53 protein-coding genes (2 of these 53 only partly in view) are annotated in these 57,671 nt (G+C 47.7%); 15 read left to right on the forward strand and 38 right to left on the reverse strand.

What is annotated here, in order from left to right:
* The 5 genes from DXT99_RS12485 to mnhG form a co-directional block, all read left to right on the forward strand.
* Window positions 1-256, forward strand: partial view of an NADH-quinone oxidoreductase subunit K gene (locus tag DXT99_RS12485; RefSeq protein WP_115565893.1) — the 3' portion only. The gene continues 95 nt to the left of window position 1, outside the view; the window shows 256 of its 351 coding nt (coding positions 96-351); the start codon falls outside the window, past its left edge; the stop codon is at window positions 254-256.
* Between the two features lie 177 nt (window positions 257-433).
* Window positions 434-1,996 (forward strand): proton-conducting transporter transmembrane domain-containing protein, encoded by a 1,563-nt coding sequence (locus DXT99_RS12495; protein ID WP_246000689.1) that lies wholly within the window; start codon window positions 434-436, stop codon window positions 1,994-1,996.
* Window positions 1,997-2,069: 73 nt separating this feature from the next.
* Window positions 2,070-2,567 carry a Na+/H+ antiporter subunit E gene (locus DXT99_RS12500; protein ID WP_115565896.1) on the forward strand — a complete coding sequence of 166 codons (498 nt, stop codon included), beginning with the start codon at window positions 2,070-2,072 and terminating at the stop codon, window positions 2,565-2,567.
* Between the two features lie 29 nt (window positions 2,568-2,596).
* Entirely contained in the window at window positions 2,597-2,833 is a 237-nt protein-coding gene (locus DXT99_RS12505) for a monovalent cation/H+ antiporter complex subunit F (protein ID WP_246000701.1), read from the forward strand.
* The gene (gene mnhG, locus DXT99_RS12510) at window positions 2,830-3,303 is read left to right on the forward strand and encodes a monovalent cation/H(+) antiporter subunit G (protein ID WP_246000703.1); all 474 of its coding nucleotides are present in this window, start codon (window positions 2,830-2,832) and stop codon (window positions 3,301-3,303) included. Before DXT99_RS12505 ends, mnhG begins: the two co-directional genes overlap by 4 nt.
* Here the strand turns inward: mnhG and DXT99_RS12515 are convergent.
* Window positions 3,239-4,090 (reverse strand): metallophosphoesterase, encoded by an 852-nt coding sequence (locus tag DXT99_RS12515; protein ID WP_115565898.1) that lies wholly within the window; start codon window positions 4,088-4,090, stop codon window positions 3,239-3,241. The two genes, mnhG and DXT99_RS12515, sit on opposite strands and share 65 nt — an antisense overlap.
* 354 nt (window positions 4,091-4,444) lie before the next feature.
* Between DXT99_RS12515 and DXT99_RS12520 the strand changes: the two genes are divergently transcribed.
* Window positions 4,445-6,223, forward strand: a complete 1,779-nt coding sequence (locus DXT99_RS12520) for a chloride channel protein (RefSeq protein WP_115565899.1) — start codon at window positions 4,445-4,447, stop codon at window positions 6,221-6,223.
* A 147-nt stretch (window positions 6,224-6,370) separates the two neighbouring features.
* Here DXT99_RS12520 and DXT99_RS12525 read toward each other — a convergent pair whose 3' ends face one another.
* Window positions 6,371-8,032: a hypothetical protein gene (locus DXT99_RS12525; protein ID WP_147294212.1), complete on the reverse strand. Its 1,662-nt coding sequence runs from the start codon at window positions 8,030-8,032 to the stop codon at window positions 6,371-6,373.
* 141 nt (window positions 8,033-8,173) lie between these two features.
* Between DXT99_RS12525 and DXT99_RS12530 the strand changes: the two genes are divergently transcribed.
* Genes DXT99_RS12530 through DXT99_RS12540 form a run of 3 tightly spaced genes read left to right on the forward strand, consistent with a single transcriptional unit; the run spans window position 8,174 to window position 10,260 of the window.
* Entirely contained in the window at window positions 8,174-8,734 is a 561-nt protein-coding gene (locus tag DXT99_RS12530; protein ID WP_115565901.1) for a TetR/AcrR family transcriptional regulator, read from the forward strand.
* 12 nt (window positions 8,735-8,746) lie between these two features.
* Window positions 8,747-9,613: an alpha/beta fold hydrolase gene (locus tag DXT99_RS12535; RefSeq protein WP_115565902.1), complete on the forward strand. Its 867-nt coding sequence runs from the start codon at window positions 8,747-8,749 to the stop codon at window positions 9,611-9,613.
* Between the two features lie 56 nt (window positions 9,614-9,669).
* Window positions 9,670-10,260 carry a hypothetical protein gene (locus DXT99_RS12540; RefSeq protein WP_115565903.1) on the forward strand — a complete coding sequence of 197 codons (591 nt, stop codon included), beginning with the start codon at window positions 9,670-9,672 and terminating at the stop codon, window positions 10,258-10,260.
* A 67-nt stretch (window positions 10,261-10,327) separates the two neighbouring features.
* Here the strand turns inward: DXT99_RS12540 and hisIE are convergent, their stop codons facing one another.
* The 15 genes from hisIE to DXT99_RS12615 all read right to left on the reverse strand — a co-directional run bounded on the left by hisIE (window position 10,328) and on the right by DXT99_RS12615 (window position 25,570).
* Entirely contained in the window at window positions 10,328-10,936 is a 609-nt protein-coding gene (hisIE, locus tag DXT99_RS12545) for a bifunctional phosphoribosyl-AMP cyclohydrolase/phosphoribosyl-ATP diphosphatase HisIE (RefSeq protein WP_115565904.1), read from the reverse strand.
* 91 nt (window positions 10,937-11,027) lie between these two features.
* Window positions 11,028-11,786 (reverse strand): imidazole glycerol phosphate synthase subunit HisF, encoded by a 759-nt coding sequence (gene hisF / locus DXT99_RS12550; RefSeq protein ID WP_115565905.1) that lies wholly within the window; start codon window positions 11,784-11,786, stop codon window positions 11,028-11,030.
* Complete coding sequence (gene hisA / locus DXT99_RS12555) at window positions 11,780-12,502, reverse strand: 1-(5-phosphoribosyl)-5-[(5-phosphoribosylamino)methylideneamino]imidazole-4-carboxamide isomerase (RefSeq protein WP_115565906.1); 723 nt, start codon at window positions 12,500-12,502, stop codon at window positions 11,780-11,782. Before hisA ends, hisF begins: the two co-directional genes overlap by 7 nt.
* Window positions 12,499-13,080: an imidazole glycerol phosphate synthase subunit HisH gene (hisH, locus tag DXT99_RS12560; protein WP_115565907.1), complete on the reverse strand. Its 582-nt coding sequence runs from the start codon at window positions 13,078-13,080 to the stop codon at window positions 12,499-12,501. The genes hisA and hisH overlap by 4 nt, the downstream gene beginning before the upstream one ends.
* A 331-nt stretch (window positions 13,081-13,411) precedes the next feature.
* Window positions 13,412-14,767, reverse strand: a complete 1,356-nt coding sequence (gene mgtE, locus DXT99_RS12565) for a magnesium transporter (RefSeq protein ID WP_181885119.1) — start codon at window positions 14,765-14,767, stop codon at window positions 13,412-13,414.
* 183 nt (window positions 14,768-14,950) lie between these two features.
* A complete protein-coding gene (locus DXT99_RS12570; RefSeq protein ID WP_147294213.1) occupies window positions 14,951-15,538 on the reverse strand; it encodes a hypothetical protein in 588 nt (195 codons plus the stop codon).
* 321 nt (window positions 15,539-15,859) lie between these two features.
* Window positions 15,860-16,870: a 3-deoxy-7-phosphoheptulonate synthase gene (gene aroF, locus DXT99_RS12575; protein ID WP_115565909.1), complete on the reverse strand. Its 1,011-nt coding sequence runs from the start codon at window positions 16,868-16,870 to the stop codon at window positions 15,860-15,862.
* Window positions 16,871-16,872: 2 nt separating this feature from the next.
* Window positions 16,873-17,649 carry a tryptophan synthase subunit alpha gene (trpA, locus tag DXT99_RS12580; RefSeq protein WP_115565910.1) on the reverse strand — a complete coding sequence of 259 codons (777 nt, stop codon included), beginning with the start codon at window positions 17,647-17,649 and terminating at the stop codon, window positions 16,873-16,875.
* Window positions 17,642-18,829 carry a tryptophan synthase subunit beta gene (trpB, locus tag DXT99_RS12585; protein WP_115565911.1) on the reverse strand — a complete coding sequence of 396 codons (1,188 nt, stop codon included), beginning with the start codon at window positions 18,827-18,829 and terminating at the stop codon, window positions 17,642-17,644. Before trpB ends, trpA begins: the two co-directional genes overlap by 8 nt.
* Before the next feature lie 208 nt (window positions 18,830-19,037).
* Window positions 19,038-19,670, reverse strand: a complete 633-nt coding sequence (locus tag DXT99_RS12590) for a phosphoribosylanthranilate isomerase (RefSeq protein ID WP_115565912.1) — start codon at window positions 19,668-19,670, stop codon at window positions 19,038-19,040.
* The gene (gene trpC, locus DXT99_RS12595; RefSeq protein WP_115565913.1) at window positions 19,667-20,482 is read right to left on the reverse strand and encodes an indole-3-glycerol phosphate synthase TrpC; all 816 of its coding nucleotides are present in this window, start codon (window positions 20,480-20,482) and stop codon (window positions 19,667-19,669) included. Before trpC ends, DXT99_RS12590 begins: the two co-directional genes overlap by 4 nt.
* A gap of 218 nt (window positions 20,483-20,700) precedes the next feature.
* Window positions 20,701-21,711, reverse strand: coding sequence for an anthranilate phosphoribosyltransferase (trpD, locus tag DXT99_RS12600; RefSeq protein WP_115565914.1), 1,011 nt, complete (start codon window positions 21,709-21,711; stop codon window positions 20,701-20,703).
* Between the two features lie 120 nt (window positions 21,712-21,831).
* Window positions 21,832-22,395, reverse strand: a complete 564-nt coding sequence (locus DXT99_RS12605) for an anthranilate synthase component II (protein WP_115565915.1) — start codon at window positions 22,393-22,395, stop codon at window positions 21,832-21,834.
* Between the two features lies 1 nt (window position 22,396).
* The gene (locus DXT99_RS12610) at window positions 22,397-23,809 is read right to left on the reverse strand and encodes an anthranilate synthase component I family protein (protein ID WP_115565916.1); all 1,413 of its coding nucleotides are present in this window, start codon (window positions 23,807-23,809) and stop codon (window positions 22,397-22,399) included.
* 258 nt (window positions 23,810-24,067) lie between these two features.
* Window positions 24,068-25,570: a M20/M25/M40 family metallo-hydrolase gene (locus tag DXT99_RS12615; protein ID WP_115565917.1), complete on the reverse strand. Its 1,503-nt coding sequence runs from the start codon at window positions 25,568-25,570 to the stop codon at window positions 24,068-24,070.
* 584 nt (window positions 25,571-26,154) lie between these two features.
* On the opposite strand from DXT99_RS12615, the gene DXT99_RS12620 reads away from it, so the two are divergent.
* Window positions 26,155-26,562, forward strand: coding sequence for a hypothetical protein (locus DXT99_RS12620; RefSeq protein ID WP_115565918.1), 408 nt, complete (start codon window positions 26,155-26,157; stop codon window positions 26,560-26,562).
* A 56-nt stretch (window positions 26,563-26,618) separates the two neighbouring features.
* Here DXT99_RS12620 and hisB read toward each other — a convergent pair whose 3' ends face one another.
* From hisB to hisG, 4 genes are all read right to left on the reverse strand, one after another.
* Window positions 26,619-27,719 carry a bifunctional histidinol-phosphatase/imidazoleglycerol-phosphate dehydratase HisB gene (gene hisB / locus DXT99_RS12625; protein WP_115565919.1) on the reverse strand — a complete coding sequence of 367 codons (1,101 nt, stop codon included), beginning with the start codon at window positions 27,717-27,719 and terminating at the stop codon, window positions 26,619-26,621.
* 95 nt (window positions 27,720-27,814) lie between these two features.
* Window positions 27,815-28,861: a histidinol-phosphate transaminase gene (hisC, locus tag DXT99_RS12630; protein WP_115565920.1), complete on the reverse strand. Its 1,047-nt coding sequence runs from the start codon at window positions 28,859-28,861 to the stop codon at window positions 27,815-27,817.
* Window positions 28,854-30,143 (reverse strand): histidinol dehydrogenase, encoded by a 1,290-nt coding sequence (gene hisD, locus DXT99_RS12635; RefSeq protein WP_115565921.1) that lies wholly within the window; start codon window positions 30,141-30,143, stop codon window positions 28,854-28,856. The genes hisC and hisD overlap by 8 nt, the downstream gene beginning before the upstream one ends.
* A gap of 3 nt (window positions 30,144-30,146) precedes the next feature.
* Window positions 30,147-30,998 carry an ATP phosphoribosyltransferase gene (hisG, locus tag DXT99_RS12640; protein ID WP_394851328.1) on the reverse strand — a complete coding sequence of 284 codons (852 nt, stop codon included), beginning with the start codon at window positions 30,996-30,998 and terminating at the stop codon, window positions 30,147-30,149.
* 683 nt (window positions 30,999-31,681) lie between these two features.
* Here hisG and DXT99_RS12645 point away from each other — a divergent pair.
* Window positions 31,682-32,542 (forward strand): DUF2911 domain-containing protein, encoded by an 861-nt coding sequence (locus DXT99_RS12645; RefSeq protein WP_115565923.1) that lies wholly within the window; start codon window positions 31,682-31,684, stop codon window positions 32,540-32,542.
* A gap of 117 nt (window positions 32,543-32,659) precedes the next feature.
* Here the strand turns inward: DXT99_RS12645 and DXT99_RS12650 are convergent, their stop codons facing one another.
* The 5 genes from DXT99_RS12650 to mnmA all read right to left on the reverse strand — a co-directional run bounded on the left by DXT99_RS12650 (window position 32,660) and on the right by mnmA (window position 39,386).
* A complete protein-coding gene (locus tag DXT99_RS12650) occupies window positions 32,660-35,095 on the reverse strand; it encodes a TonB-dependent receptor (RefSeq protein WP_115565924.1) in 2,436 nt (811 codons plus the stop codon).
* A 10-nt stretch (window positions 35,096-35,105) separates the two neighbouring features.
* A complete protein-coding gene (rpe, locus tag DXT99_RS12655; protein ID WP_115565925.1) occupies window positions 35,106-35,762 on the reverse strand; it encodes a ribulose-phosphate 3-epimerase in 657 nt (218 codons plus the stop codon).
* Window positions 35,763-35,826: 64 nt separating this feature from the next.
* Complete coding sequence (locus DXT99_RS12660) at window positions 35,827-37,500, reverse strand: S8 family serine peptidase (protein WP_115565926.1); 1,674 nt, start codon at window positions 37,498-37,500, stop codon at window positions 35,827-35,829.
* Between the two features lie 3 nt (window positions 37,501-37,503).
* Window positions 37,504-38,256 (reverse strand): hypothetical protein, encoded by a 753-nt coding sequence (locus DXT99_RS12665; RefSeq protein WP_115565927.1) that lies wholly within the window; start codon window positions 38,254-38,256, stop codon window positions 37,504-37,506.
* On the reverse strand, window positions 38,256-39,386 hold the full coding sequence (mnmA, locus tag DXT99_RS12670; protein WP_115565928.1) for a tRNA 2-thiouridine(34) synthase MnmA: 1,131 nt from the start codon (window positions 39,384-39,386) through the stop codon (window positions 38,256-38,258). Before mnmA ends, DXT99_RS12665 begins: the two co-directional genes overlap by 1 nt.
* 240 nt (window positions 39,387-39,626) lie before the next feature.
* On the opposite strand from mnmA, the gene trpF reads away from it, so the two are divergent.
* Together trpF and DXT99_RS12680 are read left to right on the forward strand one after the other, a co-directional pair.
* Window positions 39,627-40,250, forward strand: coding sequence for a phosphoribosylanthranilate isomerase (trpF, locus tag DXT99_RS12675; RefSeq protein WP_115565929.1), 624 nt, complete (start codon window positions 39,627-39,629; stop codon window positions 40,248-40,250).
* 145 nt (window positions 40,251-40,395) lie between these two features.
* Entirely contained in the window at window positions 40,396-41,322 is a 927-nt protein-coding gene (locus DXT99_RS12680; protein WP_115565930.1) for an alpha/beta hydrolase, read from the forward strand.
* Window positions 41,323-41,574: 252 nt separating this feature from the next.
* Here DXT99_RS12680 and trmB read toward each other — a convergent pair whose 3' ends face one another.
* The 10 genes from trmB to DXT99_RS12730 all read right to left on the reverse strand — a co-directional run bounded on the left by trmB (window position 41,575) and on the right by DXT99_RS12730 (window position 53,547).
* Window positions 41,575-42,237 carry a tRNA (guanosine(46)-N7)-methyltransferase TrmB gene (gene trmB, locus DXT99_RS12685; protein ID WP_115565931.1) on the reverse strand — a complete coding sequence of 221 codons (663 nt, stop codon included), beginning with the start codon at window positions 42,235-42,237 and terminating at the stop codon, window positions 41,575-41,577.
* A 3-nt stretch (window positions 42,238-42,240) separates the two neighbouring features.
* Window positions 42,241-43,533 (reverse strand): bifunctional folylpolyglutamate synthase/dihydrofolate synthase, encoded by a 1,293-nt coding sequence (locus DXT99_RS12690; RefSeq protein ID WP_115565932.1) that lies wholly within the window; start codon window positions 43,531-43,533, stop codon window positions 42,241-42,243.
* Between the two features lie 22 nt (window positions 43,534-43,555).
* Entirely contained in the window at window positions 43,556-44,476 is a 921-nt protein-coding gene (locus DXT99_RS12695; protein ID WP_115565933.1) for an energy transducer TonB, read from the reverse strand.
* Between the two features lie 10 nt (window positions 44,477-44,486).
* Complete coding sequence (locus tag DXT99_RS12700; RefSeq protein WP_115565934.1) at window positions 44,487-44,882, reverse strand: ExbD/TolR family protein; 396 nt, start codon at window positions 44,880-44,882, stop codon at window positions 44,487-44,489.
* An 8-nt stretch (window positions 44,883-44,890) separates the two neighbouring features.
* Window positions 44,891-45,595, reverse strand: a complete 705-nt coding sequence (locus tag DXT99_RS12705; RefSeq protein WP_115565935.1) for a MotA/TolQ/ExbB proton channel family protein — start codon at window positions 45,593-45,595, stop codon at window positions 44,891-44,893.
* A 1-nt stretch (window position 45,596) separates the two neighbouring features.
* Window positions 45,597-46,751 carry an HU domain-containing protein gene (locus DXT99_RS12710; RefSeq protein WP_115565936.1) on the reverse strand — a complete coding sequence of 385 codons (1,155 nt, stop codon included), beginning with the start codon at window positions 46,749-46,751 and terminating at the stop codon, window positions 45,597-45,599.
* Window positions 46,752-46,757: 6 nt separating this feature from the next.
* A complete protein-coding gene (locus tag DXT99_RS12715; protein WP_115565937.1) occupies window positions 46,758-48,452 on the reverse strand; it encodes a porin family protein in 1,695 nt (564 codons plus the stop codon).
* 44 nt (window positions 48,453-48,496) lie between these two features.
* Entirely contained in the window at window positions 48,497-51,673 is a 3,177-nt protein-coding gene (locus DXT99_RS12720; protein ID WP_115565938.1) for a tetratricopeptide repeat protein, read from the reverse strand.
* Between the two features lie 244 nt (window positions 51,674-51,917).
* Window positions 51,918-52,967: a DNA polymerase III subunit delta gene (gene holA / locus DXT99_RS12725; RefSeq protein ID WP_115565939.1), complete on the reverse strand. Its 1,050-nt coding sequence runs from the start codon at window positions 52,965-52,967 to the stop codon at window positions 51,918-51,920.
* A 136-nt stretch (window positions 52,968-53,103) separates the two neighbouring features.
* Window positions 53,104-53,547: a GNAT family N-acetyltransferase gene (locus DXT99_RS12730; RefSeq protein WP_115565940.1), complete on the reverse strand. Its 444-nt coding sequence runs from the start codon at window positions 53,545-53,547 to the stop codon at window positions 53,104-53,106.
* Window positions 53,548-53,757: 210 nt separating this feature from the next.
* Here DXT99_RS12730 and tyrS point away from each other — a divergent pair, with 210 nt between their 5' ends.
* Window positions 53,758-55,062, forward strand: coding sequence for a tyrosine--tRNA ligase (gene tyrS / locus DXT99_RS12735; RefSeq protein ID WP_115566000.1), 1,305 nt, complete (start codon window positions 53,758-53,760; stop codon window positions 55,060-55,062).
* Window positions 55,063-55,140: 78 nt separating this feature from the next.
* On the opposite strand, the gene DXT99_RS12740 is transcribed toward tyrS, so the two are convergent.
* On the reverse strand, window positions 55,141-55,332 hold the full coding sequence (locus tag DXT99_RS12740) for a histone H1 (protein WP_115565941.1): 192 nt from the start codon (window positions 55,330-55,332) through the stop codon (window positions 55,141-55,143).
* A 105-nt stretch (window positions 55,333-55,437) separates the two neighbouring features.
* Window positions 55,438-56,676, reverse strand: coding sequence for an aminotransferase class I/II-fold pyridoxal phosphate-dependent enzyme (locus tag DXT99_RS12745; protein ID WP_115565942.1), 1,239 nt, complete (start codon window positions 56,674-56,676; stop codon window positions 55,438-55,440).
* A gap of 218 nt (window positions 56,677-56,894) precedes the next feature.
* On the opposite strand from DXT99_RS12745, the gene accC reads away from it, so the two are divergent.
* Window positions 56,895-57,671: the 5' portion of an acetyl-CoA carboxylase biotin carboxylase subunit gene (gene accC / locus DXT99_RS12750; RefSeq protein ID WP_115565943.1), read on the forward strand. Its footprint extends 726 nt past the window's final position; only the first 777 of its 1,503 coding nucleotides appear in the window; the start codon lies at window positions 56,895-56,897; its stop codon lies off the right edge, out of view.

Genomic DNA, 57,671 nt, shown 5'->3' on the forward strand with positions numbered 1-57,671 from the left:
TATTCTTTTCGGGCTGGCAACTAACCTGTTCCTGTTTGTTGTAGGCGGCATTTCAACCGGAGATGTAGCCATTATTCCGCTGGATAAGGAAGTAGCGGAAGATCCTTTCCCCGATCCGGTGCCACAGGCCCTCCTGCTCACAGCCATTGTGATCGGATTCGGCCTGCAGGCGTTTGCCATTGTTCTTATCCGAAGGGTGTACGAAACCCTTAAGTCGAACAACCTCGATGACCTGAAAACCACCGATAAAACCTGAATCCTTCATAAACCCATTTTCAGAGCATGTTTAAATTTCATTTTTGCAAGCGAAAATTGTTCAGAAAGGGTTCTGGCGAAGCGTTTTTTGAGCAGCATAGCAGCGCTATGGTGCGAGAAAAAGGTGAAGACAGGTTCCTTTATGAGCGGTTTGCAGCGCAAAACATGAATTTTAAACATGCTCTCAGAGTCTTTGATTCTGGCAACAGCAACAGATCAGCCACGCATGAACCCTAGCCTGCTCCTTTTACTACCCTTACTTCTGCCGCTCTATGGAGCAGTGTTCTGCCTGCTGTTCTGGCAGCGGGTCAGGGCACAGGTATTCATAGCGGCAACGGCACAATTGGGGTGGTTTGTATCGGCGGGCCTGCTGCTTTACGAGGTGTCACAAACTGGCTTCCTGACGACGCAGATCGGAAGATGGCCTGCTCCTTTTGGAATAACACTTGTAGCCGATCTTTTTAGTGCCCTCATCTTAGCGAGTGCCTCCATTGTTGGCATCGCGGTTTTCCTGTTCTCGCTACAGGGCCTGGACAGCATGCGCAAGAAATACGGCTACTTTCCACTGCTGTTGTTCCTGCAGTTGGGTGTGAGCGGTGTCTGCCTGACGGGTGATATCTTTAACCTGTATGTATGGTTTGAGGTGCTGCTGATTTGCTGCTTTGCCCTCCTGGCATTGGGCGGCACAAGGGCTCAATTGGAAGGCACACTGAAGTATGTCACCATAAACTTTTTCGCCTCAGGAATTCTGCTGACAGGTGTAGGAGTGGTGTATTCCCTCTACGGCTCGCTTAATATGGCAGAGCTGGCCCAGGTTGTTCGTCAGCCAGACCACCCCAACCTGCCATTGCTCACCCTTTGCAGTGTTTTCTTCCTGACCGGGTTTGGAATAAAGTCTGCTATTTTCCCGCTTTTTTTCTGGCTACCGGCCTCCTATCACACCCCCCCGATTGCTATTTCTGCCTTTATTGCAGGCCTCATCTCGAAAATAGGTATTTATTCTTTAATTCGGCTTTTCACGCTGATCTTTATACCAGACGCCGCTTTTATGCAGCCTCTGTTGCTGGTATTGTCTGCCCTCACCATGGTAATTGGTGTGATAGGTGCTGCCGCCCAGAAAGATTTCAGGAAAATCCTCTCCTTCCACATTATCAGCCAGATTGGGTATATGCTGATGGGTTTGGCTATTTTCACGCCCTTGGCCCTGGCAGGCAGCATTTATTTCATTATCCATAACATACTCGTTAAAACGAACCTGTTTCTGGTGAGCGGCGTGGTGGCACAGCAACATCATACCTTCTCTTTAAAAAAGCTGGGAGGCCTTTATCTGAAACAGCCGTTCCTGGCCCTCCTGTTTTTCTTGTCGGCACTGGCCTTGGCAGGCATCCCCCCGCTGTCTGGCTTCTGGGGAAAATTCATGTTGGCGATGGGCGGTTTTGAAGCTGGTAACTACGGCATTGTGGCTGTCTCGCTCTGCGTCAGCCTAGTCACGCTTTTTTCAATGACAAAGATCTGGAATGAAGTATTCTGGAAAGCCAAGCCACCCAAATCCAGTAAGCCTGCAGTTGCAAAAGCAGTAAGCATACGCCACCCGATGCTCCTGTACGCACCCCTAGTGTTGCTCCTCGTGTTTATACTGCTAATCAGCCTGTATGCACAGCCTGTCATAGCACTGGCACAGAGAGCAGCCAACCAATTACTATACACCAATAGTTACATAGAAGCCGTACTTAAGAAGTAAGCATGGAGGCGAAATTCAGGGGAGCTTCCCCTGGTGGGCAAGGCAGCTTTCAGTCCGGACATAACGTACACATATGCGGGTATTTTTCTTTCACAGTATTCTGACCTTTGTGGTTGTTTTTCTTTTTCTTCGGCAGGGTTTGGCCCCGCTGCCTTATAATGCGGCAACAGCTTCACTGGCTTTTCTGCTGTTGTTCATCCTGCTCTGGTTGACCACGTGGTTCTATCGGCGCACTTATTTCCGGAAGCTGCCGAAGGCCGTTAATTTCATCTTTTTTTTCCTGAAGGAAATGCTATTGGCTAACATGAAAATAGCCTTCGATATTTTAACACCGCGCTATTACATGAATCCAACCGTGATTGCATACCCCCTGCGTTTAAAAACAAATTTTGAGATTATGCTGCTGGCCAATATGATTACGCTTACCCCCGGAACGCTGAGTCTTGATATAAGCAAGAACAGAAAGATACTTTATATCCATGCCCTGTATGTGAAAGACAATAACACGGAGACCCTGAAGCAGGAAATAAAGAATGGCTTTGAACGAAGAATACTAGAGCTGACAACATGAGCATTTTTCAGACAACACTAACAATTTCGATGGTTGTCCTTAGCTTTTGCCTGCTGCTGACAGCTGTACGGTTTGCTATCGGCCCCACCTTGCCAGACCGAATCACGGCCTTCGACCTGATCGTAGCCGACGTGATCGGTATCATTGCTATCTACACCGAGTTTACAGGTAATGAGGATCTCATTGACGTCGCGATTATCCTCTCCCTGTTCGGGTTTCTGGGCTCCATTTCATTTGCCTATTATCTCATGAAAATCACTAAATGACCATGCTTGAAAACATAGACTGGATCCTGGTAAAGGATATCATCAGCTGCGTATTTATCCTGTCCGGGGTTTTTTTCATACTAGTGGCTACGATTGGGTTGCTCCGCCTGCCTGATTTTTACATCCGGATGTCTGCCATCACAAAAGGAAGCACCCTTGGCCTGGGACTCATTTTGTTCGGGCTCGGCATATACTTTAACCAGCCAAGTATGCTGCTCAAAGTACTGGCCGTTATCACGTTCACGCTCATCACGGCCCCTGTGGCGGCGCATGTTATAGGCCGTACGGCAGTGCAGAATAAAATTCCTTTTTGGGAATATACAAACCTGAAGGAATTTAAGAAGTATTTGCACAGGGAACACCTTGAAGAGGTAGTGAACTATGACAAATATGAGGAGCAGGTGCTCAAGAAGAAGAAAAAGGAGAAGAAGGAGAAGAAGGCTGCTGCTCGTGAGAAGTTTGGTGAATAAAGGGCCTTACAGAGTGCGCATACTGCCTGAATGACTCTACAGCGGTAAGCTCATGGTCAGGATAAGTTAAGGCGGTAAGGCTTCCTCCAAAGACACAGCCTGTGTCAATGTTGATGGTATTGTTACGCCAGATGGGTTCATGTACGGGAGTATGTCCGTATACCACAATTGCTTTACCACAATAGGTAGCGGCCCAATCTAAACGTACAGGCAGGCCGCGCTCATCCTGTGCACCGCTGGTAGGGCCATACAGGCACAAAGCCCGGACTCCCTTTGAATTCCGGCCATGCAGGCGTTCTTCCAGTCCGGCATGTGCAATAACCAGCCGCCCCTGGTCTAAAATGATGTGATGCGGGAGTTTACCCAAAAAGACTTTAACCCGCTCATGAAACGCAGCATCATAGCGCTCCATCTGCGCGACAGTTAACTCCAGGCCATGCCGCACCTGCACATTGTGGCCCAGTAGTTGGCGGTATAGCTTATTATCGTGGTTGCCACTCACACAGTAGGCTTGCCCTGCCTCCACCATATCCATAACCAGACGGAGCACCTCCGGGGAATTGGGTCCACGGTCTACCAGGTCGCCAACAAACAAAGCCTTAAAATTTTCAGGCGGCTTTACCCTGTATTGCTGCTGTTCGTCATTGAAGTGGATGTTATAATGCAGTCGCTGCAACAGCGCGAGCAATTCTTCAAAACAGCCGTGCACATCGCCGATTATATGAAAAGGGCCATGTTCATCCGTAAGAATGAGAAAATCATTATCGTGCTCTGCCTGTTTCGCCATTTTTTTAAGAGTGCTTATCTAAATCTTTCCATACCTAGATAGCAATACAACCTATTTATAACAGTAAAAAGTGCCAGTAGGTTATGGAGATCAGCTTTTTTTTGTGAGCGCATCGCAAAACAACTAAAGAGAGGCTCCCCAACTATGTATATGCAGCCCCAGGCGATGTATCCAGAATTGGATATCCGTTAGATTCTTTATGCAGTGCTTTCATCTCCTTAAGCCTCCTCTGAAGGTAAATTCCTTTTTTCCAGCCATCAAAATAAAAATTTATACTTGCATAAGGTTCTTGTTAGCCTTTGTTCTTCCTAATTTTACTTATCTAAAACAACTCCTTCAGGAAGTGCACCTGCAATGCCTCATTACAAGAAATTAAAAATCCCTCTCCTTTGGCTACGGCGCCATACCTCCGACCGTGAGTTTATGCTTATTTCCAGTGTACTTGTTGGTTTTACAGCCGGAATGGCTGCAGTTGCCCTAAAATCACTGGTGCATTATATCCATGTATTACTGGCTTATGGAAACCGCCTGTTAGACCAGCCTTACTGGCTAGTTATTTTCCCAATTATTGGTATCCTGCTCACAGTGTTGCTGGTGCGCACGCTTTTTAACGGCACAATCGGGCGTGGAACAGCGAATGTGTTATTTAACATCTCGCAGAAATCAAGTATGATGGAGCGGCATAAAATGTTTTCGCATGTGCTCACGAGCGGGATAACGGCCGGATTTGGTGGCTCAGCAGGTCTGGAGTCTCCCATTGTTGTAACGGGTTCTGCCATCGGCTCCAATTACGGCAGGGAATATCACCTGAACTACCGCGACCGTACTTTGTTGTTAGCGAGTGGCGCGGCGGCCGGCATTGCAGCGGTATTTAATGCGCCCATAGCTGGTGTTCTTTTTGCCATTGAAGTGCTGCTGACAGATATCAGTATCGCTGCTTTTATTCCGCTTATTATTTCGGCAGTGGTCGGCGCACTCTGTTCCAGAATAATACTGCAGGAAGAAATTCTCTTCAATATCGGACAAATCGAGTTTTTTGCCGCCAACCATGTGCCTTTCTATGTGCTGCTGGGTATACTGGCCGGTATAATATCGGTATACTATACCCGCATGGCGCTGCGTGTGGAGGAGCTGTTTGAATTGTACCAGGGCAAAGCCTATACCCGTGCCATCATCGGGGGCATGTTACTGGGGCTGCTGATTATGCTGTTCCCGCCCTTGTTCGGGGAAGGCTACGGCAGCATCACCCTACTCGAACAGAACAATGCGGAAAAATTGTTGCAGGACAGCTGGCTTGCCTTTTTCGGCACGAACGAGTGGCTGGTGCTTTGTTTTGTGGGGGCACTGGCACTGGTAAAAGTTTTTGCCACGACTATCACTATCGCTTCCGGCGGAAATGGAGGCAATTTTGCCCCCTCTATGTTTGTGGGGGCCTCCACAGGTTTTTTCTTCTCACGGCTTGTCAACCTCCTCAACATTAGCAGCCTGCCCGTCAGCAGTTTTTCGATGGTGGGCATGGCCGGAATTCTTAGTGGCGTGATGCATGCCCCCCTCACCGCTGTCTTTCTCATAGCCGAAATCACCGGGGGCTACACGCTCATGATACCCCTGATGATAGTGGCAGCCACGTCTTTTGCCCTAGTTAAATACTTCGAGCCTTACTCACTGGACACCAAAAAGCTGGCGCAGAAAGGACAGCTGCTGACGCACAACAAGGACCGCACGATTCTGCATATCATGAAAATCCGCCACCTGATAGAGACGGAATTTCAGCCTGTTTCGCCGGATGCCATGCTGGGCGAATTGGTACAGGTCATCGCTGATTCCCGCCGCAACTTATTCCCGGTAGTGAATGCGGAGCAGAAGCTGGAAGGCATCATTCTACTGGAAAATGTACGCGAAATCATGTTCAAATCAGAAAAGTATGACGTGGTTAAGGTAAAGGAACTTATGATTAAACCTCCTGCCGTGGTGCAATACGATGATAATATGGCGGATGTGATGAAGAAGTTTGACGAATCAGGGGCCTGGAACCTGCCTGTTCTGCTGGATGAAAAATACATCGGTTTTGTGTCTAAATCCAGCATCTTCACCAAATACAGAAAGCTCCTGATTAAGACCACGAATGTCTGAAAGTTTTCTTTTTCAGTGAAGCAGCATGCAAAGAATAGAAGCTAAACCACTTGAATAAACAAAACCTATCTTTCGCTAATGCTATAGCTGCATAAGTGAAAGATAGGTTCCTACTATGAAAAGTATTTTAATCTTTCTGCAGCTATTTTACATAATTGTGGCAATAGACTTAAAGCCATCCATAAGGCATTTCGCCCAAAAATTGAAAATAGAGTTTTCGTCTTCGTGCGCTACATCTACCTCTGCCACGCGCGGTTGCTCCCCTTCACTCCCCGGATTGCTTTCCTTCACAGCTACCCAGTTTGCCAGCTCCGAGAGTATTTCTTTTCCCAGGGATTGGTCTCCACCTGTTCCTTTAGACAGGAGTTCTATCTCAAAGTTGCTGTAGATAAGTCTGAATGTACCTGTTGCCTGCTCATTTGTTAGCTCTAAATCAACGCTCCCCCTGCTTATTTGCCCGCTTTCAATCCGTATAAAAGCAGTAGGCGCTACCATAGGGTTCAGTATTTTGGGATCTGTTGAAGCTACCTCACCAACTAAGGTATGATAGCCATTCTCCTCTAATAGCGGCATCCGCGAGGTTATATTAGCCCTGGTTTTACCCATAACTAAACCATTGGCCTGCACCACAGCAGGATTCTCCATTGATATATGTTCTGGCATATTACTGAAATTAGAAACAGTTATCTCCAGATTTTCCAAAGTGAAAAGACCGCGCTCTGCTGCCTCCGGCACAATGGTTTCGTATTTGATAAAACCACTTGTCAGTTCAACAGTGTCCACCAGGAACTTTACCTGCACGTTCTGCACTATTTCATGCGGAAAAGGCCTTTTGTACTTATTTTCAAAGTTCTTCTTGTCTTTGAAAATATCAAGAGACGGCTCCTGGATAAGCAGATGCCGCGCAATCAGGTTGCTGTTGCGGGAATGCTCTGGAAAATCTATCCCGGTTAATGCGATCAGGGGTATATCTGACTCCATATACGCCGTAGCCTCTCCTTTCGCCTCTGCCATGCTGGTGGGGTCTGTGGTTGGGTTTAGACTTACCTGCTTTGCCTGGAGCATGCTACTATCCGTATTCATCACTATAGAATCCGCTGTTAGCCTGTACAGTTTATCAGAAGTGAAAAAAGCTGCCTGTTCAGCATTAAATATGACGCGCGCTGCATAATAGGCTCTGTCCTGCGCCTGGAATGACTGACTATCCAGTCTTATATCATCCACGGTGAGGTTAAATTGCTGTATAGAAAATATCGTTGATGCTGTATCCGTATCATCCCGATAGCTGACTTTCCCACTACCAAGGTCTATTTGTCCTATCTGAAGCCCTTTTATTCTATCAGGCACCGATGCGTGCAGCGGTTCCTCCTGCGAGGTGGTGTCCTTTCGCATCATCGTCACCAGCATTTCAGGATTTTCTATTATAAATTCATCCAGTTGCGGATCACTACCAAACAGCACTGCCAGGTAGTTGAGTCCATTCAGCGCTATTTCCCTGGACTGAAGATCCATCAGCGTTGGCGATACATCCTTATACTGGCTGTTCAGTTGCTGCCAGCGCTCATAATCGGGTGTCAAAGAAAGACTGTCTACTGACAGATTACCTATAAAAGGTGAAAGCTGCAGTCCGTGAAGTTGAAGTTCATAAACACCGTCAGACTGCTCCGCCACCATTCGCTCCAGCTTGTTTTCCAGCCAAATCGTTAGAAAAAACAAACCCACAAAAAGGAATAAAGCTATCCCAAAAGTCCATGCCCCTATTTTCAGCCAGCGTTTGACCTTGTTGTTTTCGTCATCGTTATATCTCACAATCAAATATTTTAAATTTCAATTGTAACTACGGATGTATGCAAATACATTTTAATGTTTAAGCAATTTATTTATGAATATAAAAATTGTGAAACTGATTGAGAACGAGTATATTTATTGAACAAACGTTCATTCATAAAAATGAAGAAGACAGAGGAGAAGCGGGAAAAAAGCAAAAAAATATTGGTGGAGACAGCACTCAGCCTCTTTTCAGAAAATGGATACGAAGCTACTTCCATTCGTCAGATAGCTTCAGAAGCTGGTGTATCTTTAGGGCTGATGTACAATTACTTTAGTAGTAAAGAGGAACTACTGCTGGAAATATTCCGCCTTGGCTACAAAGACATCCAGCATTCTTTTGCCAAATCAGGTAAGCCAGAAGGCACATCAGCATTAAAGCAACATATCCTACAAACGGTCCAGCTTCTGAAAGAAAAGAAACATTTCTGGCGCCTGCTGCATAGCCTCCGGTTTCAGCGCAACATAATGGCACCTGTTGCACTGGAGGTACAAGAACAGATAAATTATGTGGAGGCACAGCTGAAAGATAATCTTATGGAGGCTGGTGTTCATGCACCGGACCTGGAAGCAAAACTTCTTTTTGCCTCCATTGATGGCATGGCCATGCATTACCTGCTGAACGAGAACTATCCTCTTGACGAAGTAGCGAACCAGTTGATTCAAAAATATACAACCCACTAAACAGATAAAACTATGAAATCCCCCAAATGGCTTGACCGTATTCTCTACCCGTTCCAGCACCATACCTTGCAACTAGAGGCGGGGCAAATGCATTATGTGGATGAAGGCAGTGGCGAGACCATTTTGTTCGTGCATGGAACACCCACCTGGTCATTTGTGTGGCGGCAGCAAATAAAAGCACTTAGCCGCAACTACCGCTGCGTTGCCCCGGACCACCTGGGTTTCGGCCTTTCTGATAAACCAGGTGATAGCTTTCCCTATACTCCTGAAGCACATGCAGATAACTTAGAAGCGCTGATAGAGCACCTGCAACTCCGGAATATCACCTTGGTAGTGCATGATTTTGGTGGTCCTATTGGGCTGCGTTATGCGCTGCGCCACCCTGAAAACGTGAAAAACCTGATTATACTGAATTCCTGGATGTGGAACCTGCAGGACGAAAAGCAGATAAACAAAATCAGCAAGTTCATGAGCGGAAGCATCGGCAGGTTCTTATACCTGCGCGGCGGATTTTCTGTGCGGATGTTACTTCCCAGAGGCTACCATCAGCGCAAGCATCTTACGAAAGATATTCAGAACCACTATCAGAAGCCGCTTACCTCCGCTTCTGACAGACTAGGCACCTGGAACTTTGCAAAGGCCTTACATGAGGCGAATTCTTATTTTGAAGCACTATGGGAACAGCGGGAGAAATTGAAAGGAATAAACAAGCTTATACTTTGGGGAGAGAAAGACGCGCTGCTACCCCTGCACTTCCTGGACAGATGGAAAGAAGCTTTTCCGGAAGCTAAAATTGTGAGATTAAAAGCGGGTCATTTTCTGCAGGAGGAAAACGGTGGTGAGGTAGCAGATGAAATAAAAAAGGTATTAGCTATATAAAATATTGGCACGAAAATAGAGATTGCGATTTAAATTAAAAGTTTAAATCTAATACCATGAAAAAGCTATTCTCATTCTCTCTGCTGTTGGTTTTCAGTTTCTTTTTCATGTCATGTGAGAAAGAAGAAACAGTCACTGTTCTACCTGAAACAGAAGCTAAAATGGACAGAAGCTTTGACTTTAATTCTGACGATATAGATGAGAAGGCAAGTTATACCCTTGACGCTGATGAGACCCAGCTGGTTCTGGAAAATAAAATACTGGAGGTAAGCTTTTCACCTGCTCGTCAGGATGGAAAAGATGCTATATTTTTCGAAATTTATGAAGCGGATTTAGCGAATGGATATGTTGGCAAATATAAAGTGCAGTCTTTGCCAGACCCAGCGTCAGGTCCGGCAAAAACTACCTATTATCACTACATGAACTCAGGTTCAGGCAGCGTCCTCCTGAGTGGTGGCAATACTATTGACGGGGAGTTCGAAATCACTTCCTTTGATTATGAAACACAGTTAGCCAGTGGCAAATTTACCGTTGTGATGAAAGATGTGACTGACCCTACCCGCTACAACGCTAACCTGGCTGATGCACGCAAATGTGACGTGACTGTAACAGGGGAGTTCACAAACCTGATACTAGTGAAGCCATAACAAAAAAACAACGTCAGGTTTACTTAGGCGTGTCGCTGTTTTTTTGTTTACTTTAGTTTTGCTTTTGTTACTTCTTATGCCGCTCCTGCAGCACCTCCACCACATCTTTTAGCTCCAAACCGGTTGCCGAAAGAAGCACCAGCAGGTGGTACAGTAAATCAGCTGCTTCGCCTTTCATGGTGTCTAACTTGCCTGCCACGGCATCAATTACCGTTTCAACAGCTTCCTCCCCTACTTTCTGGGCAATCTTATTCACGCCTTTTTCAAACAGGAAATTGGTATAAGAACCTTCTATCGGATTGGCTTTTCGTTGCTGTATAACCTCTTCAAGGTCAGCGATGAAACGGATAGCAGCAGCACGGTTAGAGGCAGCCTCCTCTCCGAAACAACTGGTGGAGCCGGTATGGCAGGTTGGGCCAGTTGGGTTAACCTTTATCAGCAGTGAGTCTGCATCACAGTCGCGGTTAATGCTCTTTACCTGCAGTGTATTGCCGGAGGTCTCTCCTTTTGTCCAGAGCCGGTTTTTTGAGCGCGAAAAAAAGGTAACCAGTCCCTCCTGCCGGGTCTTGTCCAGCGCCTCCTGGTTCATGTAGCCCAGCATCAGCACCTGGCCCGTCAGTTCATCCTGTATAACAGCTGGTACAAGACCGCCTGTTTTTTCAAAATCTAATTCCACCTATTTTGAGTTAAAAAGTTAGAAAGTTAGAGAGTTAGAGAGTGCAGCATAAGGATTGCGCTTTCTAACCCACTCACTTATTCAAAATTGATTATATACGAACATCCACGCCTTGCTCCTTCAGGTATTTCTTCAGGTCAGGCACTTCCAGTTCACGGAAATGGAACAGGCTGGCAGCCAGTGCCGCGTCAGCATGTGCCTGATGAAATACATCTGCAAAGTGTTCCATACTGCCTGCACCGCCCGAGGCAACTACAGGAACTGTAACGGATTTGGCTACAGCTCCTGTAATATCCAGGGCAAAGCCTGCTTTGGTGCCATCGTTGTTCATGCTGGTAAGCAGGATTTCGCCTGCCCCTAAATCTGTCACTCTTCGGGCCCAGTCTACGGTGGCATGTTCTGTTTCTACGGTACCGGCACGGGCGTAAACTTTCCACCCGGTGGCATCAGTATATTTGGTATCCACGGCCACGGTGACGCACTGGCTGCCGAAGCGTTTTGCTAAATCCTCCACCAGTTGCGGATTTCGTATGGCAGCTGAATTGATGGATACTTTATCCGCTCCTGCCTGCAACAACACCTCCACATCTGCCACTGCGCTGATACCGCCTCCTACTGTAAAAGGTATATCGATGTGGCGGGCAATGTCGCGTACGAGTTCAGCAAAAGTTTTGCGTTCCTCGTTTGTGGCCGTGATATCTAAAAATACAAGCTCGTCAGCGCCTTGTTCGGCATACCACTTCGCCAGTTCCACAGGGTCTCCTGCATCACGGATATTCTCAAAACGCACGCCCTTTACGGTACGTCCGTTCTTAATATCGAGGCAGGGTATAATGCGTTTTGTTAGCATATAAATCGCTCTAAGTCTTTTAACTGAATTGTACCCTCATAAATCGCTTTGCCTATGATGGCACCTTCCACGCCTATTTTCTGCAGCACTTCCAGGTCTTCTATCGTCGTGACGCCACCGCTTGCTATCAAACCTGCTTTCGGAAGCGTCGCCTTCAGTTCGCGGTAGGTATCGATAGAGGGGCCCTGCAATTTACCGTCCTTGCTTACATCGGTACAGATAAACAGTTTTGCTCCCGTCTCTATGTAACCAGAGATAAAATCCTGCAGCGCATAATCGCTTTCTTCTGTCCAGGCGCTGATGGCAATGTGCTGGCCTTTAAAATCAGCACCTATGATGATTTTGTCCGGGCCGTACTGTTGAAGCCAGCCTTTCACCGTTTCCGGCTCCCGCACCGCAATGCTTCCGGCCGTAATCTGTGAAGCTCCTGCATCAAATGCCTGTTGCACCGCCTCCGCTGACTGCAGGCCACCGCCGAAGTCGATGATTAACCCAGTATTTGCTGCGATTTTCTCCAGAACAGCTAGGTTCACTGGCTTTCGGGCTCTCGCACCGTCCAAATCAACTAGGTGCAAACGCTTGACGCCGTGCGCCTCGAAGCATTTGGCTACTTCCAACGGATTGCTGTCATAGGTTGTCTGCTGAGAAAAATCTCCTTCTGTCAGGCGAACGCACTGGCCGCCGATCAAATCTATGGCTGGTATAATTTCCATCATAAGGCTAAAAAATTCTTAATAATTTGTGAGCCGGCAGGCCCGCTTTTCTCGGGGTGGAATTGCGCGGCATAAAAGTTTTTATACTGCAAAGCAGCAGAAAAAGGCTCCGGGTAGTTGGCTTGGGCAATAGTAAAATCGCTGTTCGGCACATAGTAACTGTGCACAAAGTACATGTACTCCTGCTCTTTTAGCCCCTCAAACAACGGCGAAGCAAGGTTCTCCAACTGGTTCCAGCCCATGTGCGGCACCTTCAAATCTGTCTGGAAGCGCTTTACCTGCAACGGGATAATGCCCAGCAAATCAGTGTCGCCCTCCTCGGAATGCTCGCACAGCAATTGCATGCCCAGGCAAACCCCAAAAAAAGGCTGCTCTAGTGTTGGCAGAAGTTTGTCGAGGTTACGGGCTTTGAGCTGTGCCATGGCCGACGAAGCCTCTCCCACTCCCGGAAAGATTACTTTGTCAGCAGACTTGATGGTTTCGAAGTCAGCGCTCAGTGTTGCTTGAATGCCCAGCCGCTCCAGCGCAAACAGCACCGACTGAACGTTACCGGCTTTATAATCAACTATAACTAAGTTCATCTCTTTAGACGTAAGATATTAGATGTTAGACATAAGACTATTGTATACAGGCGACCGATTTCCAACTCAGTTATGGGACATATGCTAAGTTAAAGCACGAATCCTGTGTATTTCGTTAATCTTATAAATCCTGATTCAGACAAACAAAAAAGCCTGACCCATTTCGGAGTCAGGCTTTGGAAATATTGTTTATGTATTTAGCAAATCCAAAGGCAGAGGGCTCCGAAACGAGTGCTTCGTGCATGGTGATGATGAATATGTGCGCTGATGCCTGCCATTGTTACAAAGATAGAACTTGCCGTGTATAATGTATAGCCAATGCTCAAAAAATTTAAAGCAGAGTGCCTGTCAGTATTGCCGCGGCAATGGAGAAATAAATCACCAGACCGGTTACATCGACCAGTGTCGCCACAAAAGGGGCCGAAGAGGTGGCAGGGTCCAGGCGTAATAAGCGGAGCAGAAACGGTATCATAGAACCTGATATTGTTCCCCAAAGCACAATGCCTACCAGCGAGAGCCCTATTGTGATGCCTATCAAGTTTGCATATTCGCCATAGTCATAAAAGCCTGCCTGCTGCCACAGAATTATTCTAAGATATCCTACGGTGCCCAGTATCAAGCCTAGTAGCAAACCTGATAATACTTCTTTCCGCATGACGTACCACCAGTCCTTGATGCCAAGTTCCTTGATCGCCATAGCCCGCACAATCAACGTTGCTGCCTGTGAGCCGGAGTTACCGCCACTGGAAATAATCAATGGAATAAACAAGGCCAGCACCACCGCCTGTTCAATTTCGCCTTCGAAGAAGCCCATGGCCGAGGCTGTCAGCATCTCCCCCAGAAACAGGATGAGCAATACACTTGCCCGTTTTCTTACCAGCGTCATCAAGGGCGTTTCGGTATAAGACAGCTCCAGGGCCTCCAGGCCACCGAATTTCTGGATGTCCTCTGTATCCCGGCGCTCAATCTCATCGAAGATGTCATCAAATGTCACTATACCCACCAGCACACCATTTTCTGACACAACCGGCATAACTGCTCTGTCATACTTATCGAAGTGCTCAATGGCTTCTTCCCTGGTCATGGTGGTGGTGAGGCACACAAACTGGTAGTCCATTAATGACTCAATCGTTTGCTCTTCATCGGCCATCAGCAGTTTGCCTATTCGAATATCATCAATGAGTTTGTTTTCTTTGTCGATGACGTACAGGTGGTTCAGTGTCTCCGCTTTTTTGCCATAGCGTTTGATGTTGTTCATAGCCTGCCTGATGGTCCACCCTTTTTTGGCCTGTATATAGTATGGCGTCATGATGCGGGCAATGCTCTTTTCGGGGTAACCCAGCAGGTTCAGGGCAATGCTTTTCTCCTCATCCGACAGCAGGTTGATGGATTCCTTGATAAGCAGGTCCGGGAAATTCTCAAAGATTTCGGTCCGGTCGTCCGGAGCCATGTTCTCCAGCATATCGGCTGTGTCGCGGGAGCCTATCTCCTTCAGTATATCTTCCTGTATGTTGTGGTTGAAATAAGTAAAGACTTCTGCTTTGAGTGTACCGGGCAACAGCAAAAATGCTAAAACTCTTTCTTTGGCGCTTAATTCAGTAATGACTTCCGCAATGTCGTTGGGGTGCTTGTGTCGGAGGTCTTCAAAGTTTATATCAGTACGGAAACTGTCAAGTGCTTTAACCATTGTATTTTAATATAGTCATTCTTAAAGGCTTTACTATTCAGAAACGAAACAGTTGCTCTTTACGCCTCCAAAGCAAGAAACCACATACGAAGCAGAAGCCGGTTTTAGATATTTACCCCATATGCAAATGACGCTGCTGCATCATTTCAAATTAATTTGTACTTGAAGTGCAAAGATGCACAATCAGTTCAGGTTCAGGCCAAATGCCAGTCCTACCCAGGGCTTGCGTTGGTAAATCCACAGTTCCCGGTTTTGGTCCAGTAAATGATCGATGCCGATAGCCAGGCCTAGGGTAAAATTATTAATTCCCACAATACCGGCTACCCCATTCACAAGCACAACCCCATCATACTCATACTCCACCAGGCCCTGCGTCACGGATTCGTTCATAAAGGCAGATCCCAGGCCGGTGAAAAGTCCCATGCTGAAGCCAAAATGGTTAAAATGCCTCTTATAATTCCCTAGAGGCGTTTCGGTATAACCCATTCTGTAATAGTCATTGCGCAGGCCCAGGTAAATCGCTGCCTGAACACTCGTGTTAAGCTGTTTTGGAAACCCGGCGGTACCCGAACGGTACTTCAGCGGTATCGTCAACACATCTACATCAAAAGAGGGTTGTGAGAAAGTATAGTGGACAGCCAGCGGTTCCTCTCTTTCTGAAGTAATGTCTATTTTCACTCCCCGCAATGTATCCGGCACTGGGCCCTGTGCCGATGGCCGCAGCGGGTAAATTATCAGGGAGTCTTCTTCTTCCTGAAAATCTACATACATGCGTTTAGCGGAAGCATCATTTAGCCTTACCCTATAAAATCCTTCTGAAAACTGATATTTGGAGGATTCCTGCAGCGTTGAACAGCCTGTGGCTAAAAGGCTGAATAATAAAAGAATAAGAACAGCGGTTTTTTTATTTCTACGCTTTTCAGGAGTGTCGTTTCTGAAAAAAATATTCAAGTAAAGTTTATTCATAGTTTATGATACTGCGATTTATCATACGGAAAAACGGTGTATGATGCATTTATACCACATCAAAAAGCCTGAATCTGGACGAATCAGTTTTTTGATGTGGTATAAATGCATCATTAAAGCGGCAGCTTAAAAGCTTTCGCGCAGTTGGTATGTCTGCCGCATGCGCTTCACCAGGCGCTCCGACTCCTGAAAATTCAGTGTCTGTTGGCCATCAGAGAAAGCCTCTTCCGGCTTTTGGTGCGTTTCGTAGATAACGCCATCTGCACCGGCCATCACCGCTGCCAGCGACATTTCCTCTACATAGGCTCGCAATCCAATCCCGTGTGACGGGTCCACAATTACGGGAAGGTGGGTTTTGGCTTTCAGTACCGGCACTGCATTCAGGTCCAGCACGTTGCGGTAAGCATTCTCGTAAGAGCGGATGCCGCGCTCGCAGAGCATGATTTTCTCATTGCCGTTTGAGAAGATATATTCCGCTGCCTGCAACAGCTCTTCTAATGTGCCCGAAATACCGCGTTTTAGCAGCACAGGCTTTTGCGCTTCCCCCAGCGAGTCGAGCAGGTTAAAGTTCTGGCTGTTGCGGGCACCCACCTGGAATACATCCACATAGTCAATCATCTCCTTTATTTGAGACACCTGCATTACCTCTGTAATGATTTTAATGCCGTTCTCGCGGCAAATGCGGTAGAACATCTGCAGGCCTTCTAAGCCAAGCCCCCTGAAAGCATAAGGAGAGCTGCGGGGTTTAAACACACCGCCCCGCATTATTTTCACGTCATTCGCCTTCAGGTGATCTACCACCAACTGTATCTGCTGCTCACTTTCAATAGAACATGGACCAGCCATAATGCTGAAGCTGCCTTCGCCAATGACAACGCCATCGCCAATATCAATCCGGGTAGGCTCTACTCTCCATTTGCGGGAGATAAGTTTGTACTCGTCAGACACACGGTGTATATCAGCCACTCCATTCAGCTGGCCGATTGTCCGGATATCGAAATCTTTTTTACCGATACCCACAATGTAGTGTCCGCCCTGGGTTTTTACTTCATTCCCTTTAAAGCCGACTTTCTTTATCTCCTGCAGGATATTCTCTTTGACGTCAGAGGAAATACCTTGCTGTAATTGTATGATCATAGTTAATTTCTAATGCGTTGGATAAATGATTCGATGTTTTCCTGGAGGCTTCCCTCCTGTGCCAGCGCCTTAATAAACGCGCTGCCGATGATAGCACCTTTAGCATGCTGGCAGGCCTGTGAAAATGTATCGTTGTCGTGGATGCCGAAACCAATCAGGCTGGGGTTGCGCAGTTCCATCTGCCGTACACGCTGGAAATAATCGGTATTCGCCACGGCTTTGCCGTTTGTGCTCCCCGTAGTGGAAGCAGAGGAAACCATGTACACAAAGCCGTTGGTGTGGCTGTCAATCTCGCGGATGCGCTTTTCCGGTGTCTGTGGAGTTACCAGGAATATTTTGCTCAGGTTATGCTGCTCAAACATCTGCTTATACTCCCGTACATAATCTGAAAGTGGTAAATCAGGCAGAATGATGCCGTCGATACCAACCTCCTGTGCCTTCTGGCAGAAACGCTCCACCCCATACTGCATCACCGGGTTCAGATAGCCCATCAGTACCAAAGGAATCTGCGTTTGCTGCCGGATATCCTTTAACTGTTCAAATAGCTTCGGAATCGTCATGCCGTTGCGAAGCGCAATATCGCTGCTCTGCTGAATGGTAGGCCCATCAGCCAGCGGATCAGAGAAAGGCATGCCTACTTCTATCAAATCTACCCCGTTCTTCTCCAGCTCCAGAATAATCGGCACGGTGTCTTCCAGGTTAGGATAGCCTGCTGTGAAGTATACCGAAAGCAGGCCCTGTGGCTTCTGCTCAAAGAGGGATTTTATTCTGTTATCCATTTAATTGGAATCTATCTAAGTACGTTGACAAATCTTTATCACCACGGCCAGACAGGTTCACCACCACCACATCATCCGGCTTTGCTCCTATTCTGCTTAGCGCAGCAAGAGCATGAGCACTTTCCAACGCCGGAATAATGCCTTCCAGCCTCGTTAGCTCCAGTACTGCCTGCAGTGCCTCTTCATCGGTAATATTTTCAAAAATAGCCCGTTTCGACTCAAACAGGTGTGCGTGCATCGGCCCTACGCCCGGGTAGTCCAGTCCGGCAGAGATAGAATAGGGCTCTGTTACCTGCCCGTCTTCTGTCTGCATGAGCAACGTGCGGCTGCCGTGGATAACACCTTCTTTACCGAGTACAGAGGTAGCCGCTGATTCACCAGACTCTACGCCCATGCCAGCGGCTTCCACAGCCACCAGCTTTACTTCCGGCGTATCGAGGTAGTGGTAGAAAGCACCGGCAGCATTGCTACCGCCGCCCACGCAGGCTACTACGTAATTGGGGTTCTCATTTCCAGTCTTCTCCTTCAGCTGCCACTTCATCTCTTCTGATATAATTGCCTGGAAGCGAGCAACCATATCCGGGTATGGGTGCGGACCAACTACAGAGCCGATGATATAATAAGTATCTTCCGGGTTGTTGATCCAGTCGCGGATGGCTTCGTTGGTAGCATCTTTGAGGGTGCGGCTGCCGCTGGTGGCAGGTACCACGGTGGCACCCAGCATTTTCATGCGGGCCACGTTTGGCGCCTGTCGCAGAATGTCAACCTCGCCCATATACACAATACACTCCAGGTTCATCAGGGCACATACCGTCGCTGTGGCCACACCATGCTGACCAGCGCCAGTTTCGGCAATAATGCGCTTTTTACCCAGGCGTTGCGCCATCAGTACCTGCCCTACGGTGTTGTTGATTTTATGAGCTCCGGTGTGGTTCAGGTCTTCGCGCTTCAGATAAATCTGCGTGTTATATTTTGCTGAAAGACGTTTAGCAAAGTACAGCGGAGTCGGGCGACCAACATAATCCTTTAGCAATACCTGTAGTTCCTCCTGAAAATCAGGAGACTGCATTATCTTCAGGTAGTTCTCCCGGAGCTCTTCCACATTTGGGTGCAGCATTTCAGGGATATAGGCTCCACCGAACTTGCCGTAAAAGCCGTTTTCGTCAACTGAGTATTTCATGTTTTAGATGTTAGATTTTAGACGTTAGACAAAAGGCTATTCTGTCCCATTGTCTCATCATTCATATTGTTTTTCAGCCTAAAGGCTGTGTAGCACATTAGAGTGCTATTTCTTTGTAGTTGTAATTTCGCCGCTGTTGTGTCTTTTGATCAACAGCTTTGCTTGCTGCTGAAAACATACAGCAAGGGCAGGCTTAAAGTGTTTTCCTTCAACCCTTCTCTCTGACCGCTTCCAGCAACTGCTTCAGTTCTTCCACCTTTTTCAGGCCCGGCTCCTGTTCGAAGCCGCTGTTCACATCCACAGCAAAAGGTTTAGGCCTTAACTCTTCAAATTCTTTCTGCTGCAGGTTCTCCAGTGTAAGCCCTCCGCTCAGGAAGTACGGCTTATCAGCAATATGGCCTTTCAAGAGCTCCCAGTCAAAGACAACCCCATTGCCGCCATACTGCTTCCCTTTCGTATCAAACAGAAAATAATCGCAGTACCGTTCATAGAGAAGGGTACTTTGAAAAGAGAAATTATCACCAACAGAGAACGCTTTTATTACTTTAACGCCTGCCTCGTGAAGCTCCTGGCACTGCCGTGGTGATTCATGCCCATGCAGCTGTACCAGATTTAAGTGGTATGTCTTTACCTTCTCTAAGATTTCTTCCGTGCTTTCATTCACAAACACACCTATTTTCCGGACAGACGCAGGAAGGGAAGCTAAGAGTTCCGGCGAAAGTGTTTCTCCGACGAAGCGCTTAGAATCTTTGTAGAAAATAAAACCCATGAAGTCAGGTTGCAGCGCAGCTACCTGCCGGATGTTCTCTGGTTCGCGCATGCCGCATACTTTCACCTTCATGCCACCGTCTCCTTCTTTCCCTGTAAGGCCCGAAGTTCTTTTACAAAAGCAGCAGCAGCCCGTTCCGGGCGACTGTTTGTCATAAAGCTCTCCCCGATCAGGAACCCGTTATATCCCGCTTCCTGAAGGTCTACCAGTGTCTGCGGCTGACTCAAGCCGCTTTCGGAAATCTTGGTGACGCCTGCCGGAATATGCTTCGCCAGCTCAAAAGACAAACCAACATCTGTTTTGAAAGTTTTAAGGTTGCGGTTATTCACTCCTACCACTGTCACTTCGTCGTTCATGCTCTGCTGTAGCTCTTCCAGGCTATGCACCTCCAGCAGTACTTCAAGACCTAGTGTACGGGCAAAGGCCGCCAGTTCCTTCAGGCGGGCAGGCTCCAGGGCAGCGGCAATCAGAAGAATAGCATCAGCACCTATCGATTTTGCTTCCACGATCTGATACTCATCCACCATAAAATCTTTGCGCAGGATTGGGCAATAGTTAAACTTTCTGGCTGTTGTCAAATCTTCATTTTTGCCGCCAAAGTAGTTGGTGTCCGTCAGGATAGACAAAGCGGAAGCTCCGGCCTGCATATAGCCAATAGAGGTTCTCTCTACAGAAACGTAAGGGTTGATGTCGCCTTTAGATGGAGACTTGCGTTTGATTTCTGCTATGATACCGCTTTTATCCGGGCGCAGCAGGTAGCGTTCCAGCGATACACAAGGCGTCTCGTAGTAAAGGCTTTTCTCCAGCAGCTTTACCGGGTACAGGTCTTTGCGCTCCGCAACTTCTTTATATTTCTGGGCAATGATTTCGTCTAGGATGTTCATTGTATTGGTGTTCTATATGCTAAATGTTTTGAGTCTTTATTCGTTTTAAGTAGTCCAACCACCCCTAGCCCCTCCTGGGGTTAAGGGCCCCCTTTGAAGTCTAAGGCGGGGAATTTCCCTGCCTTTCTTGTTTAACAGTTCCATTGTTTTTTGCGCCAGCTATTAATGGAGCAATTCAAAAGTAATATCAAGGTGCTCTCCTCCTTTGAAGTTGATCTTTATGAGGCCACCACCTTCTGGTCATTTACAAGCCTGTTAAATAGGTCGTAAGCCTTGCCAGATGAAAGTGTTTCATGAGCAAGGGCTACAGCGTCTTTTATATCAAGTTCTGGTCTTGCAGTTAGCAGCGCCATGCCAGCGTTGGCTGCCACTACCGATTGTTGTGCTTCTGTACCAGCGCCTTGCAGCACCTTCAGGAAAAGCGCTGCAGACCCGGCCACATCACCGCCACCTTTGATTTGCTCGTGCTGCAGCGTCGGCAGTCCCAGTGTGTCTGCATCATACAAAGCCTCTTTGTTATCAGAAATCACTTTGAATGGGCTGGTCAGGGAAATCTCATCATAGCCATCCAACGTATGGATGATGCTGTAGTGTACGTCCGGTTGTTGCTGGTAAAGGTAGCCGTACATACGAGCTAGTTCCAGACTGAACACGCCCACCATCTGCCGCTTCGGGAAAGCTGGATTTACCATCGGTCCGAGCATGTTGAAGAAAGTTTTAACACCTAGTTCTCTGCGGATTGGCCCTACGCTCTTCATGGCTGGGTGGAACAGCGGGGCGTGCAGGAAACAGATGTTATACTTGTCAATGCTTCGCTCCAGCGCATCGGTGTCGGTTGTGAATTTAATGCCCAATGCCTCCAGCACGTTAGAAGAACCACAGGAAGAAGACACACCATAATTACCGTGCTTGGCCACATGCACACCCGCTGCCGCCACTACAAAGGATGAAAGCGTACTGATATTAAAGGTATCCTTGCCATCACCACCCGTACCACATAAATCAATAGGATTATACGCATCCAAATCCACGCGCTGACAAAGGTCCAGCAGGGCATTCCGGAAACCTTCCAATTCATCCACTGTAATGCTCCGCATCATAAACACGGTCAGGAAACTGGCTATCTGGTTCTGGTTATACTTACCGGCCGTAACATTCACCAGTACTTCGTGCGCCTGCTCTTTTGTGAGCGTCTTATGCTCGAATAAGTGGTTCAGTATTTCTTTCATTGCTTTATTTTATGTCAAAAGACTGTTAGACAAAAGATAAAGGACTTGATGACAAAGAACCAGGATAAACAAGATCATTCAATAGTCTTTTGTCCTTTGCCCAATAGTCCTTCTACTAACTCAGCTTTCCAGCCAGTTCTTTATAATTTGCTTGCCGTGCTCTGTCAGCACTGACTCCGGGTGGAACTGCACACCGCGTACGTCGTGCTCTCTGTGGCGAAGCGCCATGATACGGCCTGCCTCGTCTACAGCGGTTGGCACCAGGCAGTCCGGCATTTCCTCTTCTACTAACCAGGAATGGTAGCGGCCAGTGCCGAATTGTTGGGGCATGTTCCGGAAAAGCGGTTCATCCTCACTTACAATACGCACTGGTGTGGCGATTCCGTGCCATACTTCGTTGCTGTTAAACAACTTGCCTCCGTATACCTCGCCAATGGCTTGATGCCCAAGGCACACCCCGAACAGGCTCCTGTTAGAGCCATAGGTGCGGATAACATCTTTCAGGATGCCTGCCTCATCCGGGATACCCGGCCCTGGCGACAGCATGATTTTCTGAAAGGCACCAACCTCTTCCAGCGTTATTTTATCATTCCTCCGCACTGTTACCTCTGCGCCTAACTCCTGCAGCAGGTGCACGAGGTTATAGGTGAAAGAATCGTAATTATCTATAACAAGAACTTCCATATCAGTTTATCTCCTGGGCTATTTGAAGGGCACGGCGCAGTGCCATCAGTTTATTGTCTACCTCCTGCAGCTCGCTTTCAGGGTTAGAAGCGGCCACAATGCCTGCACCGGCCTGGTAATATAATTTATAGTCTTTGCTCAAAAAAGAGCGAATCATAATGGCGCTGTTAAAGTTCCCGTTGAAGTCGAGGAATCCGATACAACCGCCATAAAAGGCACGGTTGGTCGTTTCGTAGCGGTCGATAAGTTGCATGGCCATGTGCTTGGGAGCTCCAGAGAGCGTGCCCGCCGGAAACGTGCTGGCAATCATCGGCAAAGAGTCCTCCTGCTTGTTCAGTTCTCCTGACACTTTCGATACCAGGTGAATGACGTGGGAATAGAACTGGATTTCGCGGAAGGTTTCCACTTTCACACTATGGCCGTTGCGGCTGATGTCGTTACGGGCCAGGTCTACCAGCATCACGTGCTCTGCGTTCTCTTTCGGGTCTGCCAACAGTTTCTCGGCAAGGGCGGCATCAGCGGCGTCATCGCCTGTTCTTCTGAAAGTGCCGGCAATTGGAAAGATACTGGCTTTTTTGTCTTTTATCACCAGCTGTGCCTCTGGGGAGGAGCCAAAGATTTTAAAGCTGCCGTAGTCGAAGTAAAAAAGATAAGGTGAAGGATTAACAGAGCGTAGCGCCCGGTATACATTAAACTCATCCCCCTGAAAGGCCTGGGCAAAACGACGGGAAAGCACCAGTTGGAAAACATCCCCACGGAAGCAATGCTGCTTGGCCTTTTCAATGTTCTTCAGATAGTCGTGGCTGCTGATGTTGTGTTCTTCTTCACCTACAGGCTTGAATGTATAGCTTGGAATGTTGCGACTGTTTAGCAGGGCTTCTAATTGTGAGATGCCGTCGTCGCTGCCTTGATTATAGCTATGAGCAAAAATGAAGGCCTCGTTTGTGAAGTGGTTGATGGCAATTATGTGCTGGTACACCGCATAGTACAGGTCTGGAATCTGCTGGCGGTCCGGGCGGAGGTTCAGTTCTATATCCTCGAAGTACCGCACGGCATCATAATTCATATAACCGAACAGGCCGTTATGGATGAAGTTGAACTTGGTTTGCTCTTCAATATCAAAGCTTCCTGAGAAGGCAGCCAATCGCTCGGGCACGTTTATTTCTCTCGTGATGTCGGTGTGGCGGATGCTGCCGTCGGGGAAGGTTTCCGTCAGCACCTCATTCTCTGCTTTAATGCTGGCCATGGGGCTGCAACAGATATAGGAGAAACTGTTTTCAGCGCCGTGGTAGTCAGAGCTTTCGAGCAGAATACTGTTGGGGAAGCGGTCCCGCAGCTTCAGGTAGACGCTCACAGGGGTCAGCGTATCAGCCAACAGGCGCTTATAGGTGGTACTGATTTTGTAGTTCTTCATCGTTTTATAGAAGGTGCTAAACAAAAAGCCCGCTATTCCAGTGAACAGCGGGCTTTTTCTAATATCGTGTGCTATATTATTTCATCATAAAAACATAGCAAGGCTGTTCACGTTTGTTTTTCAACGTGCCACCACCAAGCTGTATGTAGATTCTGATTCACTTATAGTTCTGTCTTTAACAGTGAAGGTTGTTTTTCCTCTCCACTTTCACAAAAATAGAGGCTAATTTGATAACTCCCAACAATTGCCTGTATTTTTTTACTTATTCGTTACATCAGGCAGAAGTTCAGACTCCTCCTGCTGCATCACCACCTGAAGCGGTAAATTCCCACACGTCTGCCGAAGCAATGTCTTATAGAAGGCAATGCTTTTTTCGAAAACCTCTACCTCCAGGCGCTCGTCTACATTATGCACCAGTTGTGCTTTTTCGCGGGTTACTACCTGCGGCCCAAAGCGATAGATGTTGTTCGTGAGGTTTGTGTAATGTCTCGCGTCTGTTGAACCCGGGAATAGAGCGGGTACTACAAGGGCTACTTCCGGGAAAGTCTCTCTTATACTTTGTTCTAAAGCGGCGTATGTCCAGGTGTCGGTTGGGGTAATGGGAGACGGTGGCGTGTAGGTACCCTTCATCTCTATCTGAACGCGTTCGTCGTTTACCGTTTCCGTTACATGTTTTATCACCGTTTCCTGATCCTCTCCGTTCAAAATCCGGATGTTTAGGATAGCCTTCGCCATACGAGGCATCACATTATAGGTATCACCGGCCTCTAAAACAGTAGGCGTCATCTGTGTGCGGATAAGTGCGCCGGTGGCCTGGTCCTTTGCCAGCATCTTCAGTATCTTTCCTTTAAAAAGGCCATAATGTCGCATGGCAAATTTATATTTGCCACCTAGTTTACCAGCCATCAACTCCATTGTTTCCTTCGTAGTCGGAATCATGCGTGCTTCAAAAGGCTTGTTTTGCAGGCGGTTTAAGGCAGCGCTCAAGATTGAAACGGGTGTGTCAAGAGGCGGTGCAGAAGAATGCCCTCCCTCTCCTTTTACTTTTAGCTGCAAGTTCATACCGCCCTTCGCTGCTGTGCCTATAAAAGCAATGGGTTCGTCGATACCGGGCAGAACTCCTTTTGCCACGGCAAGTCCTTCGTCAAAAACAGCTTCGAGCTTCACGCCCTGCTCCTGCAGGTATTCACTTATCTTGCCTGCACCTTCAGTGCCTCCTATCTCTTCATCATGGCCGAAGGCAAGATAAATTGTTCTTTCGGGGCTGTAACCCTGCTGCAGCAGTTGTTCAACGGCCTCCATAATGGCTATAACCCGGTATTTATCATCCAGGGAACCACGGCCCCAGATGTAGCCGTCTTTCACTGTGCCTGCATAAGGCTGCTGCTGCCAATCTTCCTTTGTCTCCTCCTCCACAGGCACCACATCCATGTGCGCACTCAGCAGTACAGGGGGCAAATCGGGATCAGTTCCAAGCCAGGTATAAAGCAGGCTATACCCGTTAACTACTTCCTTCTGCAGTTGCTGGTGTAAGGCTGGGAAAGCCTCCCCAAGGTAGTCGTGCAGGTCCAAAAATTCAGAATACCTGAATTCCTGTTCATCTACATCTGAAGTAGTTTGGAAGGTGATAGCTTTTGATAGTTTTTGAACCGCTTCGGCAGTTATAGTAGCTGAGGCCGCAGCCGTAAAATCAGTATCCTGGGCAAAAGTGATGGGGTGAGAAAGAAAAACAAAGAATAAAATAAAAATGTATTGCCTCATGCTAACTTGTTTCTCCCGAAGGGGAGTGAAATTGTAGTATTGATAATATTAGGGGGAGGACAATTTTCATGCCTCTGTCAGTATCTACTTTAACAACTTAAACAACTGAAGTAAGGTTTCCCTTTTTATGAATAGCGCTGCATGTAGTTTAGATGCCTGCATGAATTTTATCACCCGCTTTCCTTAAAGTTAGATAAAATTAATGTAACCAGATAAAAAAGCATGCATTGGTTCTGGAAGTTTTATAAAAGAAGAGGAGCAACAATAAGGAGTATTATTTCTCTACAGCAGATGGAAGAGGAGCTTTTGATTCTAACAACATAAAATTTCAAAAAATTATCTAATTGTTAGAATTATCATACGGACAAGATACCGCAATTTTACTTGTACAGCTACTTCTTCTGCAATAAGCGGGTAATCAATTGATTAATAATTTTAAGCTAAGACAAATATTTTCCAGTCAATTGTACTTTGCTTTAAATCAAAGATATAATATTATAAATAAACTATAATCTATATTTAGTAGCTTCCTTCGTTTCTGCGTAGTAGATTTGTAGCCTTCGTTCTAAAAGGCGATAAATGAAATGAAATTAGCACGAAACGAGATATTATTCAGAGAGGCTTACATTGTAATTGAGCTAAATCACCAGGATGATTGGATCTATGTGAATTGGCGTGGTTTTGTGAATTACGATACTGTAACAGCAGGTTGTGAGAAAATACTTCACTTCATGGAGGAGCACCAATGTTTCAAAATCCTGAACGACAACACGAATGTGGAGGGCATTTGGTCAGGCGCTTCGAAGTGGGTTGGGCAAGACTGGATTCCGAGGATGAATACGGCTGGAATGCAGTGCTTTGCCTGGGTATATTCTCCCAGCACATTAAGTCGCCTCTCTACAGATAAATCGCTGCGCTACGCTAAGGAAAACGAATGTATCAATACTTTCGATTCCAAAGAAGAGGCAGAAGACTGGCTTCGAACTAAATAAAAACAGCAAAAAGAGCAGCATGAGCGGCTCTTTTTGCTGTTACATGTAAATCTTTTTTAAAGTGTACCTTTTGTACTTGGTATAGAGGTATCGAGCAGGTCCCGCTCTACGGCCATCCGGATGGAACGAGCGAAAGCCTTGAATATCGCTTCAATTTTATGGTGCTCATTGTCTCCCTTCACCTTCACGTTCAGGTTTGCTTTAGATGTGTCGCTGAAGGATTTGAAGAAGTGGAAGAACATCTCTGTTGGCATATCCCCTACTTTCTCACGTTTAAATTCCCCGTCCCACACGGTCCAGGGTCTGCCGCTGAAGTCGATGGCCACCTGTGCCAGCACGTCGTCCATGGGCAGCAGGAAAAAGCCATAGCGGCTGATGCCCCGCTTATCACCCAATGCCTGCAGAAAAGCCTCGCCTAGTGCCAAACCAGTGTCTTCAATGGTATGGTGCTCATCAATGTGCAGGTCGCCTTTAACCTGAATAGTCAGATCCAGTTTCCCGTGCTTTGCCACCTGCTCCAGCATGTGGTCAAAAAAGCCAAGACCGGTTTTAATGTCCATTTTACCGGTGCCATCTAGGTTTAGTTCTACAAGAATATCTGTTTCTGATGTACTGCGCCTTACACTTGCTTTGCGGGTGGTGGGCTGCTTCAGGAAAGTATAAATCTCGTCCCAGTTGTTCGTGCTCAAAGCTGCTCCATCTGCCGTTGTTTCACCTATAAAGATGGCTTTTGCACCTAGGTTCTGCGCGAGCTTTACATCTGTCTGGCGGTCACCGATGACGTAGCTGTTTGCCAGGTCATATTCCCCCGCCAGGTAATTCTTCATCATGCCGATGCCTGGCTTACGGGTTTCCAGCCCTTCGTGCTCGAAGCTACGGTCAATCAGGATTTCATCGAATTTGATTCCTTCGCTTTCCAGTATCTCCAGCATCTTGTTCTGGTAAGGCCAGAAAGTGTCTTCCGGATAGGAGTCTGTACCCAAACCATCCTGGTTCGTCACCATCACGAACTCATAATCAAGCTCTCGGAAAATCTTCGCCATGTTGCTGATGGAGCCCGGCACAAAGGCAAACTTCTCAAATGAGTCTACCTGGAAATCCGTTTTGGGCTCAACCAGGATGGTGCCGTCACGGTCTATGAATAATGCTTTTTTCATTTTATTTTTCGATGCTCGATGCACGAATCAGGTATCACGATTTCAAAATTATGTCGTGATACCTGATTCGCGCTACTTGATACACGCTATATAATTTATTCAAACTCAGCAATAGATTGAAGCAGCTTCTGGTTTTCCTCCAGCGTCCCAACCGAAATACGAAGACATCCTTCACAGCCCGGCAAACTGGAGCGGTTACGCACCACGATGCCTTCGCCTAACAGGTATTTGTATAAGCCGTTGGCATCTTTCACTTTTACCAGTATAAAGTTGGCATCGGAAGGAAACACTTTCTCTACTGTTTTCAGTGTAGGTAGTGTCTGCATGAGCAGCGTTCGCTCCTGCACAATCTCCTCCACCATATCTTTTAGCGCTTCGGTTCGCGTTAATGCTTCCAGTGCCAGTTCCTGGGTTGCCTCGTTTATATTGTAAGGCGGCTTTATTTTGTCCAGCACGGAGATAAGCTCAGCTGAGGCAAAAGCAAGACCTAAGCGCAAACCCGCCATCCCCCAGGCTTTGGAGAAAGTCTGCAGCACCACGAGGTTCGGAAACTCAGCCAATCGGGTGGTCCAGCTAGGGGTTTGCCCGAAGTCTACGTAAGCCTCGTCCAGCACGACCAGCCCGTTGAAGTTCCGAAGGATAGTCTCTATACTTGAAGTTTCGATTGCGTTACCAGTCGGATTGTTGGGCGTGCAGATAAAGATAATTTTCGTATTGGGCTTCACCTGCGCCAGCAGCTCCTCTATTGGTATCTGGAAATCAGAAGTCAGCTGCACGGCCTCCAGGGCCACATCATTCAGGTTGGCAGACACTTCATACATGCCATAGGTAGGCGGGAGGTGCAGCATGGCATCCTGGCCCGGCCGGCACACCATCCGGAAAAGCAGGTCTATGGCTTCGTCGCTGCCGTTGCCCAAAAAAATCTGGTCCGGCTGCACGCCCTTCAGTTCCGCAATGCGCTCCTTCAATTTCTTCTGGTGCGGGTCCGGATAGCGGTTGTAGTTTTCGCCGGCAAGGCTGCCGAGGTTATTTTCGTTGGCATCCAGAAACACGCTGGCAGCGCCTTTAAATTCGTCGCGGGCCGAAGAATAGGCTTTCATCTTCTGCACATTCGGCCGGATAATAGCATTCAGGTTAAACACGGTTTACCTCCTTCAATCTTATACTTACTGCATTTTTGTGTGCCTCCAGCCCTTCGGCGGCTGCCATGGTTTCGATGGTACTGCCAATTTGCTGCAAACCTTCTGGGGTGATGTACTGGAAGGTAATTTTCTTCACGAAGCTGTCCAAAGACACGCCGCTATAGGCACGGGCGTAGCCGTTGGTTGGTAGGGTGTGGTTGGTGCCTGAAGCATAATCGCCGGCAGATTCCGGGCTATAGTTCCCCAGGAATACAGAACCAGCGTTGGTGATACTGTCGATGGCTTCTTCGAAATTCAGAATAGAAAGGATCAGGTGCTCCGGCGCGTACAGGTTGGAGAAGTCCATCATTTCCGCTACGCTTTCCATGAGTATACCCAGGCTGTTATCTAATGCTTTCTGAGCAAATTCCCTCCGTGGCAGCACCGCTAACTGCGCCTCTAGTTCCTGTTCTACTTTTTGCAGCAGCTTCTCTGAATTTGTCAGCAGCACCACCTGCGAATCTGCCCCGTGCTCCGCCTGCGAGAGCAGGTCAGCGGCCACAAAAGCAGGATTGGCAGAGTCATCCGCCATCACCAGCACCTCAGAGGGCCCGGCAGGTAAATCAATCGCTACGCCTGCTTTGCTCACCAGTTGCTTAGCCACCGTCACATACTGGTTTCCGGGGCCGAATATCTTGTAAACAGCGGGCACTGTCTCCGTGCCGAAGGCCAGCGCGGCCACGGCCTGCGCACCACCTGCTTTCACCACCCGGTTCACTCCTAAAAGGGAAGCGGTATATAGTATGGCAGGATGCACCGTGCCGTCTTTGGAAGGCGGCGTGCAGAGCACCAATTCTTTGCAGCCTGCAATACGGGCTGGTACACCCAGCATTAGCAATGTAGAAAATAAGGGAGCTGTGCCGCCTGGAACATATAAGCCAACCTTTTCAATGGCCACGCTCTTACGCCAGCAGGTAACCCCCGGCATTGTTTCTACCTGTTTTACATGCTCCGCCTGCTGCGTATGAAACACCTGAATGTTGCTGTAAGCCTGCAGAATCGCCTCTTTCAGCTCCCATGACAACTTTGACTCAGCCTCAGCGAACTCTTCTTCTGTTGCTAACAGGCCCTGCAGCTTTACGCCGTCGTACTTTTCAGCCAGTTCCAGCAAGGCGGCATCTCTCCGCTCCTGCACCAGTTTAAAAGTTTGGAGTATGCCTGGCTCCAGTTCCTCCAGGTTTTTGGTAGGCCGCTTCACCAGCTCCTGCCATTGCTCCTGCTTTGGATTTATAATCTTGCGCATGCCTTAAATAATCATCTTTTCAATCGGAATTACTAAAATGCCCTGTGCTCCTGCCGCTTTTATTTTTTCAATAATCTCCCAGAAGTCATCTTCATTCACCACAGAGTGTAGCGAACTCCAGCCATCTTCGGCCAGTGGTAGAATGGTAGGGGATTTTATGCTTGGCAACAAAGATCGGATTTCGTCCAGGCTCTCGTTTGGGGCATTCAGCAGGATGTATTTCTTTTTGCGGGCACGTTGCACGGCATGTATCCGGAACAGGAGTTTCTCCAGAATTTCCCGTTTTTCCTCGCTCAGTTCTTCATTGGCAATAAGGGCTGCCTCCGATTTAAACACGCGCTCCACCTCTTTCAGTCCATTGCTTATCAGCGTGCTGCCGGAGCTGACGATGTCACAAATAGCTTCCGCCAGCCCGATGCTTGGGGCAATTTCCACAGAACCGCTGATGGTATGAATGTCGGCTTCCACCCCTTGCTCCTGCAGGTAAGCCTTTAAAAGGTTCGGGTAAGAAGTGGCAATATTCTTACCATTCAGGTCCTGGATAGAGTTATACTCCATCGTTTTGGGAACAGCAAGCGAAAGGCGGCATTTTGAGAAGCCAAGTTTCTCCACCGTCAGCGATTGCTTCCCCTCCTCTACCAGCACATTCTCCCCCACAATGCCTATATCGGCCACACCGTCGGCCACATAGCCAGGGATGTCGTCATCGCGGAGATACAGAATTTCAAGCGGGAAATTGGTTGATTCAGTTTTAAGCTTCAATGAACTCGAAACAAAGGAGATACCACATTCACGGATCAGGTTCAGCGAGTCTTCACTCAACCTACCGGACTTCTGGATAGCTAATCGTAGCATACAAGGTATTTTTTTATGTCTTTATGTATAAAGGAAATGATGCCTTTGCTTCTTGCAAAGGACAAAATCGGGAACAGACCCTGGGGGGCAATATGGTCGTATTATTCCTCTTACGAGGAATGATGGATGTGGTGAAAACGTACATGTGCAGCCGAAGCAACAGGAATTGCGGAAGAAGATGGGGTGCTATTTGTATTCGTTGCGCTCATGTAGAATGCTGCAAAGTAAAGCTGTTTTTTGAATATATAAAAACAAACTGTGCTAAAATATACAACTGATACAAAGAAGGCAGCACAATGTTTTGTAAAGTAGCAGCAAAATAAGCTAAGAAATGAACTCGAAAAGCTTTCGTAATATGAACCTGCAGATAATCATGATACACACATTATGTGGCATTTGCTATGCAAGAAGTGCCACAGACCAACATCCTCTTCCCTCTTATACCTTTTGAAAAAGAAAAGGTTGCTCCTGTGATATATGCTGTAAATTCTAATTGGTCCCACTATTTCTAAAAGCATCAAACTACTCCTTTGTTATAATGCAAGGAGCAGCACAGTTATATAAAATATTAATTTACTATCTTTGTATTGTAAGATAAAGTGCTGATGAAGATTCTGTTTATTCTGGCATAATTTTCTCTCATATCAATATTGATTATACAAGTGCCAATAGCCTATTCCACAATGAAAAATTATCTCTTCTGTCTGTTCTTATTTTTACTCATAGGCACCTATTCTGCCTCTGCCCAGGTGGTGCTGCCACAGGCCAGCCCGGCGGCTATGGTGAAGCAGACAATCGGCTTAACAGACATTACTGTCAATTACCACGCTCCTAGTGTGAAAGGCAGAAAGATTTTTGGGGACCTGGTGCCTTATGGCTCTTTATGGCGGGCTGGTGCCAACGAGGCGACACTTATCACCTTCACTGACGATCTATTTCTGAACCAGGAGCGGGTGCCTGCCGGTACTTATTCCTTTTTCATTTTTCCGCAGAGCGACTCTCTCTGGCAGGTGGTGCTGAATAAAGACACGGGCTTATGGGGTCTGGAAGGATATAATGAACTGGATGATGTAGCATATTTAGAAGTAAAGCCAAAGAAGAATACTTTTCAGGAAACGATGCAGTTTTCCTTCTCTGACCTCAGCGCCAATAAGGGAAAGCTGAACCTGGTGTGGGAAAACAAAAAAGTAACGCTGAATATTGAGACGGAGGTAGAAAAGAAGGCCCTTGCTAATATAAATGAAGCGCTTGCCAAAGCAGCTCCGGATGACTGGTATATCTGGGCCCAGTGTGCAGAGTATATGCTCCCACGCAAAGAACATCACCAGAAGGCGCTGGAGTGGATTAACAAATCCATTGCTATTAAAGACAACTTTTTTAACAACTGGATCAAAGCGAAGCTTTACGCCTACAACAAAGAGTATAAAATGGCTTCTTCGCTGTCGGCCAAGGCTATCAAATTAGGTACTACTGAGCCTGAAAGCTATAAAGAGTACGCCAGCCAGATAGAAGGGGCACATAATGATTGGAAGAAGCGGAAGTAGTAATAAGCTGTAAAGCAAAAGCGGGAGTTATAGCTTATATGGCTCCCGCTTTTGCTTTTATTATTTTATGGAGCACTTTCTCTTGCAGGAAAGGCTGTTCAGGACTAAATATAGCTGTCAGAATTTAGCTACAAACCGAAGGTTGAGGCGACGACCGGTGAGGAAGTTAGGGATGGCATAGGTCAGGCCGTTCACATCGCTCACATAGGTATAGGACACACGGTTCTTGGCATCTATCAGGTTCAGCACTTCCAGGCCAATCCACAGGCTCTCCAGTGACACTGCCTTTCGCTCCACCAGCTCACTTTCAAGCACAATGAGCTTTGAGAAGCCGATGTCTACGCGCTTGTAGGCTTTCCCATCAAACGCATTGCGGTACTCCGGCCGGCGGGGCGGCCCGAAGGGCAAACCACTGCCATACACTAAGTTCAGGTACATCCGGATAGTTGGGTTGTCAGGCAGGTGGTCCTGGAAGAAAACTCCGACATTCACCAACTGGTCTGTTGGCCTGCGAAGATAGCCCTGCTCCTGCCGCTCTGTTACTTCACCCTGGGCATTATAGATGGAAAGAGAGTCGCCTAATACGTTTTCTTTTGTCGTCATCAGCCCCAGGCTTAGCCAGGACTCCGCCCCGGGAATGAACTCACCGTTTACACGCACATCAAAACCAGCTGCATAGGCTTTGGCATTGTTGCGGGCATAGTAACGCAGGCGCACATTGTCAATGTCGTATGGGATGACGTTGGTCATCCACTTATAGTATGCCTCTGCCGTCAGTTTAAAATCCCGGCCCCAGGACTGGAAGAGATAATCGCTACCGACAATGGCATGAACTGCTCTCTGAGCTTTGATATCCGGGTTTAACTCCCCTGCAAAATTCCGCAGCTCGCGGTAAAAGGGCGGCTGGTAATATACGCCTAATGCAGCCTTGAAAGAGAGGTCCGGGTTATGGCGTGTGATAAAGGAATACTGCACACGCGGCGAAATGTTCAGCTCCTGGTTGTAGTCCCAGTAGGTGGCACGGAGGCCGTAGGTGATGGTTTTGAGCGAATCCAGTTCGAAGGTATGCTGCACATAGCCGCTGTAGCGGAGGGTGTTCAGGTCGAGCCCCGAACGGAGAAAGTAATTCTGACTGACAAAATCGGCGGAATCTGAGAAGCCATATTCGGCAAGTTCATCAGAAATATTCTCTGAGCTCACCTTAGCACCAAATTGCAGGTTACTTCGCTGGCTCATACGCCAGCTGTTCCGAATTTCGGCTGTACCGATACGGGCCAGTAAGGTATTGCGGGCATTATCGTATTGCGTGCCAAAGCCCAGCTCCTGCTGGCACTCCCCTATGTTATTGCCGGTGGTGCTCACATCACAAAGGCGGTAATAAGCCTCCACATCACGGAACTCACGCTCCCAGGAATGCACTGCCGAAATGATGACTTCAGAAACATAATCATCTGAAAAACGGTGGCTCAGGTTCAGGCCCGCCTGGTAAGTGGCATAATCCATCAGTTCCTGTCCCTCAAAGCCAACCGAAAGGCGCAGCGGTGCCTGCCGCGTTCCAAAGGTTGTTACCTGCGACTCCGGCTCTACGGTAAAATCATTTCGGGCGTAGCTGCCTAAAATGCCTATGGTTGTGCGGCCACGGCGAAGGGAGTCTTTAGATAAGTCTATACTTACATAGGCCTGTGCATCTGTGAAGACAGGATTATACTTGCCATCTACCTGCAAGCCCTGCAACAGGTACTGCCCGTTTTTATGGCGTGCGCCCACCAGGTACGATACTTTTTTGTTTTTAGAGGCCGACTCCAGATGCACCGTACCTCCCGTTAAACCGCCGCTAACAGAACCGGCGAACTTCTTTGGTTGCTTATACTGGATGTTAAGGACAGAGGAAAGCTTATCCCCGTACTTCGGCTGCCATCCACCAGATGAGAAGTTAATGTTCTCTACCAGATCAGGGTTTACGAAGCTGAGTCCCTCCTGCTGTGCAGCCGTAATCAGGAAGGGCCTGTAGATTTCGATGTTGTTGACATACACCAGGTTCTCGTCGTAATTCCCCCCCCGCACGGAATAAGTGCTGGAAAGTTCGTTGTTGCTGGTTACACCGGGTAAGGTCACAAGCACTTTATTAAAATCTCCGTAAGCAGAGGGCAGCGTTTTGATGTCGCGCGGGTCGAGCTTTGTCATGCTTACCTGTTCACGCGTATCGTCACCATTTTTTCCGCGAACGTCCAGCGTTCCCAAAGCATGGCTGTTGGGTTGCAGTACCAGGTTTAAATTCAGCGTCTCATTTGGCTGCAGTAGCACTGTCTGCTCCAGTTCCAGGTACCCCAAGTACTTTGCAAGCAGCACGAGCTTTTTTTGGGCCGGCACCCGCAGTTCAAATACGCCACTCCTATTTGTCTGGGTAGCCAGAGAAGTACCCTTCACTGCTATTGTTGCCAATTCCAGGGACTGGTGCTCCGGGTTCAGGACTTTGCCTGTGATGCGTGCCTGTTGCGCTGAAACTGCCAGGGGTAATAGCAGCAGGATCCACACCGGCAGGTACTTTAGCATCACTGGATAACTAGTTAGCAGAAGATTTAAGATCAGCGATTGTTTGCAGTGGATCAGCGGAGGAGAATACAAAACTTCCTGCCACCAGTACGTCAGCCCCTTTCTCTAACAAAAGTGGCGCGTTGTGTTGGTTCACACCGCCATCAATCTCGATAATTGCTTTAGAATTTCGGGATATGATAAGGTTCTTCAGAATCTCAATCTTGCGATATGTGTTTTCAATAAACTTCTGGCCGCCAAAACCCGGGTTTACCGACATCAGCAACACCATATCGGCATCAGCGATAACATCCTCTAACAACTGCACAGAAGTGTGCGGGTTGAGCGCAATACCTGCCTTCGCCCCCGTAGCCTTTATTTGCTGCAGGGTGCGGTGCAGATGCGTACAGGCCTCGTAATGAACAGTGATTGTATCGGCACCGGCAGCTCTGAATTGTTCTATGTATTGCGCTGGCTCCACAATCATCAGGTGTACATCCAGTGGTTTTTGTGCATATCGCCTGATGGCCTCCATCACCGGAAAGCCAAAAGATATGTTGGGCACAAAACGGCCATCCATAATATCGATGTGCAGCCAATCGGCCTGGCTCTTGTTGAGCATCTCCACCTCAGATTGCAGATTGGCAAAGTCTGAAGCGAGTACAGAAGGGGCAATGAGTGGTTTCATACCTGCAAAGGTAAATTTATCTTTCTAAAAGGGAGGATAAACAGGTTCTATAACCGGAATATACTTATAATTTCACAAATCTGAGCGTAATTACCCTACTGCCGGAGCGAAGGCGACACAAGTACAAACCAGCCTTTAGCTGTTGTGGCTGCAGGTTCAGCGGCTGTTCTTCCCGGGCAGAACGAATAGACTGCCTGTACACCTGCTTCCCGGTTGCATCCAGCACCTGTACCTCAACACCTTGTCTCCACCAGTCCTGGCTTAAAGCCAAAATGATAGGCTCATCCTTTACAGGGTTGGAGATATACGCTTTGCCTTGTAGGGGCAGTTGCGGAAGAGCTGTCAGCACACTGGCATAGTTGGGGATACCATAGCCGATGCTGTCATCCGGAGTAGCGGCCCTACTGCCAATCTGCCGCAACAGCTGTATCATCTGCATATTGGTTTTGCTATAGTTCGCCTGCCAGAGGCTTGCCACAAAGCCTGCCATGATGGGCGCTGCAAAAGAGGTTCCGTTCGCCTGCACCACGGCTCCTCCCCTTGTGAGCACATAGGCTCTTTGGCCCAGCGCCACTACATCGGGCTTCACTTGGCCGTCTGCTGTAGGCCCGAAAGAACTGAAAGCCGCCTTTATACCCAACGAATCAACGGCTCCGACAGCCAATACAGAATCAGCATCGGCAGGGGCTGAAATATAACGCCAGGCTCTGCTCCCGTCATTGCCAGCACTTGCTACCACCAGTATACCGGTTGCAGCGGCGAAGTCTGCGGCCTTAGATGCAAGCGCCGTATTTCCATCAAGGTCATCATAAGTATAACTTGTTGAAGGACTGTCGAAGGTGGTATACCCAAGGGATGAATTGATGATATCAGCTCCGGCGCTGTCGGCATATTCCGCAGCCAGCAGCCAGTTTATTTCTTCGATGTTATGTTCAGAGGCGGCATCCTCAGTACGCAGGAGCAGGTAATTGGCAGCATAAGCCGTGCCTATCATTTTGCCCGGTGCATAAGCGGCCATGGTAGAGAGGACGGCGGTGCCATGCGCATCAGCGCCAAATACATTTTGCTGCTTCTGCACAAAGTCAAAGGTGCCTTTCAGCTTGTTGTTCTGAAACAGGTGCGAAAAAGCCTCCATGGTGTTTACAGCAGGAAAGCCTGCATCAAAAACGGCAATTGTCATCTCCTCTCCGGCATAACCGGCAGCATGCAACTCATCAGCACCCAACATGTCTACCTGATGATAGGCCAGGCCATAATCACTGCTATCCAAAGAAACTTTGGCAGCAGATGTAAAAGGAGGCGCTTCCGTCTCCTGCTTCAAATGCTGTTTCTCTTCACCAGAAGTTACAGCTATCCGGTTGAGCACACGAGAGCCTCTGACGTAGGAAAGGGCTTCTACCTCCTGCAATTTCTCGTCTGTGCATTGCACCACCGCTGCATTAAACCAGCGAGAAGTATACCACACAGTCACATCCAGCGCCTTCAGCCCATCTACGTAAGCAGGATTTACCGGAAGGTCACGTGGCGTAAGCGGGATATTCTGCCGTTGCCTTCGCTCAATTGCGCTGGGAGACAGAAACTGAAGCGGATTGGAGAGGGAAAAAGGGGTGTCGCTTTTGTCTGTAAAGTAGATTAAATGCTTCTGCTCCACTGCCTCAGTATCGCCGCCAGTATCCTGCGCCGAAACAGCAGGGATAACAAGCAGAAACAAACTGAAAAAGAGGAGCAGTTGGCGCATAGGTTATTCGTTTCCGTAGGAGATTAGCTCTTCGTGGCGCTCGTGGCCCTGCAACTTATAGCCGATGGCATACTCACAATCATCTGAATCTGTATCGTTGCAGTAAACAATTCTGGTATAGAGCCTGTACACCATCCCGATATCTTCCGCGTAAATCTCTCTGCGGTTATCATAGCCTATCCAACTTTCTGTTGGAGTACCCTGAATAACTGTCACGGTATTAGGGTAAGACTGACCATTGAAGGTAAAAGGCTCTCCTTTAGACTGGTAGGTATAAGATTCTTTACTTTCATAATAATCCGCTCTCCTTTCCCCTGGAGTATAACTATCCGCTATCCGATCGTTAAAAGCGTCTCCCAACCAAGACACTCCACCTTTTACCGGAAACACCAGTTTTACATACTTCGTGTTGTCCTTTGTGAGTGTCAACATAGTAGGCTGCTTTGCAACAACAAACACAGAGTCTTCCACCCAGGCACTTCCCTCATCTGGACGTGTTGAACGCACTATCTTGTAGCTATGCGTGTTGGTCTGGTCATAGAAGGTGGTGTCTACTCTTTCTCGCAACTGAAAGCGGGAGGTATCGCCCACATCGTGCCGATACCTGATGTCCGTCACGTTATAGATGCGGTAATCCCCTACTTCCAGCGGATAGTAGCCGTAGCCCATGGCCTGTGGATCAGGATCTTTATACTTGTCCTCGCAGCCGGCTATAAAGCCAGCCAGCACGACCAAAAGCAACAGCGCTTTTCTCATTATTGCAGCACGTCTAGTTTAATATAATCCAGGTTATAATTCGACTCAATCCAGCCACCGCCCACTACATCGTCGCCTTCATAGAACACAGCTGCCTGGCCGGGTGCAATGGCGTGTACTCCGCTCAGAAAGTGCACTTTCATTTTGTCGCCTTCCTGCTCAATAATGGCTTCTGTACCAGCGTCGTTATAACGAACCTTCGTCACCGTCGGGATAGGCTGGTCGAACAGGTTCTCGTATTTCGACATGCTGAGCTTTCCTACGGTCATTGCATTTTTTGCCAATTCCTCATAGTTTCCCAGCACCACCTGATTCTTATCTTTATCGATTCTGGTGACATAAGCAGGAAAGCCTAAAGCTATGCCAAGACCTTTGCGCTGCCCGATGGTGTAAAACGGGTATCCTTCATGTGTGCCCACTACGGTGCCATCCTCTAACACAAACTGACCACCGGCCACTCGTTCCTCCAGTCCTTCAACACGGCGCTTCAAGAAACCACGGTAATCGTTATCCGGAATAAAGCAGATTTCATAGGACTCCGGCTTGTTTACCAATTCGGTGAAGCCGCGGTCAAGGGCCATCTGGCGGATTTCAGACTTATGCAGTTTGCCCAGCGGGAAAATAGTACGGCTCAGGCTCTTTTGCGAGATACCCCAGAGCGCGTATGACTGGTCTTTGTGCTCATCAAGCCCCTTGGAAATAATATAGCGGCCATTCTCCTCACGCACATTGGCATAGTGTCCGGTAGCAATAAAATCACAGCCCAGCTGGTCGGCACGGCGCAGCAGCGCGTCCCACTTTATGTGCGTATTGCACAGCACACACGGGTTTGGCGTCCGACCGGCAATGTACTCCTCCGTGAAATGGTTGATAACGTAGTCACCAAACTCCTCGCGGATATCAATAATATAATGCGGGAAACCTAATTGAACGGCAATGTTACGGGCATCGTTAATAGAGTCGAGGCTGCAGCAGCCGGTTTCTTTCTTGCTGGCACCGCTGGAAGCATAGTCCCAGGTCTTCATTGTCATCCCCACTACCTCGTAGCCCTGCTCATGCAGCATCACAGCAGCCACCGAACTATCGATGCCGCCGCTCATGGCTACTAATACCCTTCCTTTGTTACTCATCTATATAAAAAGTGTATTTCTGCTTAAAAATTTTAATTAATGCAAATATAGCAACAACAAGAGAGTTATAAAGATTCAGGATAGTAAATAATCCAGGTCCGAAAGGGTATCAACAGACATAAACCCATCCCAATATAGAAAAAAAGCGTAAAAAGTTGGCATGGTTAAGTAAATGGCTTTTACTTTGAATGACAATACAGCCAAAGAAGACTTTATATAAAACACAAAAAATAATCAAACATGGGCTTACGTACCTCTGTGATAGTGAATGGCATTAATAATTTAAGTGATGCACGCTACTGCGCCGGCATGGGCGTAGACATCATCGGCTTTAACCTGAAACTGGACGATCCGGAGCGCGTAAAGCCTGAAACGCTGAAGGAAATTACCGGTTGGGTGTCCGGTGTGCAGATAGCGGGCGAGTTTACCCGCGCGAAGCCGGAAATTATCAATGACATGTCGGAAGAGTTTGGGCTCAACTACATACAGCTGGACACGCCTTACCTGATAGATGAAATCGAAGAGATATCACGCCCGGTGATTCAAAAAATATTCATCAACAAGGACACGGTAGAGAGTGAGCTTTTAGAGATGATGGAGCTTTACAGCCCGGTGGTGCATGCTTTCATCGTGTATTCTGATGACTTCCAGAAAGTAGATGAAACCAATGTAAAGTTTCTAAAAAGCATTGCCAAAGAATACAATGTGTACATTGGTTTTGGTATAGACAAAGATAACATTTCGCATACCCTCGATAAAATTAAACCGGCCGGCATAGGCCTGCAGGGTGGCCATGAGATTAAGCCAGGCCTGAAAGACTTTGATGAGCTGCAGGAAATTTTTGAAGAAATAGAAGAAGCATAGGTGCAGTAACTGGGCTTCCTATTACTGTCTTATCTTTAATTTATGGCTCAATATTGTTAGCTTCTTTTGTTTAGCGCCAATTCTCTTGTTCAACTAAGAACTTCGGAACCAGGCATCTGTCATGTTTATATAAAGCATAAGTTCTATGAAGAAGCAAAACCTGCTCCTGCTTTTACTCCTATTATCATTCATGCCGTTCCCAAAAGCCTTTAGCCAGCAAATTCCGCTGGAAATACCCTTGTATAGCGGTAAGATACCAGGCGAAATCCCAGGTCCTGATGAAGAAACAGCGAGCAACGAAGGAGGCAGGCTGCGATACAGCAAAATCAGGAAACCAACCCTTTCGGTTTATCTTCCTCCGAAAGAAAAAGCAACGGGCACCGCAGTGGTGATTTGCCCGGGTGGCGGGTATTCCATCGTAGCGGCAGGTCATGAAGGGCACGACGTAGCAAAGAAGTTTAACGAGCAGGGAATTGCAGCCTTCGTATTGAAATACCGCTTACCTGATGCTAAAACCTCTTCACGTCCGGATATTGCACCGCTGCAGGACGCCCAGCAGGCAATGCTTCTCATTCGTGAAAGAGCGAAGGAGTGGCAGGTTAATCCGGAGAAGTTGGGTATTATGGGATTTTCTGCCGGGGGGCATCTTGCCTCCACTGCTGGAACACATTTTCAGGAGTCTTCTGTACCTAACGCAGCTCAAACAAACCTGCGCCCGGACTTTATGCTGCTCCTATACCCTGTCATCAGCAGTGACAAAACATTTGCGCACCAGGGATCATTTGATAAGCTCTTAGGTACAGGTGCAACTGCAGACAGGCTCAATGAATTCTCCAATGAGAAAGAAGTAACGGCACAGACGCCCCCAACATTTCTGGTGCATGCCTCGGACGATAAGGCAGTGCCGGTAAAAAACAGCATCGTCTTCTACGAAGCCCTGCTGCAGCATGAGGTTCCTGCTGAGCTTCACATCTATCAGAATGGTGGCCATGGGTTCGGCCTAAACAATTCAACCACTTCAGATGCCTGGTTTGAGCGCGCCTTGAACTGGATGAAGAGTAACAAGTTTTGAAGTACCTGTCTCCTGCATTAGAAGATTGTCCCCTGGAGGGGACTGTAGGGGTGTAAAGTTTAGCAGTAAAGCTCCTGATATTTTTTGAGCTTACAGTAGTGTAGTATATCCACAAGTGTAAACACCCCTCTAGCTCCCCTCAAGGGGAGAATTGTCCTATTTACCCTTTTCAGAAAAGATATGGGACAAGATAAGTTCTCCAGACGCGCACCCACTGTACATCACGGGATAAATTCCCGCGCCAGCATGCTTTTACTTAAACTGTAACTGAAGGTACTTAATAGGCAAACCTTCAGCGAGGTACCGTTTTTCATAGGTTGTATAAATCCCCATCGTGTGCTCCTGAAGGTCTGATTTATAAAGGTCAGGTGTATGAAGCAGGCGTTCGATGTCACGCTTCTTTTCCTGCAGCACCTCAAGGGTATATTCGTACAAAGGGAGGTTATCTGTTTTTAGATGGATAAGCCCGTCAGGCTTGAGTATGCTTTTGTAAAGGTTCAGGAAACGAGGAGATGTAAGTCTGCGTTTGATGTCCCGGTCGCGGGGGCGTGGGTCCGGGAAGGTGATCCATATCTCGTCTACTTCGTTCTCCGCAAAGTTCTCGTCTATTTGCTCAATGAAAGTTCGAAGAAAAGCTACATTCACCAGTTCCTTCTCCTCTGCCATGGTGCTTCCTTTCCAGAGACGTTCTCCTTTGATGTCGGAGCCAATAAAGTTTTTTTCAGGGAACAGTTGTGCCATGCCTACGGTATACTCTCCACGTCCACAACCTACTTCCAACACTATCGGGTTGTCGTTCTGAAAATGAACTTCTCTCCACTTCCCTTTTAGCTGCCCGTACAGTTCGTCCCCCGGTTCTATTACATTCTCCCGCTCACCGATAGCGGCAAATTTTGCTAATTTTGATCTAGCCATTACTTATAGTTCTTCAATCTCTGCGACCACAAAGGTACTACCTCCGATAAAAATAACCTCATCAGGTGCAGCATTTGCCTTCGCAGCTTTCACCGCCTCTGACACGGAAGTAAAAGCCTGACCAGACAAGCCTTCCATTATCGCCTTCTCCTTTAACTCCTGAGCAGGTAAGGCACGGGGAATATTTGCCTGGCAAAAATAGTAGGTGTACTGTGGTGGTAACAGCTTTAGAATACTGGTCACATCCTTGTCGTTGACAGCGCCGAACACCATGTGCACGTGCTTTGGTTTAAGTGCTTCCAGTTGCTTTACTATTTGTTTAAGTCCATCCTCATTATGGCCCGTATCACAGATAGTTAAGGGGGTTCTGCTTAAAACCTGCCACCGCCCCTTCAGGCCTGTGATGGCTTTGGCATTGGCCAGTCCTTTTCTTAGAGAGGTATGAGTGATAGCATATCCTTTCTCATGTAAAAGTACCAGCGTCTGCAGCACACCCGGCAGGTTATATTTTTGGTAAAGCCCCCCCAGATCCAACTCTAAGCCAGGCAGAAAAGGCTTTTCCTCGCGGTATACCTGAAAAACCTGGCGCTCATTAGAGGCTTCTGTCAGCTCCACGCGAAAAAGGTCAGGTGCAAAGAACAAAGGAGCTCCTGCTTCCTCTGCCTTCGCTTCGAAAACCTCCTGTGCCTCCAACTGGCGCGTGCTGATAACGGCGGGCACACCTGTTTTTATGATTCCGGCTTTTTCAGTGGCAATAGCACTTATGGTGTCTCCAAGCAGTGCCTGGTGGTCGTATCCTATATTTGTAATCAGGGAAACCTCCGGCGTAATAATGTTTGTAGAATCAAGGCGGCCACCAAGTCCTACCTCTATTACAGCGATGTCAACCTGCTCATCAGCAAAATATTTAAAAGCCAGCGCTACAGTCATTTCGAAAAAGGAAGGCTGGATGCTTTCGAACAAGGACTTGTGCTGCTGTACAAAATCTACGACATAGCCCTCAGGGACTTCCTGCCCATTCACGCGGACACGCTCAGTAAAAGACTTTAGATGCGGTGAGGTATAGAGCCCCGTCTTGTAGCCGGACTCCTGCAGCACAGCTGCCAGCATATGAGAACTGCTGCCTTTGCCATTTGTACCCGCTACGTGTACTGTTTTGAATTGATGCTGCGGCTGCCCCAGTGCCTCACAAAGCGCAATGATATTGTCCAGGCTCTTCTTAAAAGCAGCATTGCCGATGCGGTGAAACATCGGCAATTGCTGGTATAAGTAATCAAGACACTCTTGATAAGTCATAAATGTAAATAATATTAACTGCCTAGCGGGAGGTAATACGGAATGTTACCTGGCCGGAGGCTCCTGCATTAGACGATCCTCCACCCGTACGACTGAAAGTTGTTTTCTGAAGCTGTGATTTATACCAGGCTACTACCTGTGGAGACACGTTGCTTTCTATCACCTTCACCCCTGTCAGGTTACCATCCGCATCTATTTGGATAGCGAATTTTACGATTCCTGTTTCGTTGCTGTATGGGTCTTTTCTGGGTTCGATATCATAGCGCCAGCCCTGCATATCCAGTGAGCCTCCAGCGCCACCACCGGCTTTGCCGTAAAGTGACTTGGCGTCTACCTTTCCTTCCGGACTTCCTTTATCACCTACAGCACCGTCGTCGTCACCATTGTTGTTGCCTGTTGCAGCATCAGAAGAGCCGCTTTTACCATTACCCGTGCTAGTAGTTGGCTTGCCAGGGTAAAGCGAACGAGGCTTCTCAGGCTCCTTCTTAACAACTTCCTCTGTTGGTTCAGCTTTTGGCTGCGGCTTCACTTCCTCTTTTGTTGGCTGAGGCTTCGGCTGTGGCTTTACTACCTCCTTCACAGAAACAGGAGCCTCTGCTGTGGTGGTTGTCACTTTAGGTGTTTCAACAGGTTGTGGCGGAGATGGCGGTGTTGCCTTGGCTACAGGCTGCGGTTCCGGTAACGGATCAGGCTGTGTAGGTGCCGGTTTGCTATCCTCTACGTTCTTCGACTCGTTTGCTGCAGCCGTTGTCTGTACGTCTCCGCTACCTGCGGCATCCATACCAAAATTAAGTTCAATGCCAAAATTAGGTGCTGGCGGATCAGGAGCCCGCCATGCCAGCATAAAAATCAGAAAAAGCACAAGCAGCACGTGCATGCCAATGCTAACGCCGGCAGCAATGCGCTTGTTCTTCTCTTCTTCATGTGATTGGGCAATTGCCATAGTTTTATTCTTATTCTGCCGGCACGGTGGCCAGCGTTACACTTGCGTTGAGATTTTTTGCAATACCTGCCACCCTTGCCAGGTGCTCCACAGGCACGCTCTTATCTACGTGTAACACCACGGCGCCCTCCTCTGTTCCCTGCAGCAGTGCGGTTAGTTGCGGCTCTATATCCTCCGGAGCTATTTGCTTGTCATTCAAAAAGTATTCCAGGTCTTCACTTATCGTGATGCTGATTTTCTGCATCACGATATCAGAGGTCTTACTGCTTGGCAGGCTAACCGGCAAACCGGAAGGCGTTACGAAGTTAGACGTAAGCATGAAAAATATGAGCAACAGGAAAATGATGTCCGTCATGGACGACATGCTGAACTCGGCGTTAATCCTGTTTTTAGAGCGAATATTCATTCCTTAACTTAAAGCTGTGGTTCCTGTAATACATCAAGAAACTCAATAGAAGAGTATTCCATCGCATGCACAATGCTGTCGATTTTAGATACCAGGTAGTTGTAGCCAACATAAGCAGGCAGACCAATGATAAGTCCGGTGGCTGTTGTTACCATGGCTTCATAGATACCGCTTGATAGTAGCTTCGGGCTTACAGAACCCTCTGCTTGTGCAATAGCAATAAAGGCGCCAATCATACCTGTTACGGTTCCAAGGAAGCCAAGCATTGGCGCGGCACCTGCAATAGTAGCCAGGGCAGAAAGGTTTTTCTCCAGGCGGCTGATTTCAATCTTGCCCACGTTTTCGATAGAAGTCTCTATGTTCTTCAGTGGGTTTCCAATGCGGGTCAGGCCTTTCTCCAGCATGTGTGATACAGGCGTGTTTGTCTGGGCGCACAGCATTTTAGCACCAGTGATATCACCGGCCAACACCATTTTCTTAATTCGCTCGTTGAAGCCGTCCGGGTTTTTGGCGGCTTTTTTCAGGGTAAGGAAGCGCTCTACAAAGATGTAAATGGCAGCAAGAGAAAGCAGGGCAAGCGGGATCATAGCCCAGCCACCTGCTAACGCCAGGTCAATAAGCCTTACAGATTCTGGTCCTGCTTCGGCTCCCTCAGCAAGGGCTGCAGTTGTATCAGCAGCAGTAGTCGTGATTTGTAATAAGAGTGAGGTCATGTTAGTAATTAAGTACCCAAATAGTTTCTCCGAATGATTTTTTGTAATTGTTGAGGACCGCTTTTGCTTCGTCTGCCGTTGCGAAATCAGCTACTGAGACACGGTATAACTTGCTGTTAGGCCCAGGTGTCAGCATTTTAGAATCATGGCCAGCCGTGCGGGCTGCGTCACGTCTTACGGCTGCGTTTTCAGTTGTAGAATAACCACCTATGATGATGTAAGAACGTCCGCTTTTCTCATTAATTGTGAGCACCGGCTCTGCTGGCTTTACCTCTTTCACAGGCACAACCACTTCTTCTTTAACCTCCTCATTTTGTTGCTCTTCAGGCATAAAGACTAAAGAGGCACTTGCACTATCAGCCGTTAAAAAGGTTTGTTCCTCCAAAGCAGGCTGCTGCTGCTCTAATACAACAGCAGTAGCTTCCTGAGGAAGGATGGCAGCGTAGGTTGCAACACGCTCCTCTCCTGTAACAGGCACATAACCTGAAGCATACCTGGTAATGTCTCCAGTGTTGCTCGAGGTATAACTTGCGTTAACCAGCATGATGGGGTTGAGGCTGCTTAAATTATAATCTGCCTGAAGTGACAGAAAGTATAAAGCAGACCCTGTTAAACCGGCTAGTGCCAGGCCTGCTGCCACATTATAAGCCCGCTTCAGGCGCTTGCGCAGTGGCTGCTTTTCTTTTGCATGCTCCTGCTGACGCTCTTTAATAAGCGTACGCAGCACCGCAGGCTCCTCCACCCGCACAGGGCGTGCCACCAGCTCAGGCAAACCAAAGCTGGCATCCAGCAGGTTTTCGCCTTCTACATATTCAAATTCCAGTTTGTGCTCCGGGTTATACCTGAAAACCCCGATTTCCTGCAGTTCAAACCGGTTCTCTGCATGCAACGTAGTTTTAGCCTGCTGAACAAAGGATGTCACCAATTGCTGCGCCTCCTCTTTTGAGATGTTGTTCTGATAGGCGATGGTGCTGATAAGCAAGCCATCGTTCAGAACGAGCTTCTCATTGAAAGCAATTTTTTTGGAGGGCGGAGCAAATGAATGCTTCACCGGATTGATTTTAGCTGACACATACCGTGTAATCAAGCCCCCAAACTCAGGGATGATGACACAGTCGTGATCATAGAGCAGTGACTTAATATGCTTTGCAACCATAAGCAATTAGAATGAGTAAGTAACGCCTCCTATTATATTGATACCTCTGCTTGGGTAATTCACGAACCTTTCGTACTTCTGCCCAAGTAGATTGTTAGCCATTAGAAAAATGGTAAAGTTGTTTGTAAAACGATAGTCCGCCTTCAGATTCAGGTCTACTATCGTATCCGTTTCACGCAACTCTGAAGTGCCGTCAGCACGGTGCACGCGTCCGAATGAACTCCCAATATAGTAAAGTTCTGAATTAAAGAGAATCTTATCATAGAAGTTGTAGGTGCCATAAATGCTTGACATCAGCGACGGACGATGAAAGGGTTTCTCTAACTCATCGGTGTTATAGCTGTTATAATCAGCCTTTACACCCAGTCTGATTTCGTCAGAATAATTAAAGGAAGCCTCGGTATAAAAATTCAACACATTTGTTACGCCATCATCATACACCAGGTCAAACTTAGCGGGATCAAGCGGAGAATTGTTGAAGAAGTACAGGTTGCGGTAGTTCTGGTAAGCCACCCGGGCGTTTAACTGCACATAATTCGCCAGGTTTGCCTGAAAACCACCGTAAATCTCCAGTCCTTTGTTGATATCCGCTACGTTCACATTCGGTGCAAGCCAGGGATTCTCCTGAGTCAGCTGATATAAAGTAACTCTTTCTAGATCACCACCTATACCAGCGTAAATCAGCAGGTTACCTTCAATTGGCTCAAGGCCAACACGCACCATCGGGTAAATATTAAACTTACGCGCATTAGCCACTGTGTCGCCGGTATAGGCTACTTTAGCACCTAACGTGAGGCGAATAGCATTTAACTGGCGCTCGTACGCCGTGTTCAGTTTAAAGAAATTACGGCTGACAGTGGCAGAGTCCTTGTGTGACAGGAAGGAAAGGTCAGCATCTACTCTAAAAGCAGACATATCATCGATGCCATACTCACTGCGCAGTTTAAGAGCGAGGTTGCTTTCGCTCATGTCATAGCGGTCGTTCAGGTAGCGGAACTGTGCATCCCCCCTGAATTGAAAAGGAGCCCCTGATGTCTGGTTGTGTAAAAAGCCTTCTGCGGATACCCTGTTAAACACCTGCCGGATAGAATCCTTCTCCACCTCCTGGTCTCCCTCCAGCAAAGGCTCATACCCATAGAAGTGGTATTTGTCACGGCCATACTTCAGCTTGCCACCAACTGTCATGTCGCGCAGGTATCGCTCGCCATGCACGCTGATGTCGGAATTGGCTACAGCAGAATTGCCTTTGTCTACAGGTCCGCGGGCGGAAGCGATGTGACTCACTTCTGCACCAATGTCTGAGGTTTCGCTGCGCTTGTTATGGAAATAGCCTTTTAGGTACAGGGACGCATAGTTTCCGATGCCACCTTTCAGGTAATTGCCATACAGCTTTGTTAGCTCATCCTGTTTTATCGTGAGTACGCGCATTTGCAGGTCAATGTCCTGCGAAGGCAAACGATAATCAACGAAACGGTAGCGCACATTGCGGTCGCCGGTCTCGGGCGGGTCAATACGAAACTTCTCGAAGTTACGGGCAGCCTGTGGCAGTTCAATGACCCGGTTCTTCTCTACTATTACCTCGGCATCCTCCAGTTTAGCTCCTTCGCCCCATCCCTGCGTTTGCGCCTGCACATTATTCTGATAGCTGTACCCTACACACAACACAATAGCAAGTGAGGCTAATCTTATTTTATTTTTCATGATGATGATCCTGTTCTAAAATAACTGATGTTTAACTCCTTCTCCTATTGCTGACCTGTTGTATCATTTTGTGGCACAATAAGCTGCTGTGGCACTGTATCCTGTTGCGGCACTATGTTCTGCTGCGGTACACTGTCCTGCTGAGGCGCTAAATTCTGCTGCGGTACACTGTCCTGCTTCGGCGCTAAATTCTGCTGCTGTGGTTTTGTGGTGGTATTACCATCATATCTGGCCAGCTTCTGCTTTGCCTCTGCCACAATTTCCTGGTTCGGGGCATTTTCAATGATAGAATTCAGTGTGGCACGCGCCTGGAACATTTCATTCTGAGCCGCATAGTTGTCTGCAATAATAAGGAAAGCCTTACCCAGCCAGAAATCATAGTTCGAGTACTTGGTATTGAAATCAAAAGCAACATCAAGCGACTCCTGGTATTTCTTCTGCTTGTGAAGGATTTCGGCTATCAGATATTTTGCCTCTGCGCCGTTCACATCAGATGCAGATTCCACTGTTTCGCGCAGTTGCGTCAGGGCCTGATCCAGGTTGCCTTGTGCATAGGTGGCTTTGGCCCTGAACAGCAGCGCTGAGTTGTATGCGTTCAGAGAGGCATTGCCCTGGCTAATGAGCTCATTTGCCGCTCGTTTCGTTGCCTCATAATCATTGGTGCGGTAGTAGCTTTGCATCAGGCCAGTCAGCGCTGTCTGCTGCTCTTTTCTGTTCGTCGCTAAATCACGAAGGCGGCTGTAGTACTTGATGGCTTCCGGATAATTTTTAGCCTCTAACTCAAAGTCTGCTACCCGCTGTATACCGCGGTTAACATACTCCGATCGGTTCTGTCTGATTACCTCTTTCATGCGCTGCAAACCCTCCTGCATGTTATTCTGGCGCAGGTAAGAATCCGCCAGAAAATACTGAGCATCAGCAGCAAAGGTACTTTTCGGGTAAGACTTAAGGTACGATTCAAATTTCGGGATAGCCTGCTCATACTTCTGACTGAAGTACAAGGACTTAGCTGCTTCGTATTCAACGCTTTCTAACGCATCACTTTCAGGGTTGGCTACCTTGAACCTGTCCAGGTAAGCATCAAACTCACTGCTACGGTTCTCTGTACCCAGCACCTCCTGAAGGGAATAAAGTGCGCCACTGGCCACTTTTGCTGCTGGATATTCTTCCAGCACACGCTTCTGGTCAGCAATGGCAAGTTCATTCTGCCCCAGGTTTCTATAGGCTGTACCTCTCTTCTGAAGCGCATTTGGCACCAGTTTACTGTCCGGCACGGAGTTAATAAGTGTGGTAAAGCCTGATACAGCAGCCTGATAATTTCCTGATTCATAATCAATAAGGGCACGCTGGTAATAGGCATCATCGAGGTAACGTGACTTCGGGTATTTGCTTATCAGTTCCTGCAGTGCCGATTTAGCCTGATCGTTTCTGTTGTTGATGCTCAGCACGACACCCTTCTGAAACAGCGCGTAATCACGATCCGGGGAACTGGTAGAAAGCACCCGCTCATACAATTTAAGCGCTTCGCTGTAGTTTTTGCTTACATAGTACAGGTCGGCCAGTCGTACGGTGGCGTCGTTGTAGTTTGGATTGCTTGGCTGAATAGACTCCAGGTAAGCTTTAAAGTGTGGCAAGGCCTTGTCATACTCTTTTGTATTGAAGTAGGCATAACCAATACCATAGCGGGACTTGGTATAGTAGTCTGTTTTTGTAGTAGGTGTCGTTCTGAAAACTGCACCATAGCTGTTAATGGCATCTTTGTAACGCTGCCCAATAGAATAAGCTTCCCCTTTCACAAAGTGGCTGGAGGCCGTCACTTCTTTATCATATGGGTATTCCAGCGACTTGTCCAGCATCTGTACGGCCTGCGGGAACTTGGCGTCGTTGAACAGGTTCACCGCGTGGTGGTACGTTACACGCTGGTAGGTTTGCAGAATGCGCCAGCTTTTATTTGGAAGGCTCTCGATATGGCGGATAGCCTCCGCGTAATTGTTAGAACCGAAGTAAGCTTCGCTTAATAGTTTATCAGCTTCCTCTCCCTGCTCAGATTCCGGGTACTTTTCGTTAAACTCCGCCAGTGAGCTAATTACTTCCCGGAAATTGCCGAGTTCGTAGCTTACCTGGGCATACTTCAGGGTGGCAGCCTCTGTTATCGCTTTGTCCTGCTCGTTTTTGCGGGCCTGGTCAAAAGCAGTCAGGGCAAACTGCTTGTTATTTTCCTTCAGGTAACTTAAACCCAGGTAATAAGCCGCGTTCTGGCCAATGGCATCTTTCTTCAGCGCTATCTCCTTGAAATTTGCAATAGCGTTCTTATAATTGTTGTTCTTGTAATCCGTCAGCGCTATTTTGTATTGCACCACCGGATCCAGCGAACGCTTGCCAGAGGCAAACTGGTTGAAGTATTTCTCTGCTTCTTTATAATCAGCCTTTTGATAGTAAGCATCCCCCACCAAAAGGGCAATTTCATCTGACTGCTGCACGGCTGGCTTTCTGGCAAGCGCCTCCTCCCCGTATCGGATTACCTCATATATATCGTTCTCCTTGTAAAGGATCTCTGTGATCATATAGGGAACAATATTAGCGTAAGCCTCATTCTTCTCAGCAATCTTCAGGTCTGCTTTGGCGGAAGCATAGTCGCCATTGCGGTACGCAATGTAACCGGCGTAGTAATTAGAGGCATAAGCAAAACGGTGGTCGTCGTCGCGGAAGCCGGTGGTCTTGTTCTTGTCGAAATAGATTTTGGCGTTCTCGAAGTCTTTCGTAGCGAAGTAGGAATAGCCCAGTTTAAATTCCAGCTCCTTGTTTTGCTTAATGCTGAGCAGGTGTGTGGGAGCCTGCTTCAACAGTTCTACTGCCTTTTTATAATCTTTCTTCTCGAAGTAGTACAGGCCCAGTTCATAATTAGCCAGGGCTGTTTTGGGGTGCGTCGGGTAGTTATTAGCAAAATTTATAATCAGCTGCTCCGCATCCGGATGAAACAGGTACAGGCCACTGAGCGCGTAATAGTATTGTGCATCTGCCGTTCTGGCTTCATCACCCGTCAGTTCTATATACTTGCTGAAGGCTTCCTGTGCCGCACCATACTTGGCCCGGTCAAATAACTCAATACCTTCATGGAAATACCTTTCCTCATTGGTAAAAACCTGCGTGTGCTGGGCTGCCACCACATGCGAACCTCCCGCCAGTACGGATGCAAGTGCTAATTTGTACGCTATTTTCATATTTATATCAATTGCCTCTGCAGGCCTACAAAATGTTCTGATTTGAAAGAAAAACTAACCTGGTGCTACGGGGTTTTCTCCTGCCGCTGAGGTTCTAAACTTAACTCAAAGTTAACAAATTTTAGCTAGCAGCAGGCTCCTGAAAAACTTTTCTGTTAAGTTCCTAAACCTGAAACATCGCATAATAACTATACAATGTCCGGGGGCTTTAAAATATTGTGTATTGTGGATAAATAGGCATTATTTATACCGCCGCCATCGCACGTGGCACCGGGTGCAGCATCTTAAAAACCAACTCCCGCAGAATAGCTGCATCCGACATGTCGCCCCCTGTTATACCTTTCACCTGTAAATCGGCCACGCGTATAAAATGAATGATGTCGATGCAGCGCTGCAACGGAAATACCCGGAGCGCCTGCATGTATTCCTTCACCAGGAAGCCACGGTTCCCCAGGCTTTTGCGGATGCCCGCCTCCGACTTGTCGGCTGCAGTATGCAAACTGAGTAGCTTCGTGAAAAATGAAAATAGCAGGCTTAGGTTTGGTATGAGCGGGTTATTCTTCGGGTTGGCTTCAAAGTACTGTATGATGCGGTGCGCTTTCAGCGCGTCGCGCGCAATCAGGGCCGACTGCAGCTCAAAGATGTTGTATTCCTTGCTGATACCTACGTTCTCCTGCACTGCCCGTTCATCAATCGTCGCGCCAGGCTTCAGGTTAATCAGGAGTTTATCAATCTCATTGGAAAGCCGGGATAAATCTGCCCCTATAAATTCGCTCAGCAGTAGCACCGCTGGCTGTGTGGCCTTTACCCCTTTCTGCTTCAGGTAGTTCGTCACCCAGGCAGGCACCTGGTTGTCGTACAGTTTCTTAGTTGTGAGCAGCACTGCCTGCTTGCTTACGGCTTTCGCCAGTGCCTTCCGGCCATCCAGCGTTTTATGCTTATAACAGAATACCAGTATAGTAGACGGCAATGGGTGCTGCAGGTAAGCCTCCAGTTGCCTTATCCCATCTTCCCGTTCAATATCCACGATGCTTTGCGCCTCCTTTACAATCACGACCGATCTTTCAGACATCATCGGGAAGCGCTTTGCCTGAAGCAGCACCGTAGACACGTCCGCATCCTTTCCATACACCACCACCTGGTTAAAGCCTTTTTCATGTTCCTGCAGCGCGTGCTCCTCAATATAGTCCGCTATCAAGTCGATGTAGTAAGGCTCCTCTCCCTGCAGAAAGTACACAGGTGCAAATTGCCTTTTCTTCAGTTGTTCTAAAACGCCTTCGGGTGTGTGTGACATGGTGGTGCTGATTGATGCTGTATTAGGAGGCGTTGCTCTTTGCCCCTCTCCTCTACAAATTTAATGTATCAGGGGCAAAGTCAAAGTATAAAATGGAGAATTAGGCAGGATAAATAAGAGGCAAAAAACTTAAAATTTAATTCAGGTTTTTCACCATCACAAGCCTTGGCGAGTGGTCCAGGTAATAGTTTTCGGCCGCCTGCTGGGTTTCAAAACCCAGTTTTTCATAGATGTTAATACCGTGCTCATTCTCCGGATGAACAGTGAGATAAATAGAGGAGGCTCCCATTGCCTTTACATCTTCTACCATATCAGAAGTTAATCTTTCACCAATCTTCCTGCCTCTGTAGCATGGCAGCACACCCAGTGACAGAAACCATGCCTCCTGCTTTTCATTATTATAGTGGCCGATACCATACGCTACTATTTCTTTATCAAGTTCTGCCACCTTCATCAAACCGTTTGTTATATCATGAAGCTGGCGCAAAGCGAATATCGGATAACTTTCGTCCTCAAAGAGAAGCTGATCAATTGCCTTGATTTGTTTGATGTCTTCAATCTCTGCTGCTCTGATGATCATGATGCTGAAACCCTGCTGTTAAATGAAGGTGCAATTTAGGAATATGCCCGTAAAAATGCGTTCCGATGCAATTTCTATACCAACACCTTATCGGCACAACAGGTATCTGCTGATAGGCGTATCCCCGCTGTTAAACATCTAATCCCACATTAGGGACATCAAACTGCAAACTCTTTTTTATATTTGCCTTGATACACGAATTTGGTTTACATGAATTTAATAGAAGAATTGAGATGGAGAGGCATGCTCCACGACTTCATGCCAGGAACTGAAGAACAGCTGGACTCCGGAATGACAGCAGGCTACATTGGCTTCGACCCGACCGCTGCTTCCCTGCATATAGGTAACCTGGCTACGATCATGCTGCTGGTGCAGTTGCAGCGGGCGGGCCACAAGCCAATCGCTTTGGTGGGTGGCGCAACAGGCATGATCGGAGACCCATCCGGAAAGTCAGCAGAAAGAAACCTGCTGGATGAAAATACTCTGAGAGCGAATCAAGAGGGAATCAGGAAGCAACTGGAGAAGTTCCTGGACTTTAACAGCGGGGCTAACTCAGCCGAAATCGTAAACAACTACGACTGGTTCAAAGAGTTCAGTTTCCTTGGCTTCCTGCGGGAAGCAGGCAAGCACCTGACCGTAAATTACATGATGGCAAAAGAATCTGTTAAGAAGCGCATCAGTGCCGATGAGGAAGGCGACCGTGCCGAGGGCCTCTCCTTCACTGAGTTCTCTTACCAACTTATTCAGGGCTATGACTTCTACCACTTGTATAAAAACAAAGGCGTGCGCCTGCAGATGGGTGCCTCTGACCAGTGGGGTAACATCACGACTGGTACAGAGCTTATCCGGCGGATAGACGGCGGAAAAGCCTTTGCGTTAGTTGGCAAACTGGTTACCAAATCAGATGGAACCAAGTTCGGCAAGTCCGAAGGAGGCAACGTGTGGCTCGACCCGGAACTGACCTCCCCATACAAGTTTTACCAGTTCTGGCTGAACCTTTCAGATGAGGAAGCCGGCAAGCTGATAAAGGTATACACGCTGCTTCCGCAGGAGGAGATAAACCGCATAACCGAAGAGCACAACCAGGCGCCGCACCAGCGCGCTTTACAGAAAGCCTTAGCTAAAGATGTTACAATTCGGGTACATTCTGAAGAAGACTATAATGCTGCTGTGGAAGCCTCAGAAATTTTATTTGGAAAAGGCGATTTAGAGACCCTCAAAGGCCTTCGGGAGGATATTTTACTGTCGGTGTTTGAAGGAGTGCCGCAGATTGAGGTGAGCAAGGAAAACTATACGGAAGCGGCCACTGTAACGGATCTTCTCTCTGAGGTAACAGGCGGACAGGTATTCGAATCAAAGGGGGAAGCCAAGCGCATGATCAAGAACGGGGGTGTTAGCGTGAACCGCCAGAAGGTGCAAAATCCGGATGATGCCGTTTCCTTTGAGTTGCTGCAGGAGAAGTACCTTGTGGTACAGAAAGGTAAGAAGAACTATTACCTCATTACTGTTAACTAACTGTCTGACAGTATACTAAATAAAAAAGGTGACCTTTATAGGCCACCTTTTTTATTATTAACTTTGTTACAAGTTGTCTTATTTTGCGCTTTCAGTGCTGTTTTTCATGTCCTGAACTTCCTTACGGATGTCCTGCGCCATGTTTTTCAGGTCTTGCATACCTTTACGTACACGGGTACCAGCAGCTGCATTTCCTTTGTCGTAGAATTTTTCAAAATCCCCTTCCAACGACATTACTAGATCCTTGAGTTTGCTAAAGTTGTTGTTCATTTGTGCTTTGATTATTGTGAAACATTTAGTTTTATTCCTCTAATATACACATTTAATGAAAACAAGCAAAAATTAAGGAATTTTAATATAAGCCTTCTGAGCGAATTAAGCGGTAACTGCAGGGCTTGAGTATAAGCCTTTGTCCAATTTCAATGCAATTTTCTCGAAAGCTGCAATAGTCTCTTTCACATCATCCAGGTTATGCGCTGCCGTTGGAATCAGGCGCAGCATGATCACGTCTTTTGGCACAACCGGGTATACCACGATTGAGCAGAAAATGCTGTAGTTCTCACGCAGGTCCAGCGTCAGTTGTGTAGCATCCGGAATCTGGCCGTTAAGGAAAACAGGCGTTACCGGAGATTCAGTTGTACCGATGTTGAAGCCTTTCTCACGAAGGCCGCTTTGCAGTGCATTTACCACCTCCCACAGCTTGTCTTTCAACTCAGGGTGTTTGCGCAGCAGCTCGAGGCGCTTGAGAGCTCCCACCGTAATCGGCATGGGCAGCGACTTAGCGAAGATCTGAGAACGCATGTTATAGCGCAGGTATTCTACCACCTGCTCGTTAGAGGCAACAAAAGCTCCGATGCTGGCCATGGACTTGGCAAACGTAGAGAAGTAAACGTCGATACCCTCCTGCACGCCCAGGTGCTCTCCTGTACCGGCGCCTGTGGCACCCATCGTACCGAAGCCGTGCGCATCATCTACAAATAAGCGGAAGTTGAATTTCTCTTTCAGGGCCACCACATCTTTCAGGTTGCCCAGGTTACCAGACATTCCAAAAACACCTTCGGTGATTACAAGAATGGCGCCACCTGTGTTTTCAGTCCAGCGCGTTGCACGCTCCAGCTGCTTCTCCAGGCTCTCCATGTCGTTGTGGCTATACACAAAGCGCTTGCCCTGGTGCAGACGCACGCCATCTATGATACATGCATGCGATTCAGCATCATAAACAATTACATCGTGGCGGTCTACAAGGGCATCGATGATAGACACCACTCCCTGGTAGCCGAAGTTCAACAACATCGCATCCGGTTTCTGCACAAAATCAGCCAGTTCAGACTCCAGTTGCTCGTGCAGGTTTGTGTTACCAGACATGATACGGGCACCCATTGGTGTTGCCATACCCCACTCTGCAGCACCCTCAGCGTCAGCTTTACGCACCTCAGGGTGGTTGGCCAGGCCAAGGTAGTTGTTCAGGCTCCAGGTTAGCACCTCTTTTCCTCTGAATCTCATGCGCGGGGCAATCTCACCTTCAAGCTTCGGAAATGTGAAATAGCCATGTGCATAATGAGAGTGGCTGCCTAAAGGACCTCTGTTGGTCAACAACTTTTCAAATAAATCCACTAGTGTAATGATTAGGTTATCTGTATAATTTGAACTTAAGCTTTATTAACTACATACATACAATATATATAGAAATTAAGTATAATGCTGCACAAAGTTATGGTTTATTCAACTCATTTACAATGATGGACTGTGTGGAGAGCTGCATTTTCAAGTCCTCATTTTTAAGTTTCGCTATAAAACCTTTTCTTTGATGTAAAACATAAGGTAGCTTCTGCATGAGAAAAATAAATAAGATTCTTATAGCCAATCGGGGTGAAATAGCCCTGCGCGTGATGCGTACAGCGAAAGAAATGGGTATCAGAACGGTAGCCATTTACAGCGAAGCCGACCGCAATGCTTTGCATGTGCGCTTTGCTGATGAGGCTGTGTGTGTCGGTGGTCCCAAATCCAGTGAGTCGTACCTGCGCGGTGACTATATCATTGAGGTATGCCAGAGACTCAAAGTAGACGCCATTCACCCGGGCTATGGGTTCTTATCAGAAAATGCCGGTTTTGCAGCTAAGGTAAAAGAAGCCGGTATTATCTTCATCGGCCCGTCACCGGAAGCCATAGAACTAATGGGCAGCAAGCTGGCTGCCAAAGCCGCTGTAGCAAAGTATGACATCCCGATGGTGCCGGGTACAGAAGAAGCTATCACGGATGTAGAGGCAGCCAAGGAGATCGCCACGCAGGTGGGATTTCCCATCCTGATAAAAGCGAGTGCCGGCGGCGGCGGCAAAGGGATGCGTGTGGTAGAGGGCGTAGAAGAGTTCGAAGAACAGATGAAGCTGGCGGTAAGTGAGGCAACTTCTGCTTTCGGCGATGGCGCTGTTTTTATTGAGAAATACATCGGTTCGCCACGCCACATTGAGATCCAAGTGTTAGGAGACACGCATGGCAACATTGTGCACCTGTTCGAGCGGGAGTGTTCTATTCAGCGCCGCCACCAGAAAGTAATTGAGGAGGCTCCCTCTTCTGTTCTTACGCCGGACCTTCGCGAGGCCATGGGACGC

Origin of the sequence: Pontibacter diazotrophicus (assembly GCF_003367245.1) — a bacterium.
Taxonomy (GTDB): domain Bacteria; phylum Bacteroidota; class Bacteroidia; order Cytophagales; family Hymenobacteraceae; genus Pontibacter; species Pontibacter diazotrophicus.

Excerpts from the sequence above, each read along its gene's own strand:
- DXT99_RS12495 (WP_246000689.1), top strand. The coding sequence starts at position 434 with ATGCTCTCAGAGTCTTTGATTCTGGCAACAGCAACAGATCAGCCACGC.
- DXT99_RS12500 (WP_115565896.1), top strand. The coding sequence starts at position 2,070 with ATGCGGGTATTTTTCTTTCACAGTATTCTGACCTTTGTGGTTGTTTTT.
- DXT99_RS12505 (WP_246000701.1), top strand. The coding sequence starts at position 2,597 with ATGGTTGTCCTTAGCTTTTGCCTGCTGCTGACAGCTGTACGGTTTGCT.
- mnhG (WP_246000703.1), top strand. The coding sequence starts at position 2,830 with ATGACCATGCTTGAAAACATAGACTGGATCCTGGTAAAGGATATCATC.
- DXT99_RS12515 (WP_115565898.1), bottom strand. The coding sequence starts at position 4,090 with ATGGCGAAACAGGCAGAGCACGATAATGATTTTCTCATTCTTACGGAT.
- DXT99_RS12520 (WP_115565899.1), top strand. The coding sequence starts at position 4,445 with ATGCCTCATTACAAGAAATTAAAAATCCCTCTCCTTTGGCTACGGCGC.
- DXT99_RS12530 (WP_115565901.1), top strand. The coding sequence starts at position 8,174 with ATGAAGAAGACAGAGGAGAAGCGGGAAAAAAGCAAAAAAATATTGGTG.
- DXT99_RS12535 (WP_115565902.1), top strand. The coding sequence starts at position 8,747 with ATGAAATCCCCCAAATGGCTTGACCGTATTCTCTACCCGTTCCAGCAC.
- DXT99_RS12540 (WP_115565903.1), top strand. The coding sequence starts at position 9,670 with ATGAAAAAGCTATTCTCATTCTCTCTGCTGTTGGTTTTCAGTTTCTTT.
- hisF (WP_115565905.1), bottom strand. The coding sequence starts at position 11,786 with ATGCTAACAAAACGCATTATACCCTGCCTCGATATTAAGAACGGACGT.
- hisA (WP_115565906.1), bottom strand. The coding sequence starts at position 12,502 with ATGATGGAAATTATACCAGCCATAGATTTGATCGGCGGCCAGTGCGTT.
- hisH (WP_115565907.1), bottom strand. The coding sequence starts at position 13,080 with ATGAACTTAGTTATAGTTGATTATAAAGCCGGTAACGTTCAGTCGGTG.
- mgtE (WP_181885119.1), bottom strand. The coding sequence starts at position 14,767 with ATGGTTAAAGCACTTGACAGTTTCCGTACTGATATAAACTTTGAAGAC.
- DXT99_RS12570 (WP_147294213.1), bottom strand. The coding sequence starts at position 15,538 with ATGTATGTAGATTTTCAGGAAGAAGAAGACTCCCTGATAATTTACCCG.
- aroF (WP_115565909.1), bottom strand. The coding sequence starts at position 16,870 with ATGATCATACAATTACAGCAAGGTATTTCCTCTGACGTCAAAGAGAAT.
- trpA (WP_115565910.1), bottom strand. The coding sequence starts at position 17,649 with ATGGATAACAGAATAAAATCCCTCTTTGAGCAGAAGCCACAGGGCCTG.
- trpB (WP_115565911.1), bottom strand. The coding sequence starts at position 18,829 with ATGAAATACTCAGTTGACGAAAACGGCTTTTACGGCAAGTTCGGTGGA.
- DXT99_RS12590 (WP_115565912.1), bottom strand. The coding sequence starts at position 19,670 with ATGAAGGTGAAAGTATGCGGCATGCGCGAACCAGAGAACATCCGGCAG.
- trpC (WP_115565913.1), bottom strand. The coding sequence starts at position 20,482 with ATGAACATCCTAGACGAAATCATTGCCCAGAAATATAAAGAAGTTGCG.
- trpD (WP_115565914.1), bottom strand. The coding sequence starts at position 21,711 with ATGAAAGAAATACTGAACCACTTATTCGAGCATAAGACGCTCACAAAA.
- DXT99_RS12605 (WP_115565915.1), bottom strand. The coding sequence starts at position 22,395 with ATGGAAGTTCTTGTTATAGATAATTACGATTCTTTCACCTATAACCTC.
- DXT99_RS12610 (WP_115565916.1), bottom strand. The coding sequence starts at position 23,809 with ATGAAGAACTACAAAATCAGTACCACCTATAAGCGCCTGTTGGCTGAT.
- DXT99_RS12615 (WP_115565917.1), bottom strand. The coding sequence starts at position 25,570 with ATGAGGCAATACATTTTTATTTTATTCTTTGTTTTTCTTTCTCACCCC.
- DXT99_RS12620 (WP_115565918.1), top strand. The coding sequence starts at position 26,155 with ATGAAATTAGCACGAAACGAGATATTATTCAGAGAGGCTTACATTGTA.
- hisB (WP_115565919.1), bottom strand. The coding sequence starts at position 27,719 with ATGAAAAAAGCATTATTCATAGACCGTGACGGCACCATCCTGGTTGAG.
- hisD (WP_115565921.1), bottom strand. The coding sequence starts at position 30,143 with ATGCGCAAGATTATAAATCCAAAGCAGGAGCAATGGCAGGAGCTGGTG.
- hisG (WP_394851328.1), bottom strand. The coding sequence starts at position 30,998 with ATGCTACGATTAGCTATCCAGAAGTCCGGTAGGTTGAGTGAAGACTCG.
- DXT99_RS12645 (WP_115565923.1), top strand. The coding sequence starts at position 31,682 with ATGAAAAATTATCTCTTCTGTCTGTTCTTATTTTTACTCATAGGCACC.
- DXT99_RS12650 (WP_115565924.1), bottom strand. The coding sequence starts at position 35,095 with ATGCTAAAGTACCTGCCGGTGTGGATCCTGCTGCTATTACCCCTGGCA.
- rpe (WP_115565925.1), bottom strand. The coding sequence starts at position 35,762 with ATGAAACCACTCATTGCCCCTTCTGTACTCGCTTCAGACTTTGCCAAT.
- DXT99_RS12660 (WP_115565926.1), bottom strand. The coding sequence starts at position 37,500 with ATGCGCCAACTGCTCCTCTTTTTCAGTTTGTTTCTGCTTGTTATCCCT.
- DXT99_RS12665 (WP_115565927.1), bottom strand. The coding sequence starts at position 38,256 with ATGAGAAAAGCGCTGTTGCTTTTGGTCGTGCTGGCTGGCTTTATAGCC.
- mnmA (WP_115565928.1), bottom strand. The coding sequence starts at position 39,386 with ATGAGTAACAAAGGAAGGGTATTAGTAGCCATGAGCGGCGGCATCGAT.
- trpF (WP_115565929.1), top strand. The coding sequence starts at position 39,627 with ATGGGCTTACGTACCTCTGTGATAGTGAATGGCATTAATAATTTAAGT.
- DXT99_RS12680 (WP_115565930.1), top strand. The coding sequence starts at position 40,396 with ATGAAGAAGCAAAACCTGCTCCTGCTTTTACTCCTATTATCATTCATG.
- trmB (WP_115565931.1), bottom strand. The coding sequence starts at position 42,237 with ATGGCTAGATCAAAATTAGCAAAATTTGCCGCTATCGGTGAGCGGGAG.
- DXT99_RS12690 (WP_115565932.1), bottom strand. The coding sequence starts at position 43,533 with ATGACTTATCAAGAGTGTCTTGATTACTTATACCAGCAATTGCCGATG.
- DXT99_RS12695 (WP_115565933.1), bottom strand. The coding sequence starts at position 44,476 with ATGGCAATTGCCCAATCACATGAAGAAGAGAAGAACAAGCGCATTGCT.
- DXT99_RS12700 (WP_115565934.1), bottom strand. The coding sequence starts at position 44,882 with ATGAATATTCGCTCTAAAAACAGGATTAACGCCGAGTTCAGCATGTCG.
- DXT99_RS12705 (WP_115565935.1), bottom strand. The coding sequence starts at position 45,595 with ATGACCTCACTCTTATTACAAATCACGACTACTGCTGCTGATACAACT.
- DXT99_RS12710 (WP_115565936.1), bottom strand. The coding sequence starts at position 46,751 with ATGGTTGCAAAGCATATTAAGTCACTGCTCTATGATCACGACTGTGTC.
- DXT99_RS12715 (WP_115565937.1), bottom strand. The coding sequence starts at position 48,452 with ATGAAAAATAAAATAAGATTAGCCTCACTTGCTATTGTGTTGTGTGTA.
- DXT99_RS12720 (WP_115565938.1), bottom strand. The coding sequence starts at position 51,673 with ATGAAAATAGCGTACAAATTAGCACTTGCATCCGTACTGGCGGGAGGT.
- holA (WP_115565939.1), bottom strand. The coding sequence starts at position 52,967 with ATGTCACACACACCCGAAGGCGTTTTAGAACAACTGAAGAAAAGGCAA.
- DXT99_RS12730 (WP_115565940.1), bottom strand. The coding sequence starts at position 53,547 with ATGATCATCAGAGCAGCAGAGATTGAAGACATCAAACAAATCAAGGCA.
- tyrS (WP_115566000.1), top strand. The coding sequence starts at position 53,758 with ATGAATTTAATAGAAGAATTGAGATGGAGAGGCATGCTCCACGACTTC.
- DXT99_RS12740 (WP_115565941.1), bottom strand. The coding sequence starts at position 55,332 with ATGAACAACAACTTTAGCAAACTCAAGGATCTAGTAATGTCGTTGGAA.